The organism is Micromonospora sp. PRAS1 (genome assembly GCF_059553435.1).
In genome coordinates this window covers 55,629-113,299 of the sequence record NZ_JCANNB010000003.1, presented here as the reverse complement: position 1 = coordinate 113,299, position 57,671 = coordinate 55,629, and the positions used below count along the sequence as shown (strand labels likewise).

The 57,671-nt window shown below is 70.5% G+C and carries 49 protein-coding genes; 25 read left to right on the top strand and 24 right to left on the bottom strand.

What is annotated here, in order from left to right:
* Window positions 1-3 precede the first annotated feature (3 nt).
* Entirely contained in the window at window positions 4-1,752 is a 1,749-nt protein-coding gene (gene murJ / locus AC507J_RS04305) for a murein biosynthesis integral membrane protein MurJ (RefSeq protein ID WP_496287737.1), read from the bottom strand.
* Between the two features lie 125 nt (window positions 1,753-1,877).
* Between murJ and AC507J_RS04300 the strand changes: the two genes are divergently transcribed.
* The 3 genes from AC507J_RS04300 to AC507J_RS04290 all read left to right on the top strand — a co-directional run bounded on the left by AC507J_RS04300 (window position 1,878) and on the right by AC507J_RS04290 (window position 6,196).
* Complete coding sequence (locus AC507J_RS04300; protein ID WP_496287736.1) at window positions 1,878-3,338, top strand: CCA tRNA nucleotidyltransferase; 1,461 nt, start codon at window positions 1,878-1,880, stop codon at window positions 3,336-3,338.
* A gap of 242 nt (window positions 3,339-3,580) precedes the next feature.
* Window positions 3,581-5,611: a S8 family serine peptidase gene (locus AC507J_RS04295; RefSeq protein ID WP_496287735.1), complete on the top strand. Its 2,031-nt coding sequence runs from the start codon at window positions 3,581-3,583 to the stop codon at window positions 5,609-5,611.
* A 105-nt stretch (window positions 5,612-5,716) separates the two neighbouring features.
* The gene (locus AC507J_RS04290; protein WP_496287734.1) at window positions 5,717-6,196 is read left to right on the top strand and encodes a methylated-DNA--[protein]-cysteine S-methyltransferase; all 480 of its coding nucleotides are present in this window, start codon (window positions 5,717-5,719) and stop codon (window positions 6,194-6,196) included.
* Window positions 6,197-6,322: 126 nt separating this feature from the next.
* On the opposite strand, the gene AC507J_RS04285 is transcribed toward AC507J_RS04290, so the two are convergent.
* The 3 genes from AC507J_RS04285 to AC507J_RS04275 form a co-directional block, all read right to left on the bottom strand.
* Complete coding sequence (locus AC507J_RS04285) at window positions 6,323-6,868, bottom strand: hypothetical protein (RefSeq protein WP_496287733.1); 546 nt, start codon at window positions 6,866-6,868, stop codon at window positions 6,323-6,325.
* 238 nt (window positions 6,869-7,106) lie between these two features.
* Window positions 7,107-7,331, bottom strand: a complete 225-nt coding sequence (locus tag AC507J_RS04280; protein WP_496287732.1) for a DUF397 domain-containing protein — start codon at window positions 7,329-7,331, stop codon at window positions 7,107-7,109.
* 4 nt (window positions 7,332-7,335) lie between these two features.
* Window positions 7,336-8,190 (bottom strand): helix-turn-helix domain-containing protein, encoded by an 855-nt coding sequence (locus AC507J_RS04275; protein ID WP_496287731.1) that lies wholly within the window; start codon window positions 8,188-8,190, stop codon window positions 7,336-7,338.
* 638 nt (window positions 8,191-8,828) lie between these two features.
* On the opposite strand from AC507J_RS04275, the gene AC507J_RS04270 reads away from it, so the two are divergent.
* The 3 genes from AC507J_RS04270 (at window position 8,829) to AC507J_RS04260 (ending at window position 9,825) form a co-directional block, all read left to right on the top strand.
* Entirely contained in the window at window positions 8,829-9,071 is a 243-nt protein-coding gene (locus AC507J_RS04270) for a hypothetical protein (protein ID WP_496287730.1), read from the top strand.
* A 164-nt stretch (window positions 9,072-9,235) separates the two neighbouring features.
* Complete coding sequence (locus AC507J_RS04265) at window positions 9,236-9,442, top strand: ribbon-helix-helix protein, CopG family (protein ID WP_496287729.1); 207 nt, start codon at window positions 9,236-9,238, stop codon at window positions 9,440-9,442.
* Between the two features lie 38 nt (window positions 9,443-9,480).
* Window positions 9,481-9,825 carry a type II toxin-antitoxin system death-on-curing family toxin gene (locus AC507J_RS04260; protein ID WP_496287728.1) on the top strand — a complete coding sequence of 115 codons (345 nt, stop codon included), beginning with the start codon at window positions 9,481-9,483 and terminating at the stop codon, window positions 9,823-9,825.
* 57 nt (window positions 9,826-9,882) lie between these two features.
* Here AC507J_RS04260 and AC507J_RS04255 read toward each other — a convergent pair whose 3' ends face one another.
* Complete coding sequence (locus AC507J_RS04255) at window positions 9,883-10,962, bottom strand: inositol-3-phosphate synthase (protein ID WP_496287905.1); 1,080 nt, start codon at window positions 10,960-10,962, stop codon at window positions 9,883-9,885.
* Window positions 10,963-10,985: 23 nt separating this feature from the next.
* Entirely contained in the window at window positions 10,986-11,624 is a 639-nt protein-coding gene (locus tag AC507J_RS04250; RefSeq protein ID WP_496287727.1) for a PadR family transcriptional regulator, read from the bottom strand.
* A gap of 173 nt (window positions 11,625-11,797) precedes the next feature.
* On the opposite strand from AC507J_RS04250, the gene AC507J_RS04245 reads away from it, so the two are divergent.
* From AC507J_RS04245 to AC507J_RS04235, 3 genes are all read left to right on the top strand, one after another.
* Window positions 11,798-12,262: a DUF5318 domain-containing protein gene (locus tag AC507J_RS04245; RefSeq protein WP_496287726.1), complete on the top strand. Its 465-nt coding sequence runs from the start codon at window positions 11,798-11,800 to the stop codon at window positions 12,260-12,262.
* 199 nt (window positions 12,263-12,461) lie between these two features.
* Window positions 12,462-15,335, top strand: a complete 2,874-nt coding sequence (locus tag AC507J_RS04240) for a transglycosylase domain-containing protein (RefSeq protein ID WP_496287725.1) — start codon at window positions 12,462-12,464, stop codon at window positions 15,333-15,335.
* A 141-nt stretch (window positions 15,336-15,476) separates the two neighbouring features.
* Entirely contained in the window at window positions 15,477-17,042 is a 1,566-nt protein-coding gene (locus AC507J_RS04235; protein WP_496287724.1) for a glycosyltransferase family 87 protein, read from the top strand.
* Between the two features lie 22 nt (window positions 17,043-17,064).
* Here the strand turns inward: AC507J_RS04235 and AC507J_RS04230 are convergent, their stop codons facing one another.
* Window positions 17,065-19,383: a putative glycosyltransferase family protein gene (locus tag AC507J_RS04230; RefSeq protein WP_496287723.1), complete on the bottom strand. Its 2,319-nt coding sequence runs from the start codon at window positions 19,381-19,383 to the stop codon at window positions 17,065-17,067.
* Complete coding sequence (locus AC507J_RS04225) at window positions 19,380-20,171, bottom strand: deoxyribonuclease IV (RefSeq protein WP_496287722.1); 792 nt, start codon at window positions 20,169-20,171, stop codon at window positions 19,380-19,382. Before AC507J_RS04225 ends, AC507J_RS04230 begins: the two co-directional genes overlap by 4 nt.
* Window positions 20,172-20,724: 553 nt before the next feature.
* On the opposite strand from AC507J_RS04225, the gene rpsF reads away from it, so the two are divergent.
* The 4 genes from rpsF (at window position 20,725) to rplI (ending at window position 22,367) form a co-directional block, all read left to right on the top strand.
* Window positions 20,725-21,015, top strand: a complete 291-nt coding sequence (rpsF, locus tag AC507J_RS04220) for a 30S ribosomal protein S6 (RefSeq protein ID WP_013736576.1) — start codon at window positions 20,725-20,727, stop codon at window positions 21,013-21,015.
* Between the two features lie 97 nt (window positions 21,016-21,112).
* A complete protein-coding gene (locus tag AC507J_RS04215) occupies window positions 21,113-21,625 on the top strand; it encodes a single-stranded DNA-binding protein (protein WP_496287721.1) in 513 nt (170 codons plus the stop codon).
* Between the two features lie 41 nt (window positions 21,626-21,666).
* Window positions 21,667-21,906 carry a 30S ribosomal protein S18 gene (gene rpsR / locus AC507J_RS04210; protein WP_007073789.1) on the top strand — a complete coding sequence of 80 codons (240 nt, stop codon included), beginning with the start codon at window positions 21,667-21,669 and terminating at the stop codon, window positions 21,904-21,906.
* A gap of 14 nt (window positions 21,907-21,920) precedes the next feature.
* Window positions 21,921-22,367, top strand: a complete 447-nt coding sequence (gene rplI / locus AC507J_RS04205) for a 50S ribosomal protein L9 (RefSeq protein WP_496287720.1) — start codon at window positions 21,921-21,923, stop codon at window positions 22,365-22,367.
* A gap of 73 nt (window positions 22,368-22,440) precedes the next feature.
* Here the strand turns inward: rplI and AC507J_RS04200 are convergent, their stop codons facing one another.
* Complete coding sequence (locus AC507J_RS04200) at window positions 22,441-24,189, bottom strand: hypothetical protein (protein ID WP_496287719.1); 1,749 nt, start codon at window positions 24,187-24,189, stop codon at window positions 22,441-22,443.
* Between the two features lie 410 nt (window positions 24,190-24,599).
* On the opposite strand from AC507J_RS04200, the gene dnaB reads away from it, so the two are divergent.
* Window positions 24,600-27,206, top strand: coding sequence for a replicative DNA helicase (gene dnaB / locus AC507J_RS04195; RefSeq protein WP_496287904.1), 2,607 nt, complete (start codon window positions 24,600-24,602; stop codon window positions 27,204-27,206).
* 79 nt (window positions 27,207-27,285) lie between these two features.
* Here the strand turns inward: dnaB and AC507J_RS04190 are convergent, their stop codons facing one another.
* The 5 genes from AC507J_RS04190 to AC507J_RS04170 all read right to left on the bottom strand — a co-directional run bounded on the left by AC507J_RS04190 (window position 27,286) and on the right by AC507J_RS04170 (window position 32,392).
* Window positions 27,286-27,417, bottom strand: a complete 132-nt coding sequence (locus AC507J_RS04190) for a hypothetical protein (RefSeq protein ID WP_496287718.1) — start codon at window positions 27,415-27,417, stop codon at window positions 27,286-27,288.
* Window positions 27,418-27,504: 87 nt separating this feature from the next.
* Window positions 27,505-27,891 (bottom strand): TFIIB-type zinc ribbon-containing protein, encoded by a 387-nt coding sequence (locus tag AC507J_RS04185; RefSeq protein ID WP_496287717.1) that lies wholly within the window; start codon window positions 27,889-27,891, stop codon window positions 27,505-27,507.
* Between the two features lie 19 nt (window positions 27,892-27,910).
* The gene (locus AC507J_RS04180; RefSeq protein ID WP_496287716.1) at window positions 27,911-28,543 is read right to left on the bottom strand and encodes a phosphoribosyltransferase; all 633 of its coding nucleotides are present in this window, start codon (window positions 28,541-28,543) and stop codon (window positions 27,911-27,913) included.
* The gene (locus AC507J_RS04175) at window positions 28,540-29,868 is read right to left on the bottom strand and encodes a glycosyltransferase 87 family protein (protein WP_496287715.1); all 1,329 of its coding nucleotides are present in this window, start codon (window positions 29,866-29,868) and stop codon (window positions 28,540-28,542) included. The genes AC507J_RS04180 and AC507J_RS04175 overlap by 4 nt, the downstream gene beginning before the upstream one ends.
* A 13-nt stretch (window positions 29,869-29,881) precedes the next feature.
* Window positions 29,882-32,392, bottom strand: coding sequence for a putative bifunctional diguanylate cyclase/phosphodiesterase (locus AC507J_RS04170; protein WP_496287714.1), 2,511 nt, complete (start codon window positions 32,390-32,392; stop codon window positions 29,882-29,884).
* 469 nt (window positions 32,393-32,861) lie between these two features.
* On the opposite strand from AC507J_RS04170, the gene AC507J_RS04165 reads away from it, so the two are divergent.
* The 5 genes from AC507J_RS04165 (at window position 32,862) to AC507J_RS04145 (ending at window position 38,836) form a co-directional block, all read left to right on the top strand.
* Window positions 32,862-35,915 carry an AfsR/SARP family transcriptional regulator gene (locus tag AC507J_RS04165; RefSeq protein ID WP_496287713.1) on the top strand — a complete coding sequence of 1,018 codons (3,054 nt, stop codon included), beginning with the start codon at window positions 32,862-32,864 and terminating at the stop codon, window positions 35,913-35,915.
* Between the two features lie 259 nt (window positions 35,916-36,174).
* Window positions 36,175-36,666, top strand: a complete 492-nt coding sequence (gene moaC / locus AC507J_RS04160; protein WP_496287712.1) for a cyclic pyranopterin monophosphate synthase MoaC — start codon at window positions 36,175-36,177, stop codon at window positions 36,664-36,666.
* The gene (locus AC507J_RS04155; protein WP_496287711.1) at window positions 36,663-37,145 is read left to right on the top strand and encodes a MogA/MoaB family molybdenum cofactor biosynthesis protein; all 483 of its coding nucleotides are present in this window, start codon (window positions 36,663-36,665) and stop codon (window positions 37,143-37,145) included. Before moaC ends, AC507J_RS04155 begins: the two co-directional genes overlap by 4 nt.
* A gap of 18 nt (window positions 37,146-37,163) precedes the next feature.
* A complete protein-coding gene (locus tag AC507J_RS04150) occupies window positions 37,164-38,423 on the top strand; it encodes a molybdopterin molybdotransferase MoeA (protein WP_496287710.1) in 1,260 nt (419 codons plus the stop codon).
* Entirely contained in the window at window positions 38,417-38,836 is a 420-nt protein-coding gene (locus AC507J_RS04145; RefSeq protein ID WP_496287709.1) for a molybdenum cofactor biosynthesis protein MoaE, read from the top strand. The genes AC507J_RS04150 and AC507J_RS04145 overlap by 7 nt, the downstream gene beginning before the upstream one ends.
* A 63-nt stretch (window positions 38,837-38,899) precedes the next feature.
* On the opposite strand, the gene AC507J_RS04140 is transcribed toward AC507J_RS04145, so the two are convergent.
* Complete coding sequence (locus tag AC507J_RS04140) at window positions 38,900-40,342, bottom strand: glycosyltransferase 87 family protein (protein ID WP_496287708.1); 1,443 nt, start codon at window positions 40,340-40,342, stop codon at window positions 38,900-38,902.
* 202 nt (window positions 40,343-40,544) lie between these two features.
* Window positions 40,545-41,090: a DoxX family protein gene (locus AC507J_RS04135; RefSeq protein WP_496287707.1), complete on the bottom strand. Its 546-nt coding sequence runs from the start codon at window positions 41,088-41,090 to the stop codon at window positions 40,545-40,547.
* A gap of 135 nt (window positions 41,091-41,225) precedes the next feature.
* Between AC507J_RS04135 and AC507J_RS04130 the strand changes: the two genes are divergently transcribed.
* The gene (locus AC507J_RS04130) at window positions 41,226-41,771 is read left to right on the top strand and encodes a GNAT family N-acetyltransferase (RefSeq protein WP_496287706.1); all 546 of its coding nucleotides are present in this window, start codon (window positions 41,226-41,228) and stop codon (window positions 41,769-41,771) included.
* 123 nt (window positions 41,772-41,894) lie between these two features.
* Window positions 41,895-43,349, top strand: coding sequence for a polysaccharide pyruvyl transferase family protein (locus tag AC507J_RS04125; RefSeq protein WP_496287705.1), 1,455 nt, complete (start codon window positions 41,895-41,897; stop codon window positions 43,347-43,349).
* Window positions 43,350-43,475: 126 nt separating this feature from the next.
* On the opposite strand, the gene AC507J_RS04120 is transcribed toward AC507J_RS04125, so the two are convergent.
* The 7 genes from AC507J_RS04120 to AC507J_RS04090 form a co-directional block, all read right to left on the bottom strand.
* The gene (locus AC507J_RS04120) at window positions 43,476-44,711 is read right to left on the bottom strand and encodes an ATP-binding protein (RefSeq protein ID WP_496287704.1); all 1,236 of its coding nucleotides are present in this window, start codon (window positions 44,709-44,711) and stop codon (window positions 43,476-43,478) included.
* 136 nt (window positions 44,712-44,847) lie between these two features.
* The gene (locus AC507J_RS04115) at window positions 44,848-45,666 is read right to left on the bottom strand and encodes an LppU/SCO3897 family protein (protein WP_496287703.1); all 819 of its coding nucleotides are present in this window, start codon (window positions 45,664-45,666) and stop codon (window positions 44,848-44,850) included.
* A gap of 107 nt (window positions 45,667-45,773) precedes the next feature.
* Complete coding sequence (locus AC507J_RS04110; protein ID WP_496287702.1) at window positions 45,774-48,986, bottom strand: UvrD-helicase domain-containing protein; 3,213 nt, start codon at window positions 48,984-48,986, stop codon at window positions 45,774-45,776.
* 89 nt (window positions 48,987-49,075) lie between these two features.
* Entirely contained in the window at window positions 49,076-50,476 is a 1,401-nt protein-coding gene (locus AC507J_RS04105) for a metallophosphoesterase (RefSeq protein WP_496287701.1), read from the bottom strand.
* Between the two features lie 13 nt (window positions 50,477-50,489).
* On the bottom strand, window positions 50,490-50,738 hold the full coding sequence (locus tag AC507J_RS04100) for a MoaD/ThiS family protein (protein WP_496287700.1): 249 nt from the start codon (window positions 50,736-50,738) through the stop codon (window positions 50,490-50,492).
* 2 nt (window positions 50,739-50,740) lie between these two features.
* Window positions 50,741-51,754, bottom strand: a complete 1,014-nt coding sequence (gene moaA / locus AC507J_RS04095; protein WP_496287699.1) for a GTP 3',8-cyclase MoaA — start codon at window positions 51,752-51,754, stop codon at window positions 50,741-50,743.
* A complete protein-coding gene (locus tag AC507J_RS04090; protein ID WP_496287698.1) occupies window positions 51,751-52,665 on the bottom strand; it encodes a fructosamine kinase family protein in 915 nt (304 codons plus the stop codon). The genes moaA and AC507J_RS04090 overlap by 4 nt, the downstream gene beginning before the upstream one ends.
* 186 nt (window positions 52,666-52,851) lie before the next feature.
* On the opposite strand from AC507J_RS04090, the gene AC507J_RS04085 reads away from it, so the two are divergent.
* The 4 genes from AC507J_RS04085 to AC507J_RS04070 are packed head-to-tail and all read left to right on the top strand — an operon-like array spanning window position 52,852 to window position 56,767.
* Window positions 52,852-53,904, top strand: coding sequence for a DUF4192 domain-containing protein (locus AC507J_RS04085; protein WP_496287697.1), 1,053 nt, complete (start codon window positions 52,852-52,854; stop codon window positions 53,902-53,904).
* 44 nt (window positions 53,905-53,948) lie between these two features.
* Window positions 53,949-54,527, top strand: coding sequence for a helix-turn-helix domain-containing protein (locus tag AC507J_RS04080; RefSeq protein WP_496287696.1), 579 nt, complete (start codon window positions 53,949-53,951; stop codon window positions 54,525-54,527).
* Entirely contained in the window at window positions 54,524-56,023 is a 1,500-nt protein-coding gene (locus AC507J_RS04075) for an MFS transporter (protein ID WP_496287695.1), read from the top strand. Before AC507J_RS04080 ends, AC507J_RS04075 begins: the two co-directional genes overlap by 4 nt.
* A 33-nt stretch (window positions 56,024-56,056) precedes the next feature.
* Window positions 56,057-56,767, top strand: a complete 711-nt coding sequence (locus AC507J_RS04070; protein WP_496287694.1) for a GAP family protein — start codon at window positions 56,057-56,059, stop codon at window positions 56,765-56,767.
* Here the strand turns inward: AC507J_RS04070 and fdhD are convergent, their stop codons facing one another.
* A complete protein-coding gene (gene fdhD, locus AC507J_RS04065) occupies window positions 56,768-57,619 on the bottom strand; it encodes a formate dehydrogenase accessory sulfurtransferase FdhD (protein ID WP_496287693.1) in 852 nt (283 codons plus the stop codon).
* Window positions 57,620-57,671: the final 52 nt, after the last annotated feature.

The following is a 57,671-nucleotide window of genomic DNA, read 5'->3' as shown; positions in this document are numbered from 1 at the left end:
TGATCAGCGGCCGAGGCGGCGGCGGACCATGCCGACCACCTCGGTGATCTCCGAAATCCGCAACACCATGGCCAAGCCGAGGTAGGTGCCGCCGATCACCGCGCCACCCACAAGCAGTTGGACGATCGCCTCCAACCGGCTCGGCGTGTCGTCACCGGGAAGCACGGCCACGACTAGCAGACCGGCCACTGCGGCACCGGCCGCGGCGAGGGCCACCCGGCCGAGGGTACGCAGGATCGCGCCGAGCCCGATGCGGCCCACCCGGGGCCGCAGCAACCACGCCGAGGCGATCGCGGCGGCCAGGTACGAGACCGCGTTACCGATCATCATCCCCGCGCCGGCGAAGCTCGCCGAGAAGATCAGGAAGAGGGCGACCTGCACCCCGATCCGGAGCGCCACCACCGGAATGTTGATAAGCGCCGGGGTGCGGGTGTCCGGCAACGCGTAGAAGGCGAAGGTGAACAGCTGGCTGATCGCGAACGGCACGAGGGCGAGCGCGGCGGCCAGCAGCACCAGCGACGTCGCGGTCGCGTTCTCCTCGTTGAACGCACCCCAGCGGAACAGGGTGAACGCGATCGGAGAGGCCAGCACGGCGTAGCAGACCGCGATCGGGGCGAGCACCGCCGACACCGTGCGGGTGCCCCGGGACAGGTCGGCGGCGAGGTCGGCGAAGCGGCCGTCGGCGGCGGCGGCGCTCATCCGGGGCATCAACGCGGTGATGATCGATACGGCGATGATGCCGTGTGCGGTCATCAACAGCAGGAACACGTTGTTGTAGATCAGCGGACCGGCGGCGTTCTCCTTGCCGGCACGGTTGAGCAGGTTGAACAGCACGATGAGGCCGACCTGGCTGACCGCGACGTAGCAGATCATCCAGGCGCCGAGCCGACCCAACTCGGCAAGCCCGAGCTTGCGGAAGTCGAAGCGGAGCTTCCACCGGAAGCCGACCTTGCGCAGGGCCGGCAGCAGGCCGGCGACCTGAACGGCCACCCCGACCAGGGTGCCGCCACCGATCAGCAGGATCCGTCCGGTGGTCATGTCCTCCGGCCCGACGATCTCCGTGCCGAAGAGCGCGATGTACAGGCCCGCGGTGCCGATGACCACCAGGTTGTTGAGGATCGGCGCCCACATCGGGGCGGCGAAGTGGCCCCGGGTGTTGAGCACGGCGCTGATCAGCGCGCTCAGCCCGGAGAAGAAGATCATCGGCAGCATGAGCCGGGCCAGCGCGGTGACCAGCTCCGAGTAGTCGCCGGACTCGTCGGCCCCGTACAGCCAGGTCAGCGGCACGGCGAGGGCTACCGCGAGCACGGCGGCGGCACCCAGCGCGAGCAGCCCCAGGGTCAACAGCCGCTGGGCGTACGCCTGGCCGCCGTCGCTGTCCGCCTTGCGGCGACGTACCAGCACCGGAATGAGGACACTCGTCAGAATGCCGCCGAGCAGGAACTCGTAGACCATTCCCGGCAGGATCTGTGCCGTGGTGTAGGCGTCGCCCACCAGCGCCCCGCCCAGCGCGGCACCGATGACCAGGTTGCGCAGGAAACCCGTACCCCGGCTGACCAGGCTGCCGACCGCCATCACCGCGCTGTTGGCCGCGGCGCTGCCCTCCGCCACCTGCTCCTGCGGTGGTGCGGTCGACTCCATCGCCGGTTGGTTCAGCGGTTCGGCGGAGATGAACGTGGCGCCGTCGTTCGGCTGGCCGCCGGGCGCGCCGCCCTGCTGGGCGTTCGCGCTGCGGTAGAGCCCGCCGCTCATCTGTGCCTCCAAGGGGTACGCCGGAGCCGGCACCGGCCCGCACGCCACAGACCTTAGTCAACCCAGAGCGGTATACCGCGCCCGGCGGAGGAGATGCCGGTCAGGACCGATAGGCTGGCGCTCCCATGTCCGAAGCCGCCGCATCCCACGCCACCGACCGCCGCGAACTCACCGCCGCACAGCGCAACGCCGTCGCCGAACTGCTCCGGGTCTCACCGGTCGCCGACGAGCTGGGCCGCCGGTTCGCCGCCGCCGGCCACGAGCTGCACCTGGTGGGCGGTTCGGTACGCGACGCCCTGCTCGGCCGGCTCGGCGAGGACCTCGACTTCTGCACCGACGCGCACCCCGACCAGACGCTGGACATCGTGCGCGGCTGGGCCGAGGCGATCTGGGAGACCGGGCGTGAGTTCGGCACCATCGGCTGCCAACGCGGCGGCCTGCGGCTGGAGATCACCACCTTCCGTGCCGAGTCGTACGACCAGGTCACCCGCAACCCGGTGGTGGAGTACGGCACCAGCCTGGTCGAGGACCTGCGACGGCGGGACTTCACAGTCAACGCGATGGCGGTGAGCCTGCCCGAGCACCGGTTCACCGACCCGTACGGCGGCCTGGCCGACCTGGCCGCGAAGGTGGTGCGTACCCCGGGCACGCCCGCCGAGTCGTTCGGTGACGACCCGCTGCGGATGCTGCGGGCGGCCCGGTTCGCGGCGCAGCTGCGTTTCGCGGTGAATCCGGACGTACGCGCGGCGATGAGCCGGATGGCGACGGACCTGGACCGGATCACCGCCGAACGGATCCGCGACGAGTTCACCAAGCTGCTCTGCGGTGCGGATCCGATCAGTGGGCTGCGGCTGCTCGTCGACACCGGGCTGGCCGAGCGTTTCCTGCCCGAGCTGACCGGGCTCAAGCTGGAAATCGACGAGCACGCCCAGCACAAGGACGTCTACGAGCACACCCTCACGGTGGTCCGTAACGCGATCTCGTACGAGGAGGACGGGCCGGACTTCATCCTCCGGATGGCCGCCCTGATGCACGACGTCGGCAAGCCGGCCACCAAGTCGGTCGGCTCGGACGGGCGGGTCAGCTTCCACCACCACGAGGTGGTCGGTGCCCGGTTGACCAAGGCGCGGATGAAGGCGCTCCGCTACCCGAAGGAGATCACGTCGAAGGTGACCGCCCTGGTCGGGCTGCACCTGCGCTTCTACGGTTACGGCCGGGGCGAGTGGACCGACTCGGCGGTGCGCCGGTACGTCACGGACGCCGGTGATCTGCTGCCCCGGCTGCACAAGCTGACCAGGTCGGACTGCACCACCCGGAACCGCCGCAAGGCGGCCGCGCTGGCGGCGGACTACGACGCCCTGGAGGAGCGGATCGCCCGGCTTGCCGCCGAGGAGGATCTGGCCCGGGTCCGGCCCGACCTCGACGGGAACGCGATCATGGAGCTGCTCGGCGTACCGCCGGGACCGATCGTGGGACGGGCCTGGAAACATCTGAAGGACCTGCGGCTGGAGCGTGGGCCGCTGGACCGGGACACCGCCGAGGCCGAACTGCTGCGTTGGGCTCGCGACGAGGGCATCCTCGGCTGAGCGGTGCCCGCAGCGGGGCGCCATTAAGCACTTTTATCCATTTGCTGTCCATCTCGGATGGTCGCTCGGCGAAGGCCGCTACGCCGAAACGCCAACGTTTCGACCGAAAGGTTGACGCGCCTCATTGCGTTGATCAGGAATGATCGTTGGCACGTCCACTCGCTCGACTGTCGAAGCGGGACGATCCACTATCCGTCCGGCCATGCCGAGGTGTGGTCGATGACGAACGGGGAGTTCATCTAGTGAAGCGCCGTGGCGTACTGCGCCGCTCGGCGGTGGCGGGCCTTGCCCTTGCCACCGCCTCATCCATCCTCACCGTCGCCTCCGGCGGTGTCGCCGCAGCCGACCCGTCGGACCGTTCGCTGCCGAAGGTCCACGGCAGCGGAAGTTCCGGCGTGGTGCCGGATCGCTACATCGTCGTCCTCAAGGACCAGCGGGCCTCCTACAGCAGCGTCCGGTCCACCGCGACGACGCTGGCCAAAGCCAACGGTGGCACCGTCGGCCAGGTCTTCGGCAATGCCCTCAGCGGCTTCTCCGTCGAGATGAACCAGCGGCAGGCCGACAAGCTCGCCAAGAACCCTGCCGTGGCCTCCGTCGAGCCGGTGCGGCGAGTCCAGGCCAGTGGCACGCAGAGCAGCCCGCCGTCCTGGGGCCTGGACCGGATCGACCAGGCCTCGGCCAAGCTGAACAAGTCCTACAAGTACCCGAACACCGGCAGCCGGGTCACCGCGTACATCCTGGACACCGGCATCAACCTCAGTCACCAGGACTTCGGCGGCCGGGCGCGCTTCGGCTTCGACGCCTTCAACCCACCGCTGCCCGGTGAGGCACCGGTCGGCGGCGGGGACTGCAACGGTCACGGCACGCACGTGGCCGGCACCGTCGGTGGCACCAAGTTCGGTGTGGCCAAGGGCGTCAAGCTCGTCGACGTGAAGGTGCTCGACTGCGAGGGTGGCGGCACCACCGAGACGGTCGTCGCCGGCATCGACTGGGTGACCGCGAACGCGCAGAAGCCGGCAGTGGTCAACATGAGCCTCGGCGGCGGCGTGGACTCGGTGCTCGACGCGGCCGTGAAGCGCTCCATCGCCGCAGGCGTCACCTACTCGATCGCCGCCGGTAACGAGGGCATGGACGCCTGCAAGGTGTCGCCGGCCCGGGTGCCGGACGCGATCACCGTGGGTGCCACCGACCGGGTCGACATGCGCGCCTGGTTCTCGAACTACGGCAAGTGCCTCGACATCTTCGCCCCCGGGGTGAGCATCGTCTCGGCGCGGCACAACAGCAGCACCGGCAGCGTGGGTGAGAACGGCACCTCGATGGCCGCCCCGCACGTGGCGGGCGCTGCGGCGCTGCTGCTGCACAGCAACCCGACCTGGACGCCGAAGCAGGTCCGCGACCGCATCGTCACCACCGGCATCGCCGGCGCGGTCTACGACCCGAAGGGCTCGATCGACCGGCTGCTGACCGTCGGCTCGGTCACCCAGGCCCGTTCGGCGTACGGCTTCAAGGCCAAGTCCAACGGCAAGTTCGTCACTGCGGCCAGCACCAAGAAGGCACTTGTCAACAACGGCAAGAGCCTGGGCACCGCTCAGCGCTACGACATCGTCAACGCCGGCAGCGGCCTGGTGGCGCTGCGCTCCAAGAGCACCGGCCGGTACGTGGTCGCGCCGAGCAAGGGCAAGAAGCCGCTGATCGCCAGCCACAAGAAGATCGTCACGTCGGGGAAGTTCACGATCGTCAACCACACCGACGGCACGGTCAGCCTCAAGGCCAAGGCCAACGGCAAGTACGTGACGGCGCCGAAGTCCGGCAAGTCGTCGTTGAAGGCGAGCAAGACCAGCATCGGCACGTCGGAGAAGTTCACCGTCGACGCGCCGCCTCCGGTGGTCACCATCAGGTCGCTCGCCAACAAGAAGTACGTGGTTGCCGGCAGCAAGCCGCTGAAGGCCACAAGCAAGTCGGTCACCAAGTCGACGAAGTTCCAGATCGTCAACCGGGGTGACGGCTTCTTCGGCCTGAAGGCGCTGGCCAACAACAAGTACGTGACCACGCCGAGCAAGGGCAAGAAGCCGCTGATCGCCAGCAAGAAGTCGGTCGGCTACTGGGAGGAGTTCGCCTTCTTCTGGTACTACGGCGACGGCACGGTCACCCTGCTGGGTGGCGCCAACAAGCTGGTCACCGCCGGCTCGGCCGGTACCAAGCAGTTGATCGCCAGCAAGAGCCTCAGCTCGACCCCGGGCAAGGGCGAGAAGTTCACCTTCTCCGCCGCCTGACCTCGCACCACACCTCTGGCGCCCGCCGGAGCACCCCGGTACACGGGGACGTTCCGGCGGGCGTCGCCACGTCCGGGGCCGGTCGGGCAGGTGGACAATGGCGGCATGCGTTGGACGATGCTCGACTCGCCGATCGGAGTGTTCGCGGTGGCCACCGACGGCACCAGCGTGTGCGGAACGCACTTCGGCCCGGTCGAGAACGCCGACACCGAGCCGGCCGACGAGGGTGCGCGGCAGGCCGTTGCGGAGCTGCGGGCGTACTTCGCCGGGGAGCTGACCGGCTTCGACGTGCCGGTGACGGTGCCCCGCGGATCGGAGTTCGAGCGGGCGGTGTGGCGGGAGATGACCCGCATCCCGTACGGCGAGACACTTACCTACGGCGAGGTGGCCCGGCGGGTGGGCGACCCGGGGGCGGCCCGCGCGGTCGGGGTGGCCTGCAACCGCAACCCGATCCCGGTGATCGTGCCGTGTCACCGCATCATCGGCGCAGGTGGGAAGCTGGTCGGCTTCGGCGGCGGCCTGGACCGCAAAATCAAACTCCTCGAACTCGAAGCCCGAGTAGCCCTCCACCGCGCCTGGTCTTAACCCACCCCACCCACCCCACTGACCCCGTTGATCATGAGGTTGGCGGCAGTTTGAAGATCAACTAATGCCGCTAACCTCATGGTCAACCAGGCTTCGGGGCGGCCGGTGGCCAGCGGGTGGTGGGAGTCAGTTGGGGGCGGGGAGGCAGCCGCCGTCGGCGATCCGGGTACCGATCTCGACCCTGATGTCGTCCTGCCGGACGCTGCCGAAGACGCAGGCCCGGCCGGTCCACCCGGCGAAGAGCAACCCGTCGCCGGGACCGAGGTCGAGCCGGCCCGGCGGCCGAACGACGACGTCGAGCAGCCCGGTGGCGCTCACCGCCGCCAAGACGGCCTCCTCCTCCGGCTCGTCCCGGCCGCCGGTGGTGAACAGGTTGAGACTCCGCGAGACCTCGACTGCACATGCCTGGGCACCAGCGGCCGCCACCGGGTCGAGGTCGCCGCGCTGCCGGAAGGCTTTGTTGGCCGCCTGCTGGCGCAGGAACTCCTCCTGGCGCAACTGCTCGTCGGCCAGCGGGTTCCCGGTGCCGGGCGACCCCGGTACGACCGGGGAGGCGACGACACCCCCCGACTCGGCCAGCGCCTCGGGAGCAGGGCTCGCCGCAGAGGCGCTCGGCTCGGCCACCACCGCCGGTGGTGCGCCGGCTGTGACCGCACAGCGGGCCTCGGCCACGGGTGTCAGTGGAATGGCGGGTGGTGCATCCTCACCAGGGTCGGCGGATGGGGCATCCCCCGGCTGGGCACAGGCGACCAAAGCGGCGACGAGCATCGCACCCGCGACTGCCCCGGCAACCCGGCGCCCTGACCTCACGAAACGAACATCGCCAATGGGTGACACGTCGCTCACCCTAACCCGAATCTTGGTCCGAAAACGCCCCTCTAGGGGCAACCCTGTACCAAGATCTCTTTGCTCAGGAGCGGTCGGTGGGAATCTCGCTCACGAAGGCGGTCCAAGCGGTCGCGGAGAAGAGCAGCGTCGGACCGGTGCGGTCCTTGCTGTCGCGTACGGCGCACCGGCCGCTGCCGTCGAGCACCGGCCCGGCCTCGACACAGTTGCCGCCTCCGCTACCGCTACGGGTGCTGACGTGCCAGGCCACCGGCAGTCCGGTGCCAGTGGGTCGGTCGGTGGTGGCCATGGGCTCACTCCAGACGCGCTTCGAGGTCGAAGAGGACACGCTGCACGGCACCGTTGCGAAGCGCCGCCCGGCGTAGCCGATCGTAGCGCTGGTGTAGCGAATCGGCTTTCTCCCCTTCCACTACGACCGTGCCCATGGCGGTGGAAATGCAGCCAGCGGCAGGATACGGGCGACGCATCCGGAAGACATCGAAGGTGCCATCGGGGCTCGCATGGGCTCCGGCGGTCGCTGGAAGGATCATGACCTCGACGTTCGGCCAGCCGGCCACCGCGCGGAGGTGGGCGAGTTGTGTACGCATCACCTCGGGTCCGCCGACGATTCGCCGGAGCGCGCCTTCGTCGATGACGGTGGAGAACTGGAGTGGATCGGGCTCCTCCAACCGCCGCTGCCGTTTCATCCGGACCTCGACGAACCGGGCGACTTCTTCGTCGGTGGCTCCATCGTCCCAGGCCCGGATCAGGGCTTCGGCGTAGGCGCGCGTCTGTAGCAGGCCCGGGACGACCAGTGCCTCGAAGGATTTGATCTCGGCAGCCCGGCTCTCCAGCCAGATCCAGTCGATCAGTGACCCGGCGACGTTGGCGCTGAAACCGTCCCACCACCCCTTCTGCCAGGCATCCTGGGCCATGGTTTTGAGGTCTTCGCGGCGGCGCGGGTCGTCAACACCGCACAGGTCGAGGTAGGCGAGCACCTCGGGCACCCGGGGTGGGATGGTTCCGGCCTCCATCCGGCTCACCGTGGACGCGTTCCGGTTGATGAAGTCACCCACGTCCTTGAGGGTCAGTCGGGCGCTTTCCCGCATCGCACGCAGTTGCTGACCGATCCACTGCGCCCGCAGGGTGGCCACCTGCTCATTCGCCATGTCTCCAACTCCCGACCCTGAGCCTCAACCCTCCGCAGAACAGCATGACCGGAGAAACGCTGAATACGCAATCTTGCGTTTTTGGAGCTTGCCGTGCATGCTGCGTGTGGCTGTGGTTACCGAAGGTGATCGACGGTCGAGGTAGGACGGACCGGGGTGGGTCGGCTTGGCGGCATGCCCACCCCGGTCCGGGAACGAGCCGAACGGAAGCACATCGCGATGGATGGCGTCCCGGGGATCGACTCCCAGACTGTCTACCACGCCGTACCCGCCGCCTGCGGGCATCGGCGCGGCTGCGTTGTGCGTACCGCTTCGGTTTTCGGCCGGGTGGTGTGCTGACCCGACAGCGCATCCCCCGGCGCCGAGCCGGGCGGGCGCGCGGACCCCGCCGCGAATCCCCCTCGCGGCGGTGCCGGACCGCGCGTCCGCCCCCTTTCCGGAGGGGTACGCACCGATGGGACCGCACGAGAGCCGGCTGGGGTCGTGACCGGGCGGCGCTTGCCGACGCTGGTAGGAATCGCCTGGCGGGTGTTGGAGTTCCACCGCCACCACCGCTGTCGAGTGTGCCGCGACGGGGGATGGTGTCCTGCCGTCGAGGTGGCACGGACCCGGATCAGGGCGTGGCGGCGGTACGGGTCATGAGGGTCGAGATCGCGCCCGGCGATCTGGTCCGGGTGACCCGAGCCGCGAGCGTCCAGTTCGCCAAGCGGCCCTTTGTCGCCCGGGTGATCCGGGTCCGCGATGACCTGAGCACCTATCACGGCTGGTGCTGGCTCGACGTTTACGAGTTGGACCGCAAGGGCGACGCGGTCGAGCGTCGCTCGATCTTCGTCCAGCCGACCGGCCTCTGCCTCATCGGCAGGGGGCCGATGCGTACGTGACGGTCGTTACACACCCGATTCGCGTGCTGCCGCACCCGCTCGCCGTGTCTGGCCGTGGCGCGTCGGGACCAGCCAACAGGTAACAACTCGCCCTAGCAACCAGAGGAGAAGTAGTAGTGCCAAGCGCGGTTGACGTGGCCCCGGATGAGTTATACAAAACTGGTATGGCCTTCACCCTGACGCTCAAGCCCGAAGTAGAACAGCGGCTCCGTGAGCTGGCCGAGGCCGAGCATCGCTCGATGCACAAAACCGTGGAACTGGCGATCCAGGAGTACCTCGACCGCCAGGAGCGCGCCGAGTGGACTCGTCAGGCCGCGCGTCGGGTCTTCGAGGAGGACGCGGAGTTCTTCGAGATGTTGGGGGATCGGTGAGAAGCGCGTGGCCGGACGCGGAGGATCTGCTGACTCTGATGGCCGAGCACACCGGTCCGCGTAGCCAGGTGCGCGATGCCGGAATCCTGGTCGCTGCGGCGAGCAGGCCGCATGCGCACTTGATCGGCCAGGCCACTTATCCGACGGTGCTGGACAAGGCGGCAGCGTTGCTGCACGGGCTGATGATGTGGCGACCTCTGGATCTGTGGAACGCAGGTCTCGCCTGGGCTGCGATGCGCGTTTTCCTGAGCCGATCCGGCTTCACCCTCAGGATGCCGACCAAAGAGCGGATGGCGCTCACTGATGCGTTGACCAGCGGTGAGGTCGACTCGGTGGAGGAGTTGGCCATGCGGCTGTCGCCGTACCTGGAAATGGCGCGCTGAGGACGACGCGAGGGCCGGGTCCGTGTGGACCCGGCCCTCAGCGGTGCTGTTACGTCGTCAGCGCTCGATCTCGCCGGCGATGAACGCCTCGACGGCGGCGTGCGCCTCGTGGTCGGCGTACTGCTCCGGCGGGGACTTCATGAAGTACGACGAGGCCGACAGGATCGGGCCGCCGATCTTCCGGTCCAGGGCGATCTTCGCGGCGCGGACCGCGTCGATGATGACGCCCGCCGAGTTCGGCGAGTCCCACACCTCGAGCTTCAGCTCGGCGTTGAGCGGGGTGTCGCCGAACGAGCGGCCCTCCAGGCGGATGTAGGCCCACTTGCGGTCGTCCAGCCACGGCACGTGGTCGGACGGGCCGATGTGCACGTCGCTCTTGGCCATCTCGTGCGGCACCTGGGAGGTCACCGACTGGGTCTTCGAGATCTTCTTCGAGACCAGGCGGTTGCGCTCCAGCATGTTCATGAAGTCCATGTTGCCGCCGAAGTTGAGCTGGTACGTGCGCAGCAGCTCGACCCCCCGGTCCTCGAAGAGCTTCGCGAGGGCCCGGTGCACGATGGTCGCGCCGACCTGGCTCTTGATGTCGTCACCGACGATCGGCAGACCGGCGTCGGTGAACTTCTGCGCCCACTCCGGGTCGGAGGCGATGAAGACGGGCAGGGCGTTGACGAACGCGCAGCCGGCGTCGATCGCGGCCTGGGCGTAGAACTTGTCGGCCTGCTCCGAGCCGACCGGCAGGTAGGAGACGACGACGTCGACCTGCGCGTCGCGCAGCGCCTGCGCCACGTCGACCGGCTCGGCGCCGGACTCCTCGATGATCTCGCGGTAGTACTGGCCGAGACCGTCGAAGGTCGGGCCGCGCTGCACGGCGACGCCGGTAGGCGGCACGTCACAGAGCTTGATGGTGTTGTTCTCGCTGGCGACGATCGCCTCCGCGAGGTCCATGCCCACCTTCTTGGCGTCGACATCGAACGCCGCGACGAACTGCACGTCCGAGACGTGGTAGTCGCCGAAGGTGACGTGCATGAGACCCGGGACGCGGTCGTTCGGGTCGGCGTTCCGGTAGTACTCGACGCCCTGTACCAGGGACGAGGCGCAGTTACCCACACCGACGATGGCGACGCGGACGGAGCCCATCGCGTGTGCCTCCTTCTTTTCTGTCACGGCCGCTCTTTCCTGGACTCTCCAGGCGGAGGCGGGCTGTTGTCTTCTCGTCGGCCGCCGGCCGTCCCGTCCTGCGGGACCGTCGGGGCACGGCCGGAGCGCTCGTTGGCGATGAGCTCCTCCAGCCAGCGGACCTCACGCTCACAGGCCTCCAGGCCGTGGCGTTGCAGCTCCAGCGTGTACGCGTCGAGGCGTTCGGCCGCCCGGCCCAGCATGTCGCGCAGGCCCTCGCGGCGTTCCTCGATGGTGCGGCGGCGACCTTCCAGGATCCGAAGCCGGGTCGCCTGGTCGGTTCGGGAAAAGAACGCGAAGTGCACACCGAAACCGGTATCGCCGTACGTCTCCGGCCCGGTCTGTGCGATGAGCTGGGCGAAGCGTTCCTTGCCCTCCGCGGTGATGGTGTAGACCACCCGACCTCGTCGGCTGGTCAGCGCGGGAACCTCCTCGGCGGTGGCGGGTGTCTCGGCGGCCTCGGTGATCCAGCCCGCCGCCTGCAGACGGCGCAGGGTGGGGTAGAGCGAGCCGTAGCTGATGGCCGCCCGGATCGCCCCGAGCTTGGCGGTGAGCTCCTTGCGGAGCTCGTAGCCGTGCATCGGGGCCTCCTGCAACAGGCCGAGGATGGCGAGTTCGAGCACGGCCACCCTTCCTTTACCCTGTGCGTGGAGCGCTAACCGCCACGATGTATCGGACCGATACATCGCACCGTAGCGTCTCGCCCTGGCTGGGGCAAACACCCGCTCTGATGCGTCCTGCTCACGGATCGTGACGGTGGTCGCCTCGCCTGACGAGAGCGCGTACCCTTTGCCGCATGCGTACGCAGCGCCAGGTGGTCGACTACTCGCTCCGAAAGCGAGCGGTGCTGCGTGAACTCCTCGCCGGACGTGTCGGCACCTATGACCTTTGCGACGCGTCTCCCTACCTGAAGAACGCGGCTCGCTTCCACGGGGAGCCCACCGACCAGCGGTGTCCGATCTGCCGGAGCGAGAACCTCACCCACGTCCACTACATTTACGGAGACGAACTCAAGCAGTCCGCCGGCCAGGCCCGTACAGTGGCCGAGTTGTCCGTGCTGGCGATGACGCTGCGTGAGTTCCAGGTCTTCGTGGTGGAGGTGTGCCTCGGCTGTGACTGGAACCATCTCGTCGAGCAGTTCCTGCTCGGGCGGGACGGGCTGACCGGTGGCGCTGACGGCGAGTCGGAGCAGCAGGCGGCGAGTGGTGTGGCCGCCGCCGGTGGACAAGGTGCGCGAAGAAGGCGAGAGGCGCAACGGTGAATCGAGCTCGATCGGCCGGCCCTGGCCGTGGGGTACCACCTGGCTGGGGCGACCGATGGCTCGTACGGGCGAATAGTCCCGATAATTCTGATCCGAACTCGCCGGCGCGGTACCCCCGTGCCGGGTCGGCGGGTGTCGCAACTCACGGCAAACCGGTGGCGGCGCGACAGTGCCCCACCGCGACGGCAGGGTGTGAGGAATGAACTCGTACGGTGATCCCAGCTCCTCGCGCGGCCGGGCCCGGATTCCGGGCCAGGACGACGGGCCGGCGGGCGACGCGTACCGTCGCCCGGATGGTGATCCGCGCGGAGTCAACTGGTCGAACGGGTCGGCGAGCGCCGGCCCATCGGCCCGCGCATCGGTCGGCGGGCGAGCATCGGTCGGTGGCTCGGCGAGCGTGCCGCCGTATGGCGGGCCCGCAGCCGGATCGGCCTCGGCGGGCCGGGCCGGGCCGGGCCGCGCCTCGGTGCCGGTCTCCCCGGCGGCACCCGGCCGGGCCTCGGTGCCGGTGTCTCCAGCGCCCGGACGGGGCGGTCGCGCGTCGGTGCCGGTGAGCCCGGCGCCCGGCCGGGCCTCGGTCGGTGCCGCCGCCGTCGGTGCGGCCTCCGCCGGCCGGGCCAGCGTCGGGTCGGCGTCCGTGGGCGGTCCCCCCGGTCGGGCTGCGGTGGCCCGGGCGAGTGTCGGCGGGCCGGGTGGACCGGGTGGGCCCGGTGGGCCGGGCGGCCCGGCCGGACCCGGTCGCGGCGGTCGTGACCCGAACGCGGTGGCCCGGGCCCGCAAGCGCAAGCGGCTGAACATGCTGATCGCCGGTTTCGCGGTCTTCATCATGCTGGCCGGCATCGGCGTGGTCGGGTTCACCTACTACTCGACAAACGTGGTGCTGCCCAAGGAGATCCCGCTGCCGCTCTCCACCACCATCTACATGAAGGACGGCAAGACGCCGGTGGCGAAGCTCGGCAACGAGAACCGCACCTTCGTCACCATCGACAGCATTCCGGAGCACGTGCGCAACGCCGTCGCCGCCGCCGAGGACCGCAACTTCTACCGGCACTCCGGCGTCGACTACAAGGGCATCGCCCGGGCCGCCTGGAACAACCTCTCCGGCGGTGACCGGCAGGGTGCCTCGACCATCACCCAGCAGTACGCCCGCAACGCCTACGAGAACCTTCAGGACGACAGCTACGGCCGGAAGGTGAAGGAGGCGATCCTCGCCTCCAAGCTGAACGACAACTTCACCAAAGACCAGATCATGGAGAACTACCTCAACGTGATCTACTTCGGTCGGGGCGCGTACGGCATCGAGGCGGCGGCTCAGACGTACTTCAAGACCACCACCAAGAAGCTCACCCCGGCACAGGCCGCGGTGCTCGCCGCGCTGATCAAGCAGCCGGTCGCCAGCGCCACCCACCAGGGTTACGACCCGGCCGTCAACGAAACTGACGCCAAGATCCGGTGGGAGTACGTCATCAACGGCATGGTCGAGGAGGGCTGGCTGGGTGCCCCCGGCAAGCCGGAACGCCCGACCGAGTACCCGAAGGTCGAGAAGGTCAAGAAGGACAACGGCTTCGGCGTCGCCACCCCGAGCGGCAACGTGGTCAACTACGTCCGCAAGGAGATGGAGGAGTGGGGCCTCTGCTCCAACTCGGGCGCGCCGGAGAAGCCCAGCTGCGTGGATGAGTTGCGGGAGGGTGGTTACCGGATCACCACCACCATCGACCCGAAGATGCAGAAGGCACTTGAGGAAGTGGCCCAGGTCGGCCGCAAGGGAGCGTTCCTGGCGGATCAGCCGAAGAACCTGATGCCGGCGGTGGTCTCGGTCGAGCCCAAGACCGGCCGGGTGCTCGCCTACTACGGCGGCAACAGCGGCGCGGACTACGACTACGCGGGCATGAACACCGACTCCAACGGGGCCATCGTCGGCGGTCACCCGGCCGGCTCGACGTTCAAGATCTACACCCTTGCCGCGGCCATCGACGCCGGCATCTCGGTGAAGTCGCACTGGGATGCCACCCCGTTCAAGCCGGAGGGCTACGACAACGAGATCATCAACGCCAACCGGGACCTACGCGGGCAGTGCAACAAGTGGTGTTCCCTGGAAGAGGCGACGATCCAGTCGTACAACGTGCCGTTCTTCCACATCGCGGATCAGATCGGCACGGACAAGGTGATCGACATGGCCCGGCGGGCCGGCATCCGCACCATGTGGGACGACAACCTGAAGCCGTACGACCTGACGAAGAACAAGCCGAAGGAGCTTGCGCCGAGCAAGTTCGACCGGGTGGCCGCCTACGGCCAGTACCCGGTCACCGTGCTCGATCACGCCAACGGTCTGGCCACGCTCGCCAACGGCGGCAAGTACAACAAGGCGCACTTCGTGCGGGTGGTGGAGAAGCAGAACAAGCAGACCGGCAAGTGGGACAAGGTCAAGGGCGCGGGTGAGAAGCTCGATCCGAAGCAGGTGATCCGGACGGAGGTCGCCGACGAGGTGACCGCTGTGCTCAAGGAGATCCCGGGCAAGAACAACGCCAGCCTGTCCAACCGCCAGGTGGCCGGCAAGACCGGTACCTGGCAGCTCGGCGACACCGGCAAGAACCAGGACGCCTGGATGGTCGGCTACGACAGGAACGTGGCCACCGCGGTGTGGATCGGTAGCCGCGACAACAAGAAGCGGGCCATCGTCGACCGCAACGGCAAGAACATCAGCGGCGGCAGCCTGCCGGCGCAGCTGTGGAAGCGCTACATGGACGAGGCGCTCAAGAACTACGACCCCTCCGAACTGCCCAGCGTCACCGGCGTCGGGGACAAGGACGCCGGCAACGGCGAGCCGCCGGCTCCGCCGCCTCCGCCGAACAACGGCCAGCAGTGTGAGCCGACCGATCTCCTCTGCCAGCTCGGCGGCGGCAACAACGGCGGCAACAACGGTGGCGGCAACAACAACGGCGGCAACAACGGCGGCGGTCAGGGCAACAACGGCCCCGGCAACCCGGGCGACGGCTTCCCCTTCACACCGCCGGGTGACGGTGGCGGTGGCGGCGGTGGAGTTTTGCCACCGGCGACCACCAACCGGGACTAGTTCCTTCGAGGCCGCGGGCGGCCGGACGTCAGGTCCGGCCGCCCGCGGCTTTTCGCGTACGCCACCACGGTTCGGGACGATCCCGCGTTGGTGGTGGTTTCCGCTTCTGCCCGGTCAGTTGATACGGCAGGATGCACGGTCATGAGCACGCAGTCGACGCCAGGCATCGATGGACCGGATGTTCTCGATCACCCGTCCCGGTCCGACGGCTTCGTCCGAGGACTCTCCGGGCTGATCGGTGGCCCGCTGGGCGACCACGCGATCGCCCGCGATCTGCCCAGCGGGGTGGCCCGCCGGTTCTGGACCGCCGCGCGGATCGTCCTGGCGTTGACGTGCCTGACCCTGGTCCTGCACTGGGTGCAGAAGTCACCCTGCCAGGACGGTGCCTGGACGGACAACGAGCAGTACACACGGTTCTGCTACACCGACGTACTGGCGCTCTACTACGCCGAGAACCTCCACCAGGGCGCGGTGCCGTACCGGGACCACCCGGTGGAGTACCCGGTGCTCACCGGGTACTTCATGGGGGCGCTCGGCCTGCCGGTGCACTCGGTCGGCGAGGGTAACCCCGAGATCAACCAGGGGCAGTGGTTCTACAACCTCAACTTCCTTGTGCTCGGCGCGCTGGCGGTGGCCACGGTCGCGGCGCTGCTCGCGTTGCGCCGCCGGCGGCCGTGGGACGCCGCGCTCTTCGCCCTGTCGCCCGCGCTGCTGGTCACGGCCACCGTCAACTGGGACCTGCTCGCCATCGGGCTGGCCGCGTTCGGGCTGCTGGCCTGGGCGCGTACCGGAAGGGGACTGGGGGCGCGACTGAGCGGAGGACCGCCGCCAGGCAACGCCGGGATGGTGATGGTCGCCCTGGCCGGAGTGCTGCTCGGGCTCGGCGGTGCGGCGAAGATGTGGCCGCTGTTCATCCTCGGCCCGATCCTGGTGCTGGCGATCCGCACCGGGCGGGTCTGGGCCGGCATCCTGCCCATCATCACCGCCGCAGTGACGGTGGTGGCGGTGAACCTGCCGGTGGCGATCCCGTACCGGGAGAACTGGGGCCGCTTCTTCGAGCTCAACACCACCCGCCCGATCGACTGGGGCACCCTCTGGTACATCGGCCGCTACCTGGACGGCAAGGTCGGCGACCCCGCCAGCCAGGGGCCGTTCCAGTGGCTCGACGCCAACATCCCCACTCTCAACTGGGTGTCGTACGCGCTCTTCGGGCTGGCCTGCCTCGGCATCGGCCTGCTCGCGCTGCTCGCCCCGCGCCGGCCCCGGCTCGCCCAGCTCGCCTTCCTGGTGGTCGCTGCCTTCCTGATCTTCAGCAAGGTCTGGTCGCAGCAGTTCGTGCTCTGGCTGCTGCCGCTGCTGGTGCTCGCCCGACCCAAGTGGGGTGCCTTCCTCGCCTGGCAGGCAGCCGAAGTCGGCTACTTCGTCGCCTTCTACGGCGAACTGCTCGGCACCTCGACCGGTACCCCGGTCTTCCCGGAGGGCGTGTTCGTGCTGGCCGCCAGCCTGCGACTGGCCACGGTGGTGGCGCTCTGCGTGCTGGTCGTACAGGAGATCCTGCACCCGGAGCGCGACGCGGTCCGTCGCACCTACCCCGACGACCCGGACGGCGGCCTCTTCGACGGCAGCCCCGATGCGCCCTGGCTGGAGCGATGGCGGGCCCGGCGCGCGACCAACGCGCCGACCCCGACCCCCGCCGCCGCCACCTGATGCCGGCCGCCGACCGGATCCGCTAGAGACGGAACACGACGACCGAGCCGAGTTCCTCGCGGGTGATGCCCAACGCCTCCACCGGCGCGTTGATGCTTGTCTCCCACGGCGTGCCGGCGATCCGGTCGCGCAGCACCAACACGTTGTGGACGCCGAGGGTGCGCAGGTAGTCGACGCTGGCCTGGTCGGGGAAGGCCATCGTGACCCGGCGTACGTCGTCCAGTTGGCGAGGGGTAAAGCCGCTGCCCCCGTTGACGACCTGTTGGAACCGCGTCGTTGACCAGAGCATCACCGGTTGGTCATGGTTCTGCCCGCTGGGCAGTACCAGCAACGGACCGTCGACCGTACGCATGGCGGCCGGCTGCGGTGGCACCACCGGGTGCGGAGTGGTGTTGGTCCCCTCGGCGATGACCAGCAGCAGCGGGACCAGGGTGGCCAGACGCAGCCACGGGCTCGGCCAGGCGGGGATCCGTTCGGCGGAGATCTCCCGGACCCGCTCGGCGAACGCCGCGACCGCGCCGGCCGCGAGCAGCCCGAGCAGGAGGGTGGCCCAGAGCATGAGCCGTCCCGGCGTCCGGATGGCGGACCAACCCGGCAGGTAGTCGAAGAGCGGCGTGTAGGTGAAGCGACCGCCGAAGAACTCGGTGCCCATGGACAGCGTCATCGTCACCAGCACGCCGGCGAGCAGCAGCAGGCGGTGGCGGAGCTTCCAGATCGAGAAGAACAGGCCACCGGCGGCGAGCGCGTAGAGCACGAAGCCGGGTAGCAGGGTCATCTCCGGATGCCAGGGCAGCAGCGAGCGGGCGCCCTCGTGCAGGCCGCCCCAGATGCGGGATTCCGCCGGGGCGGTGACGAAACCGCTGACCGGTGGCGAGAAGACGGCGACGTCGTCGATGCTGCGTTCCGCGTGCGGATGCAGGTGGGTGACGGTGAAGTACGGCATGGCCAGCAGCACGCCGGCCCCGGCGAAGATCAGACCGCCGATCACGTCGGCGGCGAAGAGACGCTGACCGAAGGGCCGCTTCACCCGCCAGAAGATCCGCTTCGCGTACCAGACGACGACGCTTACGAGCACCGCACCGGCGAGGAAGTACGCGAACGGCAGGCCGATGCCGAAGCCGAGGCTGAGCTGCCAGGTCGCCACGAGCCAACCGGTGTAGACCCAGCCCTCGTGCCGGCGCTCGGGCCGGTAGCCGTGCCGCAGCGACCAGCCGTGCCCACGAGCGAGCATGGCCAGCGCCAGCGGGATGCCACCGTTGGAGATGATGTGCAGGTGACCGGCCTGAGCCAGCAGCCACGGCGCGTACGCGTAGCTGGCCCCCGCCACGGCGGAGCCGATCCGGCCCGCCCCGAGCTGCCGCGCCAGCACGTACGCGCCGAACGTGGCGAGCGCGTGCGCCAGTACGAACATGATGTTGTAGCGGACGAGCGCCGCCTCCGGCCCAACACCGATCATGCCGGCCGGCGCGTAGCCGAGCAGCGTGTCGGAGAAGGCGAAGCTCCAGCGTTCCGGGTAGAACGCGTTCGCGTGCCACAGCTGGCTGGGGTCGGTCAGCAGGATGTGCCCGGACCAGGCCATCTGCCACGCCTGGAGGCTCGGGTCCCAGTAGTCCTGCGGCAGCGTGTGCCGGGCGTAGCGCAGCGTGGGCCAGGTCATCAGCACGGCCAGCGCGAGCGAGCCGAGGGCGGCCAGGGTCCACTCGTGGATCAGGAGCCGGCCGAACCGTCGGGCTGTCCGCCCGTACCAGGTCGGCACCGGGTCGGGAGCCGGCCCGAAGGAGGCCCAGGGATCCTTCTCGGCGCCGTCCGCCGGGTCCTTCTCCCCGCTCTTGTCGGCCTGGCCGACGCTCCGGCCAGGCCGACGCCGCCACCATCGCCCAGCCTTGTCCTTGCCGACCGTGGCCGCCGCGGTTCCGTCCTTGCCGTCTCCGTCGCCCGCATCCTTGCCAGCCTCGGCCTTGCCAGCCTCGGCCTTGCCAGCCTCGGCCTTGCCAGCCTCGGCCTTGCCAGCCTCGGCCTTGCTGTTCTCGGTCTTGCCGTTCTTGGTCTTGCTGTCTTCGGTCTTGCTGTCTTCGGTCTCGCGGTCCTCGGCCTTACCGGCCGCGGTCTTGTCGGCGGTGGCGGTTCGGCCCTCGCCGGTCTGACCCTTGCCGTCTCCGCCGGTCTTGTCGGCCGGGGCCACGGTGGTCGCGCCGCTGTCGGCGGTGGCGTCCTTCGGATCGTCCTGGTTGGCCGCTCGCCCGTTCCTGGCGTCGCTGTCGGGTTCGCTGCTCTGGTCGGACTTCTCCTCGCTGACCGCGCCCGCGCTGTCCCGGTCGCCGCCGGTCTTGCCCCTCCTCATCGCGCCGACGTCTCCCCGCCGAGCTGTCCCCGCAGGAAGTCGATGTCGCCGCTCTGCCCTGTGGCACCGCCGGGCGTCTCGACGATGACCGGCGCCCCCGCCGCCCGGATCACCGCCACCACCAGTTCCGGGTCGATGGTCCCGCCGCGCAGGTTGTCGTGCCGGTCGCGACCCGACCCGAAGCCGTCCTTGGAGTTGTTGGCGTGGATCAGGTCGATCCGCCCGGTGATCGCCTTCACCCGGTCGACCAGACCGAGGAGCTCCTCCCCACCCGCATGGGCATGGCAGGTGTCGAGACAGAAGCCGACCTGATGGTCACCGATGGCGTCCCACAGTTGGGCGAGCGCGTCCAGCCGGCGTGCGCAGGCGTTCTCGCCGCCGGCGGTGTTCTCGATCAGCACCGGCAGCCCGAAGCCGCCCGACTCCTCTGCGTACGCCAGGGCCTTTCGCCAGTTGTCGAACCCGGTGCCGGGGTCGTCGCCGGAACTGACGTGCCCGCCATGCACCACCAGCCCCTTGGCGCCGATGGCCGCCGCCGCTTTCGCGTGCGCGAGCAGCAGCTTCCGGCTCGGGATCCGGATGCGGTTGTTGCCTGTGGCTACGTTCACCACGTACGGCGCGTGCACGTAGATGTCCACGGCCGCGGTGCGCAGCCGTTCCGCGTCCGCCCGGGGCTGCGGTGCCTTCCAACCCTGCGGGTCAGAGAGGAAGAACTGCACGGCGTCGGCGGCACGGGCGGTCGCCTCCGCGAGCGGGTCCGTGGGATCGACGTGGGCTCCGATACGCATGCAGGCGAGCCTACGTCGCGTGGGCGACAGCCGGGGTGACGCCTGCCGTGCCGCTCGCGTCACCACACCCGACCGAAGTCGTTGATACCTGTGGATCCGACAACAGGTACGCCCGGTGTTCCGGCCCGTCGAAGGGGGCCGCGTCCGGATCGACAGGTCTGGGACGGTCGAGAATATTGTCGGTAATTTTTGGGTTTGCCCCATCGTCCGCCTGCTTTCGCGATAACGTCAGGTAACAACGTGATAAAGCTCCGCGGGGCGTCTCTGGTCCAACCTCATCGGTGTGGTCGTTCCTCCCCAGGTCCCACCCAAGGAATGCGGACGAGGCGCCCCGCGGTCATGCCATCCGGGGGCCCGGGTCGACAGCGACGTCGTCCCGGGCCCCCGGATTCGCTGCGCCCGTCACCTCGCTGCTGGTGATCGTCCGGGCCGGGTATCCTGGTCCGGTTGTCCGTCCCCGGGACCGGGTCCACCGGAACGGGATGGGCCACGACGCACGACCTCCTGCCACGGAAGGACCGTGGCCGCTTAGCCCACAGGAGGTGAGCACGTCTTGCGTCATTACGAGATCATGGTGATCCTCGACCCCAGCCTCGAGGAGCGCACCGTCGCCCCGTCGCTCGACACGTACCTGAACGTGATCCGGACCGCGGGTGGCTCGGTGGAGAAGACCGACGTGTGGGGCCGCCGGCGCCTCGCGTACGAGATCAACAAAAAGGCCGAGGGCATCTACGCCGTGGTCGACCTCCAGGCGACGCCGGAGGCCGTGGCCGAGCTGGACCGTCAGCTCCGCCTCAACGAGTCCGTGCTGCGCACCAAGGTCATCCGGCCGGAGATGCGCTAGCAATCCACCCCGGCCCCACCGGAACAGCCTCATCACTGCTGTCGGAGGGTTCTGAGAACCTGTACGGCGGAACGGATGAGCGCGCGAGGAGTTGGTCATGGCAGGAGACACCACCATCACGGTCATCGGCAACCTGACCGATGACCCCGAGTTGCGGTTCACCCCCTCGGGGGCGGCCGTCGCCAAGTTCCGGGTCGCCTCGACGCCCCGGTACATGGACCGGCAGTCCAACGAGTGGAAGGACGGCGAGCCTCTGTTCCTCTCGTGCACCGTCTGGCGTCAGGCCGCGGAGCACGTGGCGGAGTCGTTGCAGCGCGGTGCCCGCGTGATCGTGTCGGGCCGGCTGCGCCAGCGGTCCTACGAGACTCGCGAGGGTGAGAAGCGCACCGTCATCGAGCTGGAGGTCGACGAGATCGGCCCGTCGCTGCGCTACGCCACGGCGAAGGTGCAGAAGATGTCCCGCTCCGGTGGCGGTGGCGGCGGCTTCGGTGGCGGTGGTGGTGGTGGCCAGGGCGGCGGCGGAGGAAACTTCGACGACCCCTGGGCTTCGGCCGCACCAGCCCCTGCCCGTTCGGGTGGCGGCAACTTCGACGAGGAGCCTCCGTTCTAATGGCGCCGAGCGCCCGTGATCGTAAACCAGGAGCAAGAGCAATGGCGAAGGCTGCGGCACTGCGCAAGCCGAAGAAGAAGGTGAACCCGCTCGACAAGGACGGGATCACCTATATCGATTACAAGGACACCGCGCTGCTGCGCAAGTTCATCTCCGACCGCGGCAAGATCCGCGCTCGGCGGGTGACCGGCGTTACCTCGCAGCAGCAGCGGCAGATCGCCCGTGCGGTCAAGAACGCCCGTGAGATGGCGCTCCTGCCGTACACCGCGACGGCCCGCTGAGAGGACGCACCGACATGAAGATCATCCTGACTCAGGAGGTGTCCGGGCTCGGTGCCCCGGGCGACATCGTCGAGGTCAAGAACGGCTACGGCCGTAACTACCTGCTTCCGCAGGGCTTCGCGATCGCCTGGACCAAGGGCGCGGAAAAGCAGGTCACGCTCATCAAGCGGGCCCGCTCTGCCCGTGAGATCCGCGACCTCGACCACGCCAACGAGGTGAAGGGCCAGCTCGAGGGCCTCAAGGTCAACCTGAAGGCCCGCGCCGGCGACGGTGGTCGGCTCTTCGGCTCGGTCACCTCGGCCGAGATCGTCGACGCCGTCAAGGCCGCCGGTGGTCCGTCGCTGGACCGGCGCCGGCTGGAGCTGGGCGGCCACATCAAGTCGGTCGGTACGCACCCGGTGCGGATCAAGCTGCACCCCGAGGTGACGGCCACCTTCAACCTCAACGTCGTGCAGGGCTGAACCCCCGCCGACCGCACGTGACCGGGCCCGCACCATCCATCGGTGCGGGCCCGCTCGCGTCCCGACCGGCGGGTCAGCCGATCGGCTGACCCGTCACCGCACTGATCATCACGGTGGACAGACCGCCACCGACCACCGCCGCAGCGAGCGCGATCGTGGTCGACTTCCAGGTCGTACCCACCCTTCGCAACAGCATCGCGACCACCAGGCTGCTCGCCAGCGCCAGCCCGAAACGCGGTATCCCGGCCACCATCGCACCGAACGCCCGGGCCCGCTGCGAATCACACCCACCGCCGCTGATGTCCGTCACGCATCCCGCCGGCGGCGTGCCGTCGAGCGTCAACAGCCAGACGAAGATCACCATCGCCGGCAGGACATAACACGCCGCCGTGTAGAGCAGCGGCAGCCACGGACCCCCCGGATCCGGGTCGAGCAGGTCGTCCTCCAGGCGACGGTTCCAACTGCCGGCACCGACCGCCTCGATTCCCCGCCGCACGGCCGCAATACCGACCGGCCGGGCCGGCGGTGCCGGAGAGGCCGCCCGCCGCCGGGGCGCCGCGCGCGGACGCGGCGCCGTGTAACCGACCACCGGGGAGCGCGGCGCCGACGCACTCGCGTCAACCCAACGCGGATCGTCCCCGGCCAGCCGGGTCCCCGGCCAGAAGCCCTCCCGCGCCGGTTCCGGTTCGGCCGGCTCCGCCCAGGACCACTGCCCCGCACCGGACGTCGCACTCGAACGCGGCGGCTCCGTACGATCCCACCGGTCCGGGCCGGAGCGCCGATAGGACTCCTGCTGCCGGCCCCGCCCGGCCGTCTCGCCGTCCCGGTCCCACTGACCGGTGACCTCGGCGTCGGGCTGGAGCCACTGACCGGTCACGTCGGCGTCGGGCTGGAGCCACTGACCGGTCCGATCAGGCTCGATCCACTGGTCCGCGTCGGTCGCCCGCAACCACTGGCTCGTGCTGTCGGCGTCCCAGGGATCGGCGGGTTCCGCTTCGGCGCGCCGATCGACACCAGCGGGTTGCTGCCAGGCCTGCAGGCCAGAAGCATCCCACGGGTCCACCGCCGGCCGGCTCTCCGGCCGCGTACGGCTGCGCGACTCAGCCGACCGCTCCCAGGGTTCCGCCGACCGCTCCCACGGGTCCACCGCCGGCTCGGCGGCCGGCTCCACCGCGCGTCGGCGACGCCGCGTGGGCGACTCGGCGGCTGGCTCCGCGTCAGCCTCCTGCTGCCCCTCATCCTCCAGACCCGACCAGGTCACCTGGCGGCGGCGGGACTGCGCCCGACGGGGGCGGCTCCGTGGCGCCACCCCGGAGACCGGATCGTCCTCCTCGGCCCGGCGGCTACCGACGTACCCCTCTTCCTGAGGGCGGTCGAAGGTCCACTCCCGAGTGTGGTCGGACACCGGCTCCGCAGCCGAGTCGCGCCAACTCGGCTCGGCCGCACGCCGGCCTCGGCTCGCTCCGGTGTCGGCCGCCCGGCGGCTGCGCGGGCTCTCGGCATCCGCGGCCCGCTCGGCCCAACTGGTCTCGGTCGAGCGCCGACTGCCCGCATAACGCGGGCGTTCGGCCTCGTCATCGTCGTCCGGGGCAGCGTGCCGGCCGCCACCGTCGACGCTGCGTACGCCCGACTCCAGCGCCCAGCGCGGCAGGTACGACTCCTCCGGCTCATCCTGGCCGCGCTCGATGGCGCGGCGACGGCTCGGGGTGCGGTAACGCTCAGCGGATGACTCGTAACGCTCGTCCGGGGACTGGTCGACGGGATCGGCCCACCGTCGCTCGCGCGGGCCATCCTCCCCGCGTGCCCAGTCCCGGTAACTCACGGCCGGAGCGTGACCCTTCTCAACCGAAAGCGCAATCCGCTGTCCAGGTGTAGCCGTAGAGCACAGATCCTACGGGACTATCAGGACAAAGCCCTACTCGAAAGTTACGTCCACAGCATGGGGATAGTACCTGCCCAGGTCAGCGACGTGTGAGGCCAAATTCCCCATCGGTTATCCACACCCTGTGCACAGCCTGCCCACACCTTCACCCACCGGCATCCACAGGTTGTCCCGAGGCTCATCCACCGCCCTGGTTGAGTGGCTGACCTCGGGTTCCGTATGGTTAGCCCCCGACCGGCCGCCCGATGGCCCCCGATCGACGCGGACGGTCGACGTTGTCGCACGCGGGCGATAAGCCTGGAACCGATCCGACGCAGTGGAGGGGGGCCCGGGTGTCGGTCACCGACGACATGCGGACGGAGTCGTTCCCGGGTGGTGGGCCGCCCTCCGGACCGCCACCCCGCGACGGCCAGTTCGACAAGACGCCACCCCAGGACGTCGCCGCCGAGCAGTGCGTTCTCGGCGGCATGCTGCTGTCCAAGGACGCCATCGCCGACGTCGTCGAGATCCTCAAGACCAACGACTTCTACCGGCCGGTGCACGCCACCATCTTCGACATCATCCTGGAGATCTACGGCCGGGGTGAACCGGCCGACGCGATCACCGTCGCGGCAGCCCTGGCGGACTCCGGCGACCTGGCCCGGATCGGTGGCGCGCCCTACCTGCACACGCTGATCGCGAGCGTGCCGACCGCCGCGAACGCGGCCTACTACGCCCGCATCGTCAGCGAGCGGGCCGTGCTGCGGCGGCTGGTCGAGGCCGGCACCCGGATCGTGCAGCTCGGCTACGGCACCGGCGGTGGTGGCAGCCGCGACGTCGACGACGTCGTCGACCTGGCCCAGCAGGCCGTCTACGACGTGACCGAGCGCCGGGTCAGCGAGGACTTCGCCGTACTCGCCGACATGCTCCAGCCGACCCTCGACGAGATCGAGGCGGTCGGTGCCCAGGGCGGCGTGATGACCGGCGTACCAACCGGCTTCACCGACCTGGACCGCCTGCTCAACGGCCTGCACGCCGGTCAGTTGATCATCGTGGCGGGGCGGCCCGGCCTCGGCAAGGCGCTGGCGCTCGATACACCGCTGCCGACCCCAACCGGCTGGACCACCATGGGTGAAGTGCAGGTGGGCGATCAGCTTCTCGGCGCTGATGGCCTGCCCACGACCGTCACCGATGCCTTCGAGACACGCTATGACCGCCCCTGCTATGAAGTTGAGTTCTCTGACGGGTCGACAATCGTCGCTGATGCCGAGCACCTGTGGAAGACGACAACCAGGGCCATGCCGCAGGGTGTCGCCGGAGCCCCCCGCACCTTCAACTGGTCACCGGAAGCCGTGCACAAAGTGCGTCGCCTCGCGGCTGGCCCTGCCGCCCGCGTCTACTCTGTGCGCGACCCGTATGGCACGCTTCTGAACCGAGTAGCGGGTCGGGACACAGCCATAGTGGTTGCACGGCGGTCCGAGGTGGTGACCACTGAGCAGATCCTGGCCACGCTCAGGACGCAGACCACTGACCGCCGACCGAACCACGCCGTCGTGAACGCCAAGCCCATCCAGCTGCCGGAACGGCTCCTTCCGGTCGCGCCCTACACGCTGGGTGCGTGGCTCGGGGACGGGCACAGTGCGGGAAGCCGGATAACGACCGCCGACCCGGAGATTCTGCGACTGATCGAGCAGGATGGGTTCCGCACCGAGCAGTCGAAGGCCATGCCACTGCTGTACTCGATCTCGCCCGTACGCGAATGCGGGTGCGTCGGCCGCAGCGATTGCCCTCGCTGCTGCGGCCAGCCGCGTTCACTAGCGGAGCTACTGCGGTCAGCCGGCGTGCTGAACCACAAGCACATTCCCCGCCAGTACCTTCGCGCCAGTGAGCGACAGCGCCGCTCGCTTCTCGCTGGACTGCTTGACACCGACGGCACCGTCGGCGCGTCGGGCAACGTGCAGTTCACCACGACCGCCCTGAGGCTGGCAGACGACGTATACGAGCTGGTCGTCAGCCTGGGGTATCGGTGTTCAGTAACCCGAAAGGTCGTGCAGGGCGGAACCTCCGAGTCCTCCGTCGCATACACCCTGAACTTCACGACAACGGACGAGGTGTTCGGCCTGTCGCGGAAGCGCGAGGTTCACCTGGCGCGTCGGAGTGACAGCAGCGCCCGGACCGGCAGCCGGTACATCGTTGATGTTCGTCCAGTACCGAGCGTCCCGGTCCGCTGCGTGACCGTCGACAACGAGGACCACCTGTACCTGGCCGGTCGGTCAATGATTCCGACGCACAACAGCACCGCGAGCATGGATTTCGCTCGCAACGCCGCTATCAGGGCGAACCAGGCGGCGGCGATTTTCTCGCTGGAGATGAGCAAGGTCGAGATCGTCATGCGGCTGCTCTCGGCCGAGGCGCGGGTGCCCCTGCACGTGCTGCGTAGTGGGCAACTCTCCGACGACGACTGGACGAAGCTGGCCCGCTGCATGGGCGAGATCAGTGAGGCCCCGCTCTTCGTCGACGACACGCCGAGCATGAACCTGATGGAGATCCGGGCCAAGGCCCGCCGGCTCAAGCAGCGCCACGATCTCAAGCTGATCGTCGTCGACTATCTCCAGCTGATGACCTCGCCGAAGCGCACCGAGAGTCGGCAGCAGGAGGTCGCGGACCTGTCCCGGGGCCTCAAGCTGCTGGCCAAGGAGGTCGAGTGCCCGGTGATCGCGGTCAGTCAGCTGAACCGTGGCCCCGAGCAGCGCACCGACAAGCGCCCCCAATTGTCCGATCTGCGTGAATCGGGGTCTATAGAACAGGATGCCGACGTTGTCATCCTTCTGCACCGTGACGACTATTATGACAAAGAGTCGCCGCGGGCCGGGGAAGCGGATTTTATAATCGCCAAACACAGGAATGGTCCGACCGACACGGTGACCGTGGCAGCCCAGCTACACCTGTCGAGATTCGTGGACATGGCAATCGTGTGAGCCGATTCGAAAACCGGTTGTCGCCGGACCAGATAGCGGAGGCGGGCCAATACGGCATGCGCTAAGCCTCAGCGAGTCCTCAGCCGAGCACCGGGAAGCGGTCGGTCAGGTGGTCGAGTTGCCGGCGTTCCGGTTCGGTGAGTGCGTGAAACCCGGTGGCCTTGAGCAGGTACTCGTGGTCGTCCCAATAGGACGGTCGGCGGGGTGCCACACCTGGCGACCGCCGGCTCGGGGGCCGCACGGTGAGGGTGTTGGGTGACCGGGCCGGCCGGTGTGGCGGCCCGGTCGCCGGTTCGGCTCAGCCGAACATGTCATCCAGGAAGCTCTTACGCTTCTTGCGACGGTAGTGGCCGTGGTAGCCGTAGTGCTGCTGGCTGTGGCCGTACGCCGGTGCCGGTGCCGGGTAGCCGTGCGCCGGGGGTGGCGGTGGCGGTACGGCACCGTAGCCGGGCTGGTGTGGCGCGGGTGCGGGCGGCGGCTGGTAGCCGCCCTGGGGCGCGGCGTGCTGGGCTGCGGGCGGCGGGGCCTGCTGGGCGGTCCAGTTGGCCTCCGCTTCGAACAGCTTCTCCAGCTCGCCGCGGTCGAGGAAGATGCCTCGGCATTCGCCACACTGGTCGATGACGACGCCGCTGCGCTCGTACTGGCGCATTTCTCCGTGACACTTGGGACAGGTCAGGCTCATCACCCGAAGGTACCTGGTCGGCTCATCCGGTAGCGGCCAGCGCGGCCGTCACCTCCTCGTCGGAAACCTCGTGGAAGTCGTCGTAGTACGCCCCGACCGCACCGAAGGTGGGTGGTCGTTGGGCGCAGATCACCTGGTCGGCCTCGGCGGCGAGCATCTCGTACGCCTCCTCGGAGCCGACCGGGACGGCGACCACCACGCGGTTGGCCCCGAGTCGGCGGGCGACCTGGACGGCCGCGCGGGCGCTCGCGCCGGTGGCGAGACCGTCGTCGACGATGACGGCGGTGCGGCCGGTCAGGTCCAGCGGTGGGCGGCCGGCTCGGTAGAGGCGTTCCCGCCGGTCCAGCTCTGCCTGCTCGCGGCGCTGGACCTCGGCGATGTCCTCCGGGTCGACCTGCCCGGCGACGGCGTCGTTGAGGACGCGTACGCCGCCGGGGCCCAATGCCCCGAAGGCGACCTCCGGGGCCAGTGGCATGCCGAGCTTGCGAACCACCAGGACGTCCAGCGGCACGCCGAGACGTTCGGCGACGACCCGGGCCACGGGGACGCCGCCGCGTACCAGCCCGAGTACGACGACATCCGGTTCGCCGATCAGTGCGGTCAGCCGGTCGGCGAGCGCCCGGCCCGCATCGGCTCGGTCGCGGTAAGTGGTCATGCCTTCAGGTCTACGCCCCGTAGGCCGTCTTCGCTCGCCGGTTGCCGGATCCCGGAATGTGCCAGCGCGGGCGCCCAGAGCAGGAACGCGATCGGGTACAGCAGGTAGCCGAAGCGGGTGGTGGGCATCAGCAGGATGGCCGCGAGGAGCCCGTACCCGCAGATCAGCGACACCGCGTGGGCGGTGCGGGGCGGGCGGCGGACGAGTTGAACGGCGATCATCAGCCCGGCGCCGATCAGCAGCGCCCCGGCGACAGCGCGGCCGGCCGGCAGGGTGCTGGCGATCAGGTGCCCGGGGAAGGGTGACTGCGCCGGGCTGGCGACCAGGCCGTGCCCGAGCGGGAAGCGCAGCACGTTCTCCACAAGCGCTTCGGCGTCGACCAGCAGGGTGGGCAGCAGGGCGGCGGCGGGTAGCCCGAGCGCGCCGGCCGTGACCCGCAGGCCGGCTCGGCGGGTGATGCCCCAGACGATCAGTACGAGCGCCACCGGCCAGGCGAAGAGCTTGAGGGCGCCGGCCAGCCCGACGGCGATGCCGGCGCGGCCGGGACGTGCGGTGGCGGCGAAGGCGAGGGCCAGCAGGCAGAGCGCGAGTACGGGTAGGTCGTCGCCGCCGGTGGCCAGGGTGAGTGCGCAGATCGGCAGTACGGTGGCGGCCTGCGTGGCCCGGAGCAGCAGTGCGTCGTGCCGGTTCGGGTCGGCGGTGGTGGTCGTGGGGTGCCGCAGCAGGCGGACGGCGAGGAGGAGGACCAGCACGGTGCCGACGGTGAACCAGACCCGGGCGTCGGTCCACCAGGTGTCGGCCAGGGCGCGGGGTAGCCCGAACAGTGCCATGCCCGGCTGGTAGGGGGTGTAGCCGAGGAGCTGGTCGTCGGGGGGTAGCGCGGCGATCGCGTCCGGTCCGAGGTAGGGCGTGCCGCTTTCCAGCAGGCGCCGTCCGGACTCCTCGACGACGAGTACCTCCTCCTGGGCCCGGTCGGTCCGTCCGGCGGCGCGTTGCGCGGCCTGCGCGATCAGGGGCAGCAGGACGGCGCCGGTGAAGGCGAGGGCGGTGACCAGCCAGCGGGCCGGTACGCCGACGAGCGGGGACGCCGGCCGGTGGCGACGCAGCAGGAGTTGGCTGGCTGCGGCGAGTGTGGCGGCGAGGTAGCCCAACGCGGCGATGGCTCCCCAGGCGCGGTGCGGGGTGAGGGTGGAGGTGGCGGCGGTGATCGCCGCGAAGGCGGCCGAGGTGGCGTAGAGGCCGAGGTCGAGCGGGAGGCCGCCGGCGGTGGTGTCGATCCGGTGCCACCAGCGGGGGCGGAGGTCGGTCGCGGTGGCGGTGCGCATCCGGTTGAGTGTGTCAGGCCGGCTGGTGGCGGTTGCGGGACCCCGGTCGGCGGCCGGGGGGTAGCCGGACCACCGCCCCGGCGTCGTGCAGCGGGGTGGCGAGTACGCCGGGCCGGCCGCCGGCGCCCCGGTGGAGTGCCGCGAGCAGCGCCCCGGCGGCCAGTGGTCGGGCGAAGAGGTGGCCCTGGCCGGCGGTGCAGCCGAGTTCCCAGAGGGCGTGGCGCTGGGCCTCGCGTTCCACTCCTTCGGCGACCACCGCCAGGTCGAGGCTGCGGCCGAGATCGAGAGTGGAGCGGACGATGGCGGCGGCTTCGGTGGAGGACTCCATCGCGGTGACGAAGCTCCGATCGATCTTGAGCTGGTGCACCGGGATGCGGGAGAGCAGGGAGAGTGAGGAGTAGCCGGTGCCGAAGTCGTCGAGGGCGAGCCGGACGCCGGATTCGCGTAGCCGGGTGAGTACCTGGTCGACGACGTCGAGTTGGCTGAGGGTGAGGGTCTCGGTCAGCTCCAGCACCAGCCGGTCGGGGGGCAGGTGGTGGGTGTGCAGGCGGGCCAGGACGGCGCTGGGGAATCGGGCGTCGAGCAGGCTGCGTGGGGAGACGTTCACCGCCACCGGGACGTCGAAGCCGGCGTCGCGCCAGGTGCCGGCGGCGATCAGCGCCTGGTCGAGGATCGCCTCGGCGAACGCGGGCAGCAGCCCGGAGCGTTCGACCGCCTCCAGGAAGCGCAGCGGGTCGATCATGCCGTGGGTGGGGTGGCGCCACCGGGCCAGTGCCTCGGCCGCGATGACCTCGCCGGTGCCGAGGTCGACGATCGGCTGGAAGTTCACCGTGAACTCCTGGTCGGCCACGGCGCGGGGTAGTTCGCCGCCGAGCGTGAGCCGGCCGAGGTCGGCGGTGTCTCGGGCCGGCAGGTAGGTGGCGATCCGCTGGCCGGCGCGTTTGGCCTGGTACATCGCGACGTCGGCGCGGCGTAGCAGTTCGACCATGCCACCGGCGGACGGAGCGATGGCGATGCCGCCGCTGGCCTCGACGCTGATCCGCATGCCGTCGATGTCGAACGGCTCGTGCAGCGCGGCCAGCAGGGTCTCGGCTCGGTGTGCGGCTACCGCGGGGGCGGGCAGGGCGCGTAGGAGTACGGCGAATTCGTCGCCGCCGAGTCGGGCTACCAGGTCGCCGGCGCGGGCGGCGGCGCGTAGTCGTTCGGCGACCTGGACCAGCGTCTGGTCGCCGGCGGCGTGCCCGAGGGTGTCGTTGACCTCCTTGAAGTGGTTCAGGTCGATCAGCACCAGCGCGGTGACTCCGTCGGCGTGCCGGTTGTGCAGTTGTTCGTTGCCCTCGTCGAGCAGGTGGCGTCGGTTCGCCAGGCCGGTGAGGGCGTCGTGTGCCGCGGCGTGCGCGTGGGCCTGGGCCACCCGGGCGAGTTCGGCGTACGCCTGGGCGTTGCGTACCGCGGTGCAGAGCGCCGAGGCGAAGGTGTGCAGCGTGTAGTGCTCTCGTTCGTTGAGTTGCACCGGGTTTTGGAAGCGCAGCCGCAGCACGCCCACGTCGACGGACCTGTCGTGCCCTTCGAGGCGGGCGGAGACGACGGCGCCCGGCGCGGCCGGTGCGCCGCCGGCCGGCCCGTCGTAGTCGACGCCGTCGGAGCCGCCGCGGACGAGGCGCCTGCCGTCGCGGAGTTCCACCTCCACCTCGTCGGCGGAGAAGAGTTCGGCGGCCCGGGTGACCGCGGTGGTGAGTACCGCGTCCAGCTCGACGACGTTGAGTGCGTCGGTGGTCTGGGCGAGTCGCTGCCACGCCTGCTGTTCGGTGCGGCCGCGGACCCGGGTGGAGTAGGCGAGGTGCAGGCTGAGCACGAGCGGTGGCACGGCGAGCAGGAGCCGGGGGTCGGCCTGGAGGATGAGCAGGCTGCCGACGGCGACGCAGAAGCGTACGACGTAGCCCGCGACCCTGAGGTCGAGGTTGTTGCGGAAGCTCTGGGAGATGGGGGTGCCGGAGGCGAGGGCGATCACGGGGATCGCGAGGATCTCGTCGAGCAGGACGGCGACGAAATAGGCCACCGCGAGTGGTGCGATCAGTTGCCACGGGTGGCCGGCGAGGCCTTCCCAGCCGGTGGCGTCGAGGGCGACGCCGGCGCCGACGGCCATCAGGACGTTCTTCCCGACGCCGAAGGCGAGCTTGATCGGCGGCAGTTGCAGGGAGGCCAGGGCCACCCCCGCTGCGGTGCAGAGCACCACCCACGAGGTCGGCGCGAGGGCCAGGGCGATGACCAGTGCGGTCTCGTTCCAGCTGATCAGGTGCTTGGTGGACCTGATCCGGATGGGCGTGTTGACCAGGGTGCCGACGGCACTCAAGAAGATCAACATCGCAAGCGCGGAGAGTTCGTTGAGGGGCGTGGTCAGGGGTGCGGCGGACGCCACCAGGCTTGAGGCGATCACCGCCGCGGCCGCGACCACGACGACGAGACCGACTAGCAGCGTGAGCCGCCGATCGGTCTCATTGTCTCGTTTCAAGAGATGGATCATGCCACTCCTGACGGCCGACTCCACCGTGGTGACAGCCTACCGTCGGCAGCCCGAAGTCCCGAGAAACAGATCATCCCCAGTCGTTGCCGCGCATGCCAGCCTCCTTGAATCTCAAGCCCCAGTTCTCCGAGGAGATTTCCTGCGGTGACGAGAAAGACGTTAAGTCGTGGCAGGTCGGTCAAGCCAGAATAAATGTGACAATACGCAGAATTAGCCAATAGGGTGACTATTCATAACGTTCTGTCGTAGCGAGATGTGCGGAGCGCATCGGAGATAGGGGTCGTCCGGCGCCTTCCCTGTGGTGGTACCCGGTTCATGCAATTCACGGCACACCGTCACCGCGGATTGTCGTACTGAAAGAGGGTTGGCGCCACCGTCGCACGGAGTGTTTGTTGTCAGCTGCCGGGTTGGCTGCGCATTGTTAAGGTGCGACCACCGAAATGCTCTCCCTGACAGGAGCCCGGGGAATGTGAAGATCGAGATGCTTGGCGGCCTTCGAGTGTCGTCCGACGGATCACGGATCGACCTGGGCACGCCGAAGCAGCGCACCGTGCTGGCCATGCTGGCGATGCGACCAGGGCGGACAGCTGCGATGGAGGAGTTGGTCGACGAGATCTGGCCGAGCGGCCCACCCCGTTCGGCGGTACCCAACGTCCGGACGTACGCCGCAAACCTGCGGCGTGCCTTCGAGGCGCACGACACCGGCAAGGGTGTCCTCGTCCGGCAGGGCAACGGCTACCGCCTGGACGTCGCCGCGCACGAGGTGGACCTGTTCGGTTTCCTCGATCAACTGGGGCAGGCCCGGCGCCTGGCCGCTGCCGGGCAGGTGGAAGCGGTGCGGTCGATCCTGGGTCGGGCGATGTCCCGGTGGATCGGGCCGCCCCTCGCCGGGATTCCGCTCGGTCCGTACCTGACCGCCCAGGTGGCCGCCGCGCAGGAGCAGTACCTGCTGGCCGTCGAACTCTCCGCCGGCATCGCCATCGAGACGGACCAGGTCGACGAGGCGATCCCGCTGCTGCGCAGCGTGGTGGCGGCCCAGCCGTTCCGGGAACCGTTGCTGCTCCTGCTGATGCGGGCGCTGAGTCGCCGCGGCGACGTTGCCGGCGCGATCGCCGTCTACCGCTCGGCCGCTCGCGCCATCGCCGCCGAACTCGGCGTGGAGCCGGGTGCGGATCTTCGGCAGCTGTACCAGGAGTTGGTCGAGCACGCACCCCGGCAGCCCGTCGGTGGGAAGGACGAGCCCGGGCCACCGGCGACCGGTGCGCCGCTGCCCGGCCGGCATGAGTGGGACTGGCTACCCAGGCCGGTGGCCGACTTCGTCGGCCGGGCCGACGTGGTGGACCGGATGGTCGCCAAGACTCGGGCCGCCGATGGGACGCAGCCGGTGATCCACCTGATCGACGGGATGCCGGGCAGCGGCAAGACCACCCTCGCCGTGCACGTGGCCCGGCACCTGCGGAAGTGGTACCCGGACGGCCAGCTCTACATCGATCTGCGGGGCCACCAGGACGACAACCTGGTCGAGCCGGCCAGCGCCCTGGTGGCCCTGCTGCGCCAGTTGGGCGTACCGGCCGGCCGGATTCCGATCGATCCGGAGGAACGTCTGGCGCTCTGGCGCCGTGAACTCTCCTCCCGTCGGGTGGTCATCGTGCTGGACAACGCGGCGGACAGCCGGCAGGTGGTCCCGCTGCTGCCCGTCGCCGCCTGCTCGGTCGTGCTGGTCACCTCCCGGCGACGGCTGGTCGACCTGGACGTGGGGCCACCCGAGTCGCTACCCGTGCTCTCGCCCGAGGAGGGGTTGCGGCTGCTGGCCGCCAGTGCCGGGGCGGACCGGGTCCGTGCCGAACCCGAGTCGGCCGCGGAGATCGTGCGTCGCTGCGGTTATCTGCCGCTGGCGATCCGGCTGGTCGGGTCACGCCTGGCGCATCGGCGCAGCCGTCGACTGGCCGACCTGGTGCGCCAGTTGACCGTGGCGGAGCCGAACCTGGCGACCTTCGGCATGGGGGACCGCAGCGTCGCCTCGGCGTTCGGTGCCTCGTACGAGCCGCTGCACGAGGTGACCAAGCGGGTGTTCCGGCTGCTCGGCCTGCACGCCGGCTACTTCGATGTGACGATGGTCGCCGCGATGGCCGGGCTGTCCCACGCGAAGGCCGGCCAGATCCTCGACGATCTGATCGACCGGCACCTGGTGGAGGAGTCGGAGAGCGGTCGCCACCGGATGCACGATCTGGTCCGCCAGTATGCCCGGGAGCGGTGCCTGGAGAGCGATCCCGCCGAAACCCGGCGGGCCGGCCTGGCCAGCCTCTTCGATGTCGTGCTGCACCTCTCGATGCGGGCCGGGGAGACGCTGAACCGGATCGTGGACGTCCGGGAGGACGTGGGTAGTGCGGCACCCGAGCGGCCGGATCTGTTGCCCGCTCCCGGCGCCGTCGACATCGGTTGGCTCGAACGGGAACGCAGCAACCTGATACTGCTGATCGAGATGTCGGCGGAGTACGGATTCGACGATTACACCTGGAGAATGGCCCGGGTGCTGTGGCGCTTTTTCTATGTGCGCGGGTATTTCGAGGACATTCTACGAACCCACGAATTGGGGCTCGCCGCTGCGGAGCGATCCGAAAACCTGATGGCGATGGCTTCGATGAACAATTATCTGGCTTCGGCGTTGACCAAGACGGGTTCGTATCGTCGGGCGATCAAGTGCCTCGATGCTGCACTGATCATCGGTCAGAAGGCCAACGACAAGCTCGCAATCGCAAAGGTCCGCGGCAACCTCAGCGTCGTCTACTGGGCGATGGGTGATCTGGAGCGAGCCGCGGCGCTGGGTGCGGAGGCGTTGCGCGACCTGCCGCTGAAGTACATCAACCGGGTCCGGATACATCTGCCGAACATCGGGCTCGCCCTGGCGTCGATGGGGCGCTACCCGGAGGCGCTGCGAGCGCATCGGCTCCACCTGTTCTGGGCTCGGGTGGAAGGCGACCGCTACCAGATGGCCAACGCGCTCGGGCACATAGCTGCGGTGCGGGTTCGGCAGGGGGATCACCTCAAGGCGCTGCGTCTGCTGCGATCCGCCATGGTCCTGTACGACCGGACCGGCCACCGCTACGGCGAGGCCGACGCGCGCAACGTCATGGGAATCGCGTACCGCCACGCGGGACTGCTGGAGCAGGCGCGGCGGCAGCACGAACTGGCCCTGGAGGTGATCGTCGACTCGGCCGAACGGCAGGCGGAATGCGGTGTGTTGAACGAGCTCGGCCTGACGCTGGCCGTCGGCGGGGACCGGGAGTCGGCGATGCGGGCACATGAGCGAGCGCTCTCTCAGGCGATTCGGATCGACAGCGCGTACGAGCAGGGGCGGGCGCTGGCCGGGCTGGCCGAGCATTTTCTCGCCATCGATCCCGGGCAGGCCCGCCGTCATTGGGAACGGGCGCTGGTGATCTTCCGCCGAATGGGGGTGCCGGAGCGGTTCGAGGTCGAACGCCGCCTGGCCGAAACCGTTCCTGTCAGACATCGAAACTCCTGATCGGGCGATCCGCGTTGGCCCGCGAATGCGCGCGAGGACGCGCTCCTTATCGATTTCTTATCGCCGCGGTCGGTAACGTTCGCCGGTACGCCCACGGGGGGAGATCCGGCTGTCGTCGGATCTCCAGGGCGACGCCGTCGTCAGGTGCCCTCAGCCACCTGACGGCGGGCCGGGTACACGGCAGGGGCGGCACGGTCGCGTGTCGCCTCTCCGAACACTCCGGCCGGCTTCGTCGTACCCGAACGGTAGGCTCCCGACCGTGACCGAACCCGCCCAGCTCACCCACGTCGACGAGGCCGGCGCGGCGCGCATGGTCGATGTCTCCGCCAAGCAGGTCACCGGCCGCTCCGCGATCGCCGCCGGCCGGCTGCGCACCACCTCCGAGGTGATCGAGTTGCTGCGCCGCGACGGGCTGCCCAAGGGCGACGCGCTCGCGATCGGGCGGATCGCCGGCATCATGGGCGCCAAACGCACCCCGGACCTGATTCCACTCTGTCACCCGATCGCGCTGCACGGCGTGACGATCGATCTGTCGCTGACCACCGACACCGTCGAGATCACCGCGACCGCTCGCACCGCCGACCGCACCGGCGTGGAGATGGAGGCGTTGACCGCGGTCGCAGTCGCCGGATTGGCCCTGGTCGACATGGTCAAGGCGGTCGACCCGGCGGCGAGCGTCGACGCGGTCCGGGTGCTGTCCAAGGAGGGCGGCAAGACGGGCCGGTGGGAGCGCCCGGAGGACCGGCAGTGATCCGCGCCCGGGTGGTGGTGGCGTCCAACCGGGCTGCCGCCGGCGTCTACCCCGACACCAGCGGTCCACTGCTCGTCGCCGGCCTGCGCGAGCTGGGTTGCTCGGTGGACGAGCCGGTGGTGGTGCCCGACGGCGATCCGGTCGGCGAGGCTATCCGCTCGGCCGTGACGGACGCCGTGGATGTGGTGCTGACCAGCGGGGGCACCGGGATCACCCCCACTGACCGCACCCCCGACGTGACGCGCGACCTGCTCGACTACGAGATCCCCGGCATCGCGGAGGCGATCCGGGCACATAGCCGCGACAAGGTGCCCACGGCGGCACTGTCCCGGGGCGTGGCCGGCGTGGCCGACCGCACGCTTGTGGTGAACCTTCCCGGCTCGACCGGTGGGGCCCGCGACGGCCTCGCCGTGCTGGGGCCGATCCTCGCTCACACCGTCGACCAGTTGCGGGGTGGCGACCACCGCCGAAGCGGCTAGGCTCGGCCGGTGGGCTCGATGAGAACCGACATGGCATCCGCCGCCGAACAGGTCGCCGCGCCACCGCCAGCGGGTTGGCAGGAGGCGCGCTCCCGGGTGTACGCCGTCGGCCTGGCCGCCGCGCTGCCCGTCGTGGAGCGCCCGCTCGCCGAGGCCGACGGGCACACCCTCGCCGAACCGCTCACCACCCGCACCGACCTGCCCGCCTTCCCGACCTCCAGTGTGGACGGCTGGGCGGTCCGGGGTGCCGGTCCGTGGCGGGTCGTCGGTCGGGTGCTGGCCGGCTCGGCACCGGAGCCGTTGACCGAGGACGGAACGACCGTCGAGATCGCCACCGGCGCGATGGTGCCGGAGGGCACCTCCGGCGTGCTGCGGGTGGAGGAGTCGACGCGTACTCCGGAGGGTCTGGTCGACGGCGCACCGCGTGCCACACCTGACTGGCGCCGACCCGGCGAGGAGGCGTCCGTTGGTGAGGAACTGCTGCCCGCCGGTGCTCCGGTGGACCCGGCGGTGATCGGTCTGGCCGCCTCCTGCGGCCACGACACCCTGCGGGTCCGGCGACAACCCCGCGCCGCGCTGCTGGTCTTCGGCGACGAGTTGCTGACCGCCGGCCCACCCGGGGGCGGCCGGGTCCGCGACGCGCTGGGCCCGGCGCTGCCGGCCTGGCTGCGCCGGTACGGCTGCCAGGTCCGCCCGACCGACGTGGTCGGTCCGGTCGCCGACACGCTGCCCGCCCACGTGGCCGCCCTGCGCACCGCGTTGGCCGGGGCCGACGTGGTCTGCACCACCGGTGGCACGATGCACGGCCCGGTCGACCATCTGCATCCCGCGCTGGCGGCGTTGGGTGCGGACTACGTGGTCAACACGGTCGCGGTTCGTCCCGGCTTTCCCATGCTGCTGGCCCGACTGGTAGGCACCGACGGCCGGGTCCGGTTCGTCGCCGGCCTGCCCGGCAACCCACAGTCCGCCATCGTCGCCCTGGTCTCGCTGGTCGCCCCGCTGCTGGCCGGGCTCGTCGGTCGAGCGATGCCGGTCCTGCCGCACACCACGCTCGCCGAGCCCGTCGCGGGGCGGGGCGACTACACCCACCTGGCTCTGGTGCGCCGCGACCCGGTGACCGGTACGGCCCGACCGGTCCGGCACGTCGGCTCGGCGATGTTGCGCGGGCTCTCCCTCGCCGACGGGTTCGCGGTGATCCGACCCGGCACCGAGGGCAGGGCCGGTGACCAGGTGCCGGTCGTACCGCTGCCCCTGCTGCCTGGGGAGCGGGCATGGTGATCGTGCTCGGTGGGGTCACCGACCAGCCGCTGGATCTCGCCGCGCACGAGGCAGCGGTCGCCGACGAGCGGGCCGGCGCGGTGGTCTCGTTCGCCGGTGTGGTCCGCGACCACGACCACGGCCGATCGGTGACCAGCCTGGAATACGAGGGCCATCCGAGCGCCGAGCAGGTGCTGCGCGAGGTCGCCGACGAGATCGCCGCCGACCCGCAGGTGTACGCCGTGGCCGTGTCGCACCGGATCGGTCCGCTCGCCATCGGTGACATCGCCCTGGTGGCGGCGGTAAGCACCGCGCACCGGGCGGCCGCGTTCGCCGCCTGCGCACGTCTGGTCGACGAGGTGAAGGCACGGCTGCCGATCTGGAAGCGACAGGTGTTCGCCGACGGCACCGAGGAATGGGTCAACTGCCCCTGACGGTGCCCGCCCCGACCGGGCCGGCGATGCCCGGCACCGCTGTCGCGATGCCGGGCGAGGCGTTCACCGGCGGGCGTACAGCATGGCGGCCCGCGCCATCCGGTCGGTGTAGAAGGCAGGTTCGGCGCCGGGACGCCAGGGCAGCGCGGCCACCAGCACGATCAGGGCCAGTGCCAGGGAGTTCTCCATCAGCACGCCGAACAGGCCGTCCTGATAGTGCGAGACCTCCGGCAGTTGGTGTTCGTACGGCCAGATCGGGGAGATCAGGAAGAGCAGGTAGAGCCCGATGGCGGCAACGCCGTGCCGGAGCCCGGTGAGCGTCGGGTACCAGATCGGCGGGCGGAGCGCGAATAGCGCCGGTGGTCCGCCCTGCGGGCCCGAGGCGTTCCGCGGCACCGGTCCGCGGCTGGCGTCCCGGCGGCGTACGGCGTGGTCCATCAGCACGATGACGGCCGGGATCACCCAGACAAGGTGATGGGTCCAGGAGATCGGGCTGATCACGTTTGCGGTCAGGCCGACCAGGGTGAAGGCGGTCAGCTCGTCGCCGTCGGAGTGGGCGTCGGCGGCCCGGGACAGGCCGAGCGCCAACACCAGCACGGAGAACGCGAGCCAGAGCAACCCGGGCGTCTCGATCGAGTCGTAGAGCCGGGCGAGTAGCCCGGCCAGCGACTGGTTGGGCGTCATGTCGGCGGCGCCCACCCGCTCGGTCTGCCAGAGCACGCTGCCGAAGTAGGCGCGGGACTCGGCGCCGACGATGCCGAAGCTGCCGAGCGTGACGGCGACGGTGGTGCCGATCGCCGTCATCGCGACCCGCCACTGGCGGGTGATCATCAGGTAGAAGATGAACAGGGCGGGCGTCAGCTTGACCGCGGTGGCCAGGCCGATGCCCACGCCGGCCCAGGCGCCGCTGTAGACGAACCGCAGCAGCGGGCCGTCGCCCTCAGCGCTGTGGGTGCCGCGCCGGGAGCGCCAGCGCAGAGCGACCAGGTCAGCTATCACCAGAGCGAAGAGCAGCAGGTTGACCTGCCCGTAGCCGAGGGTCTCCCGGGTCGGTTCGATGGCCACGGCCAGCGGCGTGGCGATGGCCACCGTGTACCACAGCGGCCAGCCCAACCGGTCGACGACCGGGCGCAGCAGCGCGGCCAGGACCACGGCCAGTGCGGCGATGCTGACCACGGCGTTCACCAGGCCGGCCGCCGCCACCGGGAGGTGCGCCATGGGCAGCATCGCCAGCCCGGCGAAGGGCGGGTAGGTGAAGCCCAGGGTGGTGTCGGGCGCGACGAACTCGTACAGCTCATGACCGCTCGCCCACCAGACCACCGCACCGTGGTAGATCTTCATGTCGAAGAAGTTGTACGGTCGCCCGAAAGCGCCGATGGCAAGCCATGCGGCGTAGGCGACGGCGGCCACGATGCCGGCTCGTACGACTGTTCTTCGATCGATCCCACGCGTTACGCGGCGGACTGTGGCGAGGCGGTCCAGCCTTTCACCGACGTTCGTCGGCATGGCGTGGCCACCCCCGTACCAAGATCGTCCTACCCGTCCAGGTCCGGTAGGGAGCCTAGAACGGCGACTCACGTCATGCCTCCCGCGTTATGCGACCGTGTCCGATCCCACACACTCTTTTGACATTTCCACCGCGTTAACGCCTAGCGGGCGGTTCAGGTAATTCGCGGCCTTAGCGGGGGCAGGGGCGGATAATCCCAGCTCAGCCTGGGATCCGACGAGCGGTGGCGGCCGACCGGACGGCGATCCGGGCCTCCCGGCGGGCGGTCCGGACGGCACGCCGCACGGAGCGCCGGGAGTGGCCGATGCGGTGACCGGCGCGCCAGCGTAGTCCCGGCTTGCCCTCCGTGTCCGCCGCAGCCAGCAACAACCCACCAAGGAGGCCGAGGTTCTTCAGGAAGTGGATCTGGTTGTTGTTCCGCTGCACCGGGTCGTCGTTGTTCCAGAAGGGATGCCCGGCGAGGGTCACCGGGATCAGCGTGCCGGCGAGGACCAGGGCCGCCGGCCGACTGAACCTGCCGGTGGCCAGCATCAGCCCGGCACCGAACTGAGCTGCGGAGTTGGCCCGGATCAGCGTCTCGGTGTCGGTGGGGATGCGCCGATCCGCCCGCTCCAGCAGCGGCGTCACCCGATCGGTGATCGGCTTCGCGGCGGGCACCAGGCGGCCGGGGTTGGCGAAGTTGCGGGCACCGCTGACCACGAAGATGCCGCTCAACATGGCGCGGGCTAGGGACCGTACGGGCGTCATGGACCAGTCATACCCTGTCCCGGGCCGCGCCATGCCGCGCAACGGTCGAGGTCGATCGATCGGGTGGTGCGCGACGCCACGCCGGGCTGCCGGGACCGTCTCGGATGGACGCGCCACAGGGAGTAACCTCGGCGCGTGACGACGCTGCGACTGCGCCCCGAGGACCCGGCCGACACCGGCGCGATCCGCCGGGTGCTGGCCGCCGCGTTCGCCCGCCCCGACGTGGCCACGCCACCGGAGGTACGGCTGGTCGAGGAGTTGCGCGGCAGCGACGCCTGGCTGCCGGAGCTGGCGATGGTCGCCGAGTACGGCGGTGAGATCGTCGGCTACGCCCTGCTCACCCGGGTACTGGTCCGCTCCGACGGCGGCAGCCGCCCGGCACTTGCCCTCGGCCCGGTGGCGGTGGCACCGCATCGGCAACGGATCGGGCTCGGCGCCGCCGTGGTGCAGGCCGCCCTGGAGGCGGCCACGGAACTGGGCGAGCGGCTGGTGGTGGTGCTCGGTGATCCCGGTTACTACCGGCGGTTCGGGTTCGGCCGAGCCGACCGGATGGGCCTGACCAGCCCCTGGTCCGGGCTGGGCGAGCCGTGGCAGGCCCTGGCGCTGCCACCGTCGACAAGCGGCGAGCCGGCCCCGCCAGAGGGCGACGTGATCTTCCCGCCGCCCTGGTCGAAGGTCTGATCTCGCGTCACCGACCGGCTCCGGACCGGCACTGAGCGCGTAGCTGGCGGCCACGGCGACGCGGGCGCTAGCATCGACAACTCACGGGACCTGTCGCAAATTCAGCCTGGAGGCTCCAACCCGATGACCCGCGTCCTGCTGCGTTCTGCCAAGGACCCGTTCACCCCGGTCAGCCCGGAGCTCTCCCACGCGCTGTACAAGAACGGCATCTTCGGGCGGAACGTGGGCAACCTCGTCTTCACCGAAGCGGTGCACAAGCTGCTCAGCGTGCCGAATTACGAGGTGGTGTCCAACTCCTTCCTCAGTGAGCGGCCCGGCGTGGACCAGGCGTACGTGGACCGGATCAACGAGCAGTTCGACCTGTTCGTGGTGCCGCTGGCCAACGCGTTCCGGCTGAGCTTCCTGGCGAACCTCAAGCGGCTCACCTGGGTGATCGAGAAACTGCGGATACCGGTCGTGGTGGTCGGCGTCGGTGTCGCGGGCGGCAGCGGAAGCCTCGACAACCCGTTCCCGCCGCCGACCGACGAGCTCCGCGTGGCGGTGAAGCGGTTCGTGCGCGCCGTGCTCGACAAGTCGGCGACGATCGGCGTACGCGGTGAGTTCACCCGGGCCTACCTCGCCGAGCTGGGCTTCGGCGACGACGTGGTCGACGTCGTCGGCTGCCCGTCGCTGTTCCGCGACGGTCCGAACCTTCAGATCACCAAGCGGGCCCCCGAGATCACGCAGGACAGCCACTTCACGATCAACATCTCGCCGTACGTGCGGCTGATGGACGAGGTCGGGACGCGGCATGCCGCGCGCTACCCGAACATGGTCTACGTGCCGCAGGACGAGACGGACCTCTCATTGCTGCTCTGGGGCACGCCTCCGGAGAAGCTCCGGCGGAAGCTACCGCACCACACGGGCCACCAGCTCTACCGGGAGGACCGCATCCGGTTCTTCGTCGACGCCTCGACCTGGATGCGCTACCTGGCCGAGCGGGACTTCTCCTTCGGCACCCGGATCCACGGCAACATCGCGGCGCTGGCCGCCGGCACGCCCGCCTACGTTCTGGCGCACGACAGCCGCACCCTGGAGCTGGCCCGGTACCACGACATCCCGCACAGCCTGGTGCCCAACCTGACCCCGGAGGTGGACGTCGCCGACCTGTACGCCGAGGCCGACTACACCGCCTTCAACGCCGGGCAGGCGCAGCGCTGGGGGCGCTTCGCCAACTTCCTGGAGCGCAACGGGATCGAGCACATCTTCCAGCCGGGCAAGGCCAACCCCGGCTACGACGACCGGCTGGCGGCCGTAGGGCTGCCGCCGGCGGTCACCACGCTGATGACCACCGACCCCGAGGCCCGCGAGCGGATCGTCGCCCGGATGAGTGAGCTGTACTCGCTGGGCGGCCAACGCGCGCTGCGGAAGGCGCACAAGCCGGTGTTCCCGTTCCCGCACACCACGACCCCGCGCGAGGGCATGGCGGTCGGCGAGCAGCCACCCGTCTCGGCCGCCGTGCGGCGCCTGCCGGTACCCGTGCAGACCGCACTGCGCCGCAGCCGCGCGTTCGCCCGGCGACTCAACCGCCAGCCCTGAGCAGGACCCGGCGGTCTGCGCTCGCCGGGGCGGCCAGCAGCCCGGCCACCGGCGGTACTCAGGCCGGCTGGGTGCTCAGGCCGGCTGGGTGCTCAGGCCGGCTGGGTACTCAGGCCGGCTGGGTACTCAGGCCGGCTGGGTACGCAGGTAGCGGCCGAAGTGCGGCACGGTGAAGGCGACCGTGCCGCGCTCTCCGGAGTAGATCAGCCCCTTCTTGATCAGCGCATCCCGGGCCGGGGACAGGCTGGCCGGCTTGCGGCCCAGCGCCCGGGCGATCTCGGCGGTCGGTACCGCCGCGTCCATGTCGTCCCGGCCACCGCCGTCGGCCGCCCCCTCGACCAGAGAGAGTGTCGCCATCGCGCGCATGTACTCGCGTTCGGCCGGGGTGGCCCGCTCGAACCGGGAGCCGAAGAAGCCGACGGCCAACTCGGCCTCGGCCTCCGGGGCGGCGACCCGGACGTCGGCCACCGTGACCGGTGACCGTGGGGCGTGGTCCCAGGTGGCCTTCCCGTACGCCTGCACGAAGTACGGGTACCCGCCGGACTTCTCGTAGAGCAGGTCGAGGGCCTTGGCCTCGTACGCCACGTCCTCGCGCTCGGCCGGCGCGCAGAGTGCCTGGTCGGCGGCGAGTCGGTCGAGCCGGTCGATGCGCTGGTAGCGGAACAACCGCTCGGAGTACGACTTGGCCGCGCTCAGCACGGCTGGCAGGTGCGGCAGGCCGGCACCGACCACGATCAGCGGTGCGCCGAGTTGGGAGAGTTCGTGACACGCCGCGCAGAGCGCCGAGACGTCCTCCGGCCCGAGATCCTGCATCTCGTCGATGAAGACGGCCACGCCGGTGCCCACGTCGCTGGCGACCGAGGCGGCGTCGGTGAGCAGCTCCACCAGGTCGATCTCGATGTCGCCCGAGTCGGCGCGCCCGGAGGCGGCCGGTACGTCGATGCCGGGCTGCCACCGGTCGCGCAGCTTCGGGGTGCCGCGTCCGGCCGGGGTGCCCCGCTGGGCGAAGGCCTTGAGCACCCCCAGGAACGCGTCGATCCGGTCCGGTGCGCGATGCCGGGGGGCGAGTTCCCGGACGGCCATGTGCAGGGCGGCGGCGATCGGCCGGCGCAGCGACTGGTCGGGCCGAGCTTCGATTTTGCCGCTGCCCCAGAGGCGGTTGATCGCCTGGGAGCGCAGGGTGTTGAGCAGGACCGTCTTGCCGACCCCGCGCAACCCGGTGAGCATCAGGCTCCGCTCCGGGCGGCCGCGGGCGATCCGTTCCAGCACGATGTCGAAGACGTCCAGCTCCCGCCCCCGCCCGGCCAGCTCGGGCGGGCGCTGGCCAGCGCCCGGGGCGTACGGGTTGCGGACCGGATCCACGCATCGCAGAGTATCGGGCCATCTAGCCGAGGGCCTAGACATGGATAGACGGGGCTATCGGCGTGTCGGCCCTCGACCAAAAACTAGTGCTGTCTAGCGTCCACGCTAGACAGCACTAGTTTCGACAATCGAACGGTCAGTCGCGCTGCTTGAGGCAGAGCACGAAGTCAAGCGAGTCCAACTCGCTGTCGTAGAAGTACCAGTTCGTGTAGCCGTCCACCCCGCTGCACTTCGCCTCGGCGTCCTTCTCGCCGCTGGTCTTGCCGTCGAAGCGGCGCAGCACCTCGTACGACTCCGGCGCGCAGTCGCTGATCAACAGCTGGGGCCTGGCACCGGCCGGCGCGTCGTTGCGGACACACTGGCCAACTTCCACGAACCGGGGGTCGGCCGACGAACTGGCGGCCGGGTCGCTCGGCCCAGCCGTATCGTCCTCCTCCGCAGCGCCGGTAGTCGCCGGTACCTGGGTCGGCGCGGCCACCGTCGTCGGCGCATCATCCGCCCCGGCGAGCAGGTAGAACGCCGTCCCACCGGCCAGTACCAGCACCAGGACCGCCCCCACCACGGCAAACACCACGCCACGCCCGCGCTTGCGCTGCGGTGGTGTCGGCTGGCCCGCGTACGCGCTCGCCACGTCGTACTCCGGCCCGGCGGAGCCATGCGGCGCCCCACCGTAGACCTGGCCCCCACCGTAGACCTGGCCACGACCGTAGCCCTGGTCCGGGCCGTAACCTTGGTCCGGGCCGTAGCCCTGGTCCGGGCCGTAGCCCTGGTCCGGGCCGTAGCCCTGGTCCGGGCCGTAGCCCTGGTCCGGGCCGTAGCCCTGGTCCGGGCCGTAGCCCTGGTCCGGGCCGTAACCTTGGTCCGGGCCGTAGCCCTGGTCCGGGCCGTACGCCTCACCGGGACGCGGATCGTGCCACGGATGTGGGCCACCGCCCGGTGATCCGTAGTTCGCCATGCACACCCTCCTGCGCCAACGGATGGAAAATCGGCGGCTCATCGAAGGCCGTCGCCCACCGTCACCGTAGCGTGCCCGACCGCATCGCTGGGGCGACGGACCGCAGGTCAGATGAGCCGTAACTGGTGATCCTTCGGCCGGCGGGTCCCGCCACCGTCGCCGAGTCGCTCGAACAGGCCCGGGTCGATCACGTCGAGGAACGGTGACGGTCGGCAGTCGCGCTCCGAGCCGTGCCTGCTCCGGCGGGCGGCGTGGCTGACGTAGAGGCGGTCCTGCGCGCGGGTCAGCCCGACGAAGAACAGCCGCCGTTCCTCGGCCACCGCCTCCTCGTCGGGCGTGCTGCCGGGCCAGCGCAGCGGCAGCAGCCCGTCCTCCGCACCGACCAGAAAGACCACCGGGAACTCCAGGCCCTTGGCGGCGTGCAGGGTCAGCAGGGTGACCGCCTCGGCGCGCGGGTCCAGCGCGTCCACCTCGGCGCCGGTGGCGAGCTGGGAGAGGAACATCTCCAGGTCGTCGCCGCAGCGACGAGCCAGCGGGGTCAGCAGCTCGACCGCGGTGCGGACGTCGGAGGGGCGGACCCCGCCGGAGCCGTCGAGGGTGGGCACGGCGAACCGTTCGGCGAGCACCTGGCCGGCGAGGCGTACCCGGGCGGGCAGGGCACCGTCGAGACCCGAGGCGTGCCGCAGCTCGCGGGCGATGGCCACCACACCGGGGCGGTCCCGCAGCCGGTCGTGCGAGCGCTTCTGCACCGGCACGTTGGCCCGGGACAGGGCGTCCACGATCGGCGCGGCCTGCGCGTCGGTCCGGTAGAGCACGGCGATGTCCGAGAAGGACAACGTGGTCGACCGGCCGTCGATCCGACCCGAGTCGAGCGATCGGTGGGAGAGGCCGCCGACCAGCTCGTCGACGGTGCGTACCACGAAATCGGCCTCGTCGGCGACGGAGGCTGCGGCGTACCGGCCGACCAGCGGGGCCTCCGGGTCGAGCCGAGCCGGATCCAGTCGCCGGCCCCGGACCAGCGACGACGGCGCGATGGCCTGTGCCGCGGCGGCCAGGATCGGCGCCGACGAGCGGTAGTTCCGGTTGAGCCGGACCAGCCGGGCGTCGGTGAAGTCCTGCGAGAAGCGCAGGAAGTATCCGACATCGGCCCCCCGGAACGAGTAGATGGCCTGGTCGGGGTCGCCGATCGCGCAGAGGTTGCCGTCGGCGGGGCTGAGCAGCCGCAGCAGCTCGTACTGCACGGCGTCGACGTCCTGGTACTCGTCCACGAAGATCCACTGCCAGCGGTCCCGGTACCGCGTCACCAGCTCGTGGTCGTCCCGCAGCAGTGTCACCGGCACGGTGAGCAACTCGTCCAGGTCGACCATGCCCTGCTTGCGCAGCAACGCCAGGTAGCGGGCCGGATCGTCACCGGCCTCGGTCCGCGCCGCCGCCCGGTCGGCGTCGTCGGCGATCCGGAAGTTCTCCGGCAGGCCGGCGGCGTCGGCGTTCTCCCGCAGGATGGTCAGCCCGAGGGAGTGGAAGGTGCCCACGGTGACGTCCTCGGCGACCGGGCCGAGCAGGCCGTCGAGCCGGTGCCGCAGCTCCTCGGCGGCCCGCCGGGTGAAGGTGATCGCCAGGCAGCGCTCGGGAAAGACGTTCAGCTCCGCGCAGAGGTACGCGATCCGGTGGGTCAGCGTACGGGTCTTGCCGGTGCCCGGTCCGGCCACGATCAGCAGCGGGCCACCCGGCGCCGAGGCGGCCACCCGCTGCATCGCGTCCAGCCGGTCGAGCAGACCGGTGCCGACCTCCTCCATCCCGGCGAGCATCGGCTCGAACGGCTCGTGCGGAGAGGGCGGCGGCGCGATCGGCGGTGCCGGAGCCGCCGGCTTGCGCTTCGGCTCGGCCTTCGCCGCCGGCCGCTTCGCCCTGGCCTCCGGTTTCGCCGCCGACTCCGTGGGCCGTCGCGGTGCCGGCACCGGTACGTCGAAGAGCGTCTCCTGTCCCGCCGAGCCACCGGCGGCACCCAGCTCGGCCGGGTCGAAGAGGGTGATCACGCCGTACTCGCCGTCGTAGCCCGGTACCCGGCGCACCTCCCCGCGACGCAGCCGGCCGATGCCCTCGGCGAGCAGTTCCCCGCCGACCCGGCCGATCTCGTCAAGCGGCGCACGGGTCAGGATCTCCAGCTCGGGACCGAGCGCGGCGACCAGTTCGGTGAGCTTGCCCTCGACCTTCTTCGAGCGCGGGCCGACCTTGTTGATTTCGCCGAGGATCTCGGCGAGCTGGATCAGGTGGGTCACCTCGGGCCGGTGCTCCGGCCGGTACCCCTCGGGCCGGTCAGCCAGGTCCTCGACCCGGCTCAGTACGCCCACGGTCAGCGGCTTGCCGCACTCCGGGCACCGCCCGCCGGCCTCCCTGGTCCGCTCGGGCGACCAGTTCACCCCGCACAGCCGGTGGCCGTCCGCGTGGTACTTGCCCTCCTCGGGGAAGAACTCGATCGTGCCGGCGAGCCCGTCGCCGGTGCGCAACGCCTCGCGGATGCCGAAGTAGTCCCGGGACGAGGCGAAGACCGTCGCCTCACGGGCCAGCGCGGGCGGCGAGTGCGCGTCCGAGTTGGAGACCAACCGGTAGTTGTCCAGGCTGCCCACCCGCCAGTTCATCTCCGGATCCGAGGAGAGCCCGGTCTCCACCGCGAAGATGTGCTCGGCCAGGTCGGCATAGCAGTCGGCGATCGCGTCGAAGCCGGACTTCGAGCCCAGCGCGGAGAACCACGGGGTCCAGATGTGTGCCGGCACGAGATAGCCGTCGGCGCTCGCCTCGAGGGTGATCTCCAGCAGGTCGCGCGAATCCAGACCGAGGATTGGTCGGCCGTCGGAGCCGAGGTTGCCGATCCGACCCAGTGCGGCGTTGAACCGGCCCACCGCGTCCAGGTCCGGCAGATAGATCAGGTGGTGCACCTTCCGCGTCCGGTCGTCCCGCTTGTAGATCGTGGAGATCTCCACGCTGAGCATGAACCGGACCGGGTCGCTCTCCGCCTCGCTGGCCAGCCTCGGCGGCAGCCGGCGGGCGATGTCCCGCTCCGCCTCAGGGCCGAGCCGGTAGAGGCCGGGCTCGGCCGGGTGCAGCGTCTCGCGCAGGTGGTCGTACCAGGCGGGGTGGGTGAAGTCGCCGGTGCCGAGCACTCCGATGCCCTTGCGCCTGGCCCACCAGCCGAGGTTCGGCAGGGTCAGGTCACGGCTACAGGCCCGCGAGTACTTCGAGTGGATGTGCAGGTCCGCGACGAAGGGCGGGCGGCCACCGGGGGGTGTGACGTTGAACGGAGGCACGCTGCATCCTGTCATGACCGGCCGCGCTTGCGCTCGGCGCCACGCGCTTGAGAGATGCCGGCGACAGGGTGGTGGTGCCGCCGGTAGCTCCGTGTTGCGCTGCGTTACTGCGAGCGAAGCTCGACTAGGGTGACCTGAGGCTCCGCGCCGACCCGCACCGGCGGTCCCCAGAAACCGGCGCCGTTGGTGACGTAGACCTTCGTGCCGTCCACCTCACCCAGCCCGGAGACGACCGGCTGTTCGAGCCCGACCAGCAGGTTGAAGGGCACCATCTGGCCACCGTGGGTGTGACCGGACAGTTGCAGGTCGACCCCGTACTTCGCCGCCTCGACCGCGGCCACCGGCTGGTGGGCCAGGAGCACCACCGGTCGGGACGGGTCACGGTCGCCGAGCGCGGCAGCGTAGTCGGCCGGCGCGGACACGCCGCTGCCCGCCGCCGTGACGTCGTTGACCCCGGCCAGGTCGAGTACGCCGCCCCGGGCGGCGATCTCCAGCCGCTGGTTCTGGAGCACCCGCAGCCCGAGCCGGTCGACCTCGGCCACCCACTCCTCGACGCCCGAGTAGTACTCGTGGTTGCCGGTGACGAAGTAACTGCCGTACCGGGAGCGCAGCCCACGCAGCGGTGCCGCCGCCTCACCCAACTCGGCCACGGTGCCGTCGACCAGGTCACCGACCACGGCCACGATGTCGGCGTCCAGGCGGTTGATGGCGGCGACGATCTGCTCGGTGTGCACCCGGCCGCGCAGCGGTCCGATGTGGATGTCGGAGACGGTGGCGATGCGCAGGCCGTCCATGCTCCGGGGCAGCTTGGCCAGCGGGATCTGCACCCGGTCCAGCTGCGGCGGGCCGAAGGCGGTGCGTACGCCTTGGCCGACCAGGCCGGCGGCGGTGAGCCCGGCGAAGATCGCGGCCCCCCGGGCGAGCAGCAACCGCCGGCTCGGATCGTGGTCCGGCCCGGCCGCTCCGGCGCCCGCAGGCCCGGCCGGCTCCTCGCCCGGCGGCGTGCTGATCGTGGCCGAGTCGCCGGACGCCGATCCGCTGGCCGGGTTGTCCGAGCCGGATGCGCCCGAGCCGGATGCGCCCGAGCCGGATGCGCCCGAGCCGGATGCGCCCGGGGCGGATGCGCCCGAGCCGGATGCGCCCGGGGCGACCGACGCGGGTGCGGCCGGACCGGCCAGGACCGGTTCCGGTGCGGATCCGGCCGCCCGGCGGCGCAGCACCAGCCGGGTCACCAGCAGCGGGATCTCCAGGGCGGCGAGCAGCACCATCAGGTAGAACATCAGGGCGAGCCAGAGGTAGCCCGGCCAGGCGAGCCAGTACATCCCGGCGTTGGTGCCGATCAGGGTCGCCGGCACCAGCACCGCCAACCCGACCGCCGCGATCGTGCCGACCCGCCGCCAGCGGCCCGCCGTGGTGGTGTCCCGGACCAGCCGCTTCCACAGGTAGAGATGGATCAGCCCGGTGACCAGGGCAAGGGTGGCCACGAAGCCGAGTACCGCGAACACGTGTGGATCCCCCTCAGCCACCGGCGAAGGGAGGCAGGACGTCGATCGTCACCCCGGCCGGCAGCGGCTCTTTCCGATCATGACAGGTCACGCCGTCGACCAGATAGCTCGACACGGCCAGCACCGGCACCAGCCGCCCGCCGTGCCGCTCCGCCAGCTCCGCCACCAGGTCGTCAAGCGAACGGCCGGCGGGAACGACCTCCTCGGTGCGACCCGCGGCGGCGCGTGCACCGGCGAAGTAGCGGACGGTGACGGTCGACATGGTCAGCCTCCGATGGCCGACATCGGCCGGTTCGGTTGCAGGAAGGTCGGGTCGTCGATGCCGTGCCCGGCCCGCTTGCCCCAGGTCGCCGCCGACCAGCGTCGGGCCAGTTCGTCGTCGTCGGCGCCGGCCCGCAGGGCGCTGCGCAGATCCGACTCCTCGGTGGCGAAGAGGCAGTTGCGTATCTGTCCGTCGGCGGTGAGTCGGGTCCGGTCGCAGTCGCCGCAGAAGGGCCGGGTGACCGTGCCGATCACACCGACCCGGGCCGGGCCGCCGTCGACCAGCCAGGTCTCGGCCGGCGCCGCGCCGCGCGCGGTCGGGTCCGGGCTCAGCCGGTACGCGCTACGCAGTCCGGCCAGGATCTCCTCGGCGGTGACCATGGCCGCCCGGTCCCAACCGTGCTGGGCGTCCAGCGGCATCTGCTCGATGAAGCGCAGCTCGTAGCCGTGGTCCAGGGCGAAGCGGAGCAGCGCCGGTGCCTCGTCGTCGTTGACGCCGCGCATCAGCACGCTGTTGACCTTGACCGGGGTGAGGCCGGCGGCGGCCGCGCCGGCCAGACCGGCCAGCACGTCGGGCAGCCGGTCGCGCCGGGTGAGCCGGACGAAACGCTCCCGGTCCAGGGTGTCCAGCGAGACGTTTACCCGATCCAGACCGGCGGCGCGCAGCGCCGGGGCGAGCCGCTCCAGGCCGATGCCGTTGGTGGTCAGCGAGAGCCGAGGGCGGGGGTCGAGCGCGGCGACGGCGGTCAGGATGTTGACCAGGCCGGGCCGGATCAGCGGCTCACCGCCGGTGAACCGCACCTCGGCCACGCCGAGCCGGCACACCGCGACGCGGATCAGCCGGATCACCTCGTCGTCGGTGAGCAGCTGCGGCCCGGCCAACCAGGGCAGCCCCTCGGCGGGCATGCAGTACGTGCAGCGCAGATTGCACTTGTCGGTCAGAGAGACTCGTAGGTCCCGGGCGACGCGGCCATACCGGTCGACAAGGACGCCACCGGTCGGCGGGGTCACGCTCACCCGTCGACGGTAGCGCGCCCGAGCCCGTTCAGGGCGTCCCGGGCGCGGCTGCGGACCGAATCGCGGTACGCCCCGCCGAACAATGCGGTGTGCACCAGCAGCAGGTGCAACTGGTGCAGCGGCACGCGGTCCGGCCAGCCGGCGGCCAACGGCCAGGTCTCGTCGTACGCGGCCAGGATGCGGTCGGCGTGTGGCGGACCGCCGAAGAGCGCCAGCTGGGCGAGGTCGGTTTCCCGATGCCCACCGTGCGCGGCCGGATCGACCAGCCAGACCCGGCCGTCGGCGCCCCAGAGCAGGTTGCCCGGCCAGAGGTCACCATGGATCCGGGCCGGCGGCTCCTCCCCGCCGAATTCGCCGATCCGGGCCATCACCTGCTCGACCAGCGCGGCATCGGCGCTGTCCAGGGCTCCATTGTCGACCGAGGCGCGCAGGTACGGCAGCAGCCGCGCCTGGGCGAACCACTCCCCCCACGGGCCCTGGACCGGCGTGTTGTCCGCCGGCAGCGCGCCGATGAACCCGCTCCACGGTGCCCCGAACTCCGCCGCGCCCGCCCGGTGCAGCCCGGCCAACTCGCGCCCGAAGCGCTCGGCCGCCGCCGGGTCGGGCTCGCCCGGCTCGATCCACTCCAGCGCGAGCAGATCGGGGAGCGCCACCAGCACCTCCGGCACCGCCACCGAACCGGCCTCGCGCAGCCAGCGCAGCCCGGCCGCCTCGGCGGCGAAGAACCCCTCCGGAACCGGCCGCCCGGACCGCTCCGGCCAGGTCTTCGCGAAAATCGAATACCCGTCGTTCAGGGTGAGCCGGGATGCCGCGCAGATGTCACCGCCGCTCACCGGCGTCTCCCGGATCCGCTGGTGGGTCAGAAAGGTCGGCAGGTGCTCCGGGTGCTCCCGCAGATACGCCACATCCATACCCGCCAGCTTCGCAGCAAGGAAGGGCCCCCTATTAACGCCTCCGGTAGAGGAAGGGCCCCTTCTTAACACGCAGAGCCTCCAGATCGGCTGTGAGCAGGGTAAACACGAGCAGTAGTTGTGGAAAACCCGCGTGTCGTCCACAGGGACAACGGCGGGTGCCGGCCGGCTCGCAGGCTGACGCCCATGAATTCCACAGACCTCCCCCGGCTGACCGTCCGCTCGCCCGCCGACCTGATCGCCGCGGTGCCGTACCTGCTCGGCTTCCATCCGGCCGAGAGCATCGTGGTGGTGGCGATGTCCGGCTCGCGGGTCGTCTTCGCCGCCCGTGGCGACCTGCCCGGTGACGCAGATCCCCGCGAGGCGGCGGGGCACATCGCCGCGGTGACCGCGCGGCAGGGCGCCGACTCGGTGACCGTGATCGGGTACGGCCCGGCCGCCCAGGTGACCCCGGCTCTCGACGCGCTCCGGGACGTGCTGGCCGATACCGGTCTCGCGGTTCTGGACGCCCTGCGGGTCACCGACGGGCGCTGGTGGTCGTACCTCTGCACCGAGCCGGAGTGCTGTCCGCCCGAGGGCAACAGGTACGACCCGCGGGCCAGCCCGGTCCCGGCCGCGGCCGTCTTCGCCGGCCAGGTGGCGCTGCCTGACCGGGCCGCCCTCGCCGAGCAGGTGGCGCCGGTCGGTGAGGCCACGATGCGGCCCGCCGTCGAGCGGGCGGAACAGCGGTTGACCGAGCTGCTGGCGGGAGCGCCAGCGGGTGACCTGCTCGGCAGGCGGGCGCTGCGGGCGGCCGGAGTGGCCGCGTACCGTGCCGCCCGCCGCCGGCACCGCGACGGCGAGCGCCTGACCGACGACGAGGTGGCCTGGCTGTGTCTGCTGCTGACCCACCTTCCGGTACGCGACCACGCCTGGGAGCGCACCGACGGCCGGGTCGAGGACGTGGCCTTCTGGAGTGAGCTGCTGCGCCGGGCCGAGCCGGAGCTGATCGCCGCACCCGGCGCGTTGCTGGCCTTCGCCGCGTGGCGGGACGGGCAGGGTGCGCTGGCGGCGGTGGCGTTGGAGCGCGTGCTGGCCGAGCATCCGGATTACTCGCTCGCGCAGCTGATGGACGACCTGCTCCGTCGTGGCGTGCCGCCGTCCCGGCTCGACGGATGGCCCGCCGAGGGGACGGCGGCGGGGTCGAAGCGGGGGAAGCGCCGCCCTCGTCGCCGCCAACCGCGCCGTCGGAACGAATGACAACATGTCTTGTACGTCATTCCTTGTTGATTTAGGCTGGCCGCGTGCCGAACGACGAACCGGTGCGGATGCACCTGACCGATCCCCGCGCCATGCGGGCGCTGGCGCACCCCACCCGGCTCAGGCTGTTGGGCGAGTTGCGGTCGCGGGGGCCGCAGAGCGTCGGCATGCTCAGCGAGATCGTGGACGAGGCGGTCGGCTCGGTCAGCTACCACCTGAGCAAGCTCGCCGAGCACGGCTTCGTGCAGGAGGCGCCGGAGCACGCGCGCAGCCGTCGGGAACGCTGGTGGCGGGCGTCGCACACCCTCACCGCCTGGGAGCCACTGGAGGCGCTGGACGACCCGGAGCGCAAGGCCGCCTCCGATCTGCTGCGCCGGACGATCCTCGACCGGCACCAGAAGGCGTTGCAGAGCTATCTGGCCGCGGAGGCGACGTTCGAGCCCGAGTGGGTACGCGGCACCGCCAACAGCGACCGGAACTACCACCTCACTGCCGAGGAACTCGGGGAGCTACGCGCCGAGTTGGAGGCGTTGGCCGCCCGCTGGCAGCAGCGCAGCAACCCCGACCGGGCCGAGGCCCGCTCGGTCACGCTGATCTACCACGCCTTCCGGCGGCCGGAATGAGCAGCCGGTCGCGAGCACCGCTGGCCGGTCTGCTGATCGGGCACGCGGTCTCGCTGACCGGCAACATGCTCACGATCATCGCGTTGCCGTTCCATGTCCTCGCCGAGACCGGCTCACCGGCTGCCACCGGCCTCACCGGGGCCGTGGCCACCGCCCCGATCGTGCTCGGCGGGGCACTGGGCGGGGTCCTGGTCGACCGGATCGGGTACCGGCGGGCGAGCGTGCTGGCCGACCTGGTCTCCTGCCTGACGATAGCCGCGATCCCGCTGCTGCATGTCACCGTGGGTCTGCCCTTCTGGGCGCTGCTGGTGCTCGTGTTCCTCACCAATCTGCTCGACACGCCGGGCCATACCGCTCGCATCGCCCTGCTGCCCGAGGCGGCGGCTGCGGCCGGCCTGCCGACCGAGCGGGCGATCGGCTGGTTCGAGGCCACCGAGCGGGGCGCCCGCCTGCTCGGCGCGCCGGTGGCCGGGCTGCTGGTCGCCACCCTGGGTGCGCTGCCCGTACTGGCCCTCGACGCGGCGACCTTCGTGCTGTCGGCCGTGGCGGTCGCGGTACTGGTCCCGGCCCGTCTGCAGCCCGGTGCCGACGAGCCCGCCGGCATCGACGACAGCGGTGGTTACTGGCGGCAGTTCGCTGCCGGCGTGCGTTTCCTGCTCAGCGAGCCGCTGCTCCGCGCCATGGTCCTGCTGGTGCTGATCACGAACTTCTTCGACGCCACGAAGACCAATGTGCTGCTGCCCGTCGTCGCGCACCGGGAACTCGGCGGGGCGACTGCGCTCGGGTTGCTCGTCGGTGCGATGGCCGGGGGTGCCGTCGCCGGTTCGCTGGTGTTCAGCGTGATCGGCCATCGACTGCCGCGCCGGGTGACCTTCGTGATCGCCTTCGCCGTCTGCGGCCCGCCGCCGTTCCTGAGCCTGGCCGCCGGGTTGCCACTGCCCGCGCTGTTGCCCATCTTCGTGGTCGCGGGCTTCGCCGCCGGAGCGATCAATCCCATGATCGGTGCCATCAAGCTCGAACGGGTGCCGGCCCGGATGCGGGCCCGGGTCTACGGCGTGATCGGTGCCGGTGCCTGGGCGGCCATCCCGCTCGGTGCGCTAAGTGCCGGCTTCGCCAGCGAACACGCCGGTACCACGCCCACCCTGGTCGTGGTCGGCGTCGGCTACCTCCTGGTCGTCCTCACCCCACTGCTCGGTGGCCCGTGGCGGACGATGAACCGGCCGCAGCAACAGGTCCCGTCGGCGCGCCGCCCCGCTCGATCGGACTCCGGAGCCTCGCCCGGCCCCGCCGCCGACGCGACTGGCGGCCCGACCGCCGAGGTGACCGCCGACGTGACCGGCGGCCCGACCGCCGACGTGACCGCCGACGCGACCGGCGGCCCGACCGCCGACGTGACTGGCGGTCCGGCCACCGACGCGACTGGCGGTCCGGCCGCCGATGCGGCCGGCGGCCGGACCGCTGGCGCGGCCGCCAGGGGTGGCGGGGGTACCGGATAATCGCGGGATGTTCGAACAGGCACCGGATCTCGCATGAGCGTCGTCCTGCTGCTCTCCCTCGCCGGTCTCGCCCTGATCGACAGCACCAGCATCGGCACCCTGTTCATTCCGGTCTGGCTGCTGCTCGCCCCCGGCCCGGTGAGCGTCCGGCGGATGCTGACCTACCTCGGCACGATCGCCGGGTTCTACTTCGTGGTCGGGTTGCTGCTCTACTTCGGCGGCACCGGGTTGGCCGAGGCGCTGGGCGGGGCGCTGGACAACCGGCCGGTGCTCTGGGGCCAGTTGGTGCTCGGGATCGGGTTGTTCGTGTTGAGCTTCCGCTACGACGGCAAGCGCAGTTCGGGCACCGGCCGGGTGCTGCGGTGGCGGGACCGGGTCACCGCCGGCAATTCCTCGCCCCGGTGGCTGGTCGGGCTGGCGGTGTTCGCCGCGCTCGCCGAGGTGGCGACGATGCTGCCGTACCTCGGTGCGCTGGGCCTGCTGACCACCTCGGGTCTGGCGGTTCCGACCGTGGTGGCGCTGCTGGGGGCGTACTGCCTGGTCATGGTCCTGCCAGCGGTGCTGCTCCTGGGTGGACGGGTGGCCTGGCCGAGCCGGGTCGAGCCGGTGCTCGCCCGGCTCAACGCGTGGATCGTCAGGTCGTCCGGGAGCATGCTCGGCTGGGTGCTGGGCATCGCCGGCTTCCTGATCGCCCGGGACGCCGCCGACCGGCTGGGGCTGTTCGAGCTGCTCGCGAACCGCTGATCAAACGGTGACCCGGTGCGGGCCGGTGTAGACGTTCATCGTCCGGCCGCGCAGGAAGCCGACCAGGGTCAGCCCCGCCTCGGCAGCCAGGTCGACCGCGAGCGTGCTCGGTGCCGAAACTGCCGCGAGCAGCGGTAACCCGGCCATCCACGCCTTCTGGGTCAGTTCGAAGCTGGCCCGGCCCGAGACGAGCAGGAGGTGCCCGGCCAGCGGCAGCCGGCGCTCGCGTACCGCCCAGCCGACCACCTTGTCCACCGCGTTGTGCCGACCCACGTCCTCGCGCAGCACCACCAGTTCGCCGTCGGCGGTGAACAGGCCCGCCGCGTGCAGCCCGCCGGTGCGCTCGAAGCCCCGCTGCCCGGCCCGCAGCCGCTGCGGCAACTCGGCCAGCACCTCGGCCGGTACGGTCAACGGGTCGTCGGCCACCGTGAAGAGCGACCGGGTACGCACCGCCTCGATGCTCTCCTTGCCGCACACCCCGCAGGCGCTTGTGGTCTGGAAGTGGCGACTCGCCTCGGCGGCCGGCTCCGGCACACCGGGCGCCAGCGTCACGTCCACCACGTTGTAGGTGTTCGGCGTCTCCGTTCCCGAGCAGAGCTGCGCGGTGGAGACGTCGTCCGTCGACCGGATCAGCCCCTCGGTGAGCAGGAACCCGATGGCCAGGTCAAGATCGGCCCCCGGCGTACGCATGGTGACCGCCAACGGTCGGCGAGCCGGTCCGGCCGCACCCACCCGGATCTCCAGTGGCTCCTCCACCGCGAGACTGTCCGGCCGCCGCACCCGACCACCCCCGCCATCGCCAGCCCCAAGCTCAACCCGAAGCACACCCCGCCGATCAACAACCCGTCCCATCCCCCCATCCTCCTCCACCCTTGCCCCGCCGATCTTGCACTCATCGTCGCCC

Excerpts from the sequence above, each read along its gene's own strand:
- murJ (WP_496287737.1), bottom strand. The coding sequence starts at position 1,752 with ATGAGCGGCGGGCTCTACCGCAGCGCGAACGCCCAGCAGGGCGGCGCG.
- AC507J_RS04300 (WP_496287736.1), top strand. The coding sequence starts at position 1,878 with ATGTCCGAAGCCGCCGCATCCCACGCCACCGACCGCCGCGAACTCACC.
- AC507J_RS04290 (WP_496287734.1), top strand. The coding sequence starts at position 5,717 with ATGCGTTGGACGATGCTCGACTCGCCGATCGGAGTGTTCGCGGTGGCC.
- AC507J_RS04280 (WP_496287732.1), bottom strand. The coding sequence starts at position 7,331 with ATGGCCACCACCGACCGACCCACTGGCACCGGACTGCCGGTGGCCTGG.
- AC507J_RS04275 (WP_496287731.1), bottom strand. The coding sequence starts at position 8,190 with ATGGCGAATGAGCAGGTGGCCACCCTGCGGGCGCAGTGGATCGGTCAG.
- AC507J_RS04270 (WP_496287730.1), top strand. The coding sequence starts at position 8,829 with ATGAGGGTCGAGATCGCGCCCGGCGATCTGGTCCGGGTGACCCGAGCC.
- AC507J_RS04265 (WP_496287729.1), top strand. The coding sequence starts at position 9,236 with ATGGCCTTCACCCTGACGCTCAAGCCCGAAGTAGAACAGCGGCTCCGT.
- AC507J_RS04260 (WP_496287728.1), top strand. The coding sequence starts at position 9,481 with ATGGCCGAGCACACCGGTCCGCGTAGCCAGGTGCGCGATGCCGGAATC.
- AC507J_RS04255 (WP_496287905.1), bottom strand. The coding sequence starts at position 10,962 with ATGGGCTCCGTCCGCGTCGCCATCGTCGGTGTGGGTAACTGCGCCTCG.
- AC507J_RS04245 (WP_496287726.1), top strand. The coding sequence starts at position 11,798 with ATGCGTACGCAGCGCCAGGTGGTCGACTACTCGCTCCGAAAGCGAGCG.
- AC507J_RS04240 (WP_496287725.1), top strand. The coding sequence starts at position 12,462 with ATGAACTCGTACGGTGATCCCAGCTCCTCGCGCGGCCGGGCCCGGATT.
- AC507J_RS04235 (WP_496287724.1), top strand. The coding sequence starts at position 15,477 with ATGAGCACGCAGTCGACGCCAGGCATCGATGGACCGGATGTTCTCGAT.
- AC507J_RS04230 (WP_496287723.1), bottom strand. The coding sequence starts at position 19,383 with ATGAGGAGGGGCAAGACCGGCGGCGACCGGGACAGCGCGGGCGCGGTC.
- AC507J_RS04225 (WP_496287722.1), bottom strand. The coding sequence starts at position 20,171 with ATGCGTATCGGAGCCCACGTCGATCCCACGGACCCGCTCGCGGAGGCG.
- AC507J_RS04215 (WP_496287721.1), top strand. The coding sequence starts at position 21,113 with ATGGCAGGAGACACCACCATCACGGTCATCGGCAACCTGACCGATGAC.
- rpsR (WP_007073789.1), top strand. The coding sequence starts at position 21,667 with ATGGCGAAGGCTGCGGCACTGCGCAAGCCGAAGAAGAAGGTGAACCCG.
- rplI (WP_496287720.1), top strand. The coding sequence starts at position 21,921 with ATGAAGATCATCCTGACTCAGGAGGTGTCCGGGCTCGGTGCCCCGGGC.
- dnaB (WP_496287904.1), top strand. The coding sequence starts at position 24,600 with ATGCGGACGGAGTCGTTCCCGGGTGGTGGGCCGCCCTCCGGACCGCCA.
- AC507J_RS04180 (WP_496287716.1), bottom strand. The coding sequence starts at position 28,543 with ATGACCACTTACCGCGACCGAGCCGATGCGGGCCGGGCGCTCGCCGAC.
- AC507J_RS04175 (WP_496287715.1), bottom strand. The coding sequence starts at position 29,868 with ATGCGCACCGCCACCGCGACCGACCTCCGCCCCCGCTGGTGGCACCGG.
- AC507J_RS04170 (WP_496287714.1), bottom strand. The coding sequence starts at position 32,392 with ATGATCCATCTCTTGAAACGAGACAATGAGACCGATCGGCGGCTCACG.
- AC507J_RS04150 (WP_496287710.1), top strand. The coding sequence starts at position 37,164 with ATGAGAACCGACATGGCATCCGCCGCCGAACAGGTCGCCGCGCCACCG.
- AC507J_RS04145 (WP_496287709.1), top strand. The coding sequence starts at position 38,417 with ATGGTGATCGTGCTCGGTGGGGTCACCGACCAGCCGCTGGATCTCGCC.
- AC507J_RS04140 (WP_496287708.1), bottom strand. The coding sequence starts at position 40,342 with ATGCCGACGAACGTCGGTGAAAGGCTGGACCGCCTCGCCACAGTCCGC.
- AC507J_RS04135 (WP_496287707.1), bottom strand. The coding sequence starts at position 41,090 with ATGACGCCCGTACGGTCCCTAGCCCGCGCCATGTTGAGCGGCATCTTC.
- AC507J_RS04125 (WP_496287705.1), top strand. The coding sequence starts at position 41,895 with ATGACCCGCGTCCTGCTGCGTTCTGCCAAGGACCCGTTCACCCCGGTC.
- AC507J_RS04115 (WP_496287703.1), bottom strand. The coding sequence starts at position 45,666 with ATGGCGAACTACGGATCACCGGGCGGTGGCCCACATCCGTGGCACGAT.
- AC507J_RS04110 (WP_496287702.1), bottom strand. The coding sequence starts at position 48,986 with ATGACAGGATGCAGCGTGCCTCCGTTCAACGTCACACCCCCCGGTGGC.
- AC507J_RS04100 (WP_496287700.1), bottom strand. The coding sequence starts at position 50,738 with ATGTCGACCGTCACCGTCCGCTACTTCGCCGGTGCACGCGCCGCCGCG.
- AC507J_RS04090 (WP_496287698.1), bottom strand. The coding sequence starts at position 52,665 with ATGGATGTGGCGTATCTGCGGGAGCACCCGGAGCACCTGCCGACCTTT.
- AC507J_RS04085 (WP_496287697.1), top strand. The coding sequence starts at position 52,852 with ATGAATTCCACAGACCTCCCCCGGCTGACCGTCCGCTCGCCCGCCGAC.
- AC507J_RS04075 (WP_496287695.1), top strand. The coding sequence starts at position 54,524 with ATGAGCAGCCGGTCGCGAGCACCGCTGGCCGGTCTGCTGATCGGGCAC.
- AC507J_RS04070 (WP_496287694.1), top strand. The coding sequence starts at position 56,057 with ATGAGCGTCGTCCTGCTGCTCTCCCTCGCCGGTCTCGCCCTGATCGAC.
- fdhD (WP_496287693.1), bottom strand. The coding sequence starts at position 57,619 with ATGGGACGGGTTGTTGATCGGCGGGGTGTGCTTCGGGTTGAGCTTGGG.